This window comes from Bradyrhizobium sp. IC3123, from assembly GCF_020193625.1.
Classification (GTDB): Bacteria; Pseudomonadota; Alphaproteobacteria; order Rhizobiales; family Xanthobacteraceae; genus Bradyrhizobium; species Bradyrhizobium yuanmingense.
In genome coordinates, this window is record NZ_JADYVF010000003.1 from 733,955 (window position 1) to 789,328 (window position 55,374).

The following is a 55,374-nucleotide window of genomic DNA, read 5'->3' on the forward strand; positions in this document are numbered from 1 at the left end:
AAGTTCACGGCTTCGGCGAAGCCGTCGCGCGCGACGTGCCAGGTCGAGGCGGGAACGCCGAGCTTCAGCTCGTTGCAGAGCGCCTCCTGCACCTCGAACCCCCTGTCGCCGAGCGAAGCCAGCGTACCGGCCGCGCCGGCGAACTGACCGACCAGCACGCGCGGCTTCAGCTGCGCCAGCCGCTCGGCGTGGCGGTCGAACATCGCGAGCCAGATCGCGCTCTTGTAGCCGAAGGTCACCGGCAGCGCCTGTTGCAGATGGGTGCGGCCCGCCATCGCCGTGTCGCGATGGCGCTTCGACAGATCGGCGAGGATCTTGCGCAGCTCGGCGATGTCACGTTCGACGATCTCGAGCGCGGCGCGCAGTTGCAGCACCACGGCGGTGTCCATAATGTCCTGCGTGGTGGCGCCCCAATGCACGTAGCGGCCCGCCTCGCCGCATTGCTTCACCATTTGATGCACCAAAGGCAGGATCGGGTAGCCGACGACATCGGTCTCCTGCCTGAGCAGATCGAAGTCGAGCGCGCCGATGTCGGTCCGCGCCGCGATCGCTGCGGCCGCCTCGTGTGGGATCACACCGCACTTCGCCTCCGCCTTCGCCAGCGCCACCTCGACCTCGGCATAGCGTGCGACCGTCGCGACGTCCGAGAACACCTCGCGCATCTCAGGCGTACCGAAGGCGTCGCGAAACAGCAGGGAGTCGAGCACAGTGGTGGCGGCGGGGAAAGCAGGCATGGACACTTCTTCTGGGTTGGTGTTTTCTGTCGGTGTACCTTACGTACGCAGGGCAGATCGGCAAAGGGCATTCCCCGTTGTGCGCGACACTAAAACGGCATTCCCGCGCAATGGCGAAGCCGTTGTCGCTGAGGGGGCCTGCGCTACGCTCCCGCGCTCCAGGATGACGGTGCTGGAGGGGCGCCTGATCTCGTCGCCAGATTTACACCGCAACATTCTAGCTGCGGATGTATTCCCCTCGGAAAACCACATGGCTGCCATCACGCGATTGCGATGAACCAAACGCCCCCTTCGGCAGACACACGATCTTTCGACCCAAATTTCATTTTGTTTGTTTGCCCGATTTCGCAATGAGGCCCGAGTTTTCGACGTGCAGTTTCTGTTCCGGGACCACCTTCTCGATACCGACCGGCGCGAGCTGAGCCGCGAGCAGGTTCCCATTGCCGTGGAGCCGCAGGTTTTCGACCTCGTCGTCCACCTCATGCAGAACCGCGACCGGGTCGTCAGCAAGGACGAGCTGATCGACAAGATCTGGCACGGGCGCAGCGTCTCCGAATCCACCCTGACCAGCCGGATCAACGCGGCGCGCAAGGCGATCGGCGACGATGGCGCGAGCCAGTCGCTGATCCGCACCATCACCCGCAAGGGTTTTCGCTTCGTCGGCGACGTCCAGACGCAAATCGGCGCGGTCGCGCCGGAGCCGGTCCGGATCGCCCCGTCCCAGGCCACCTTCGCTCTGCCGGAGCGGCCCGCGATCGCTGTGCTGCCCTTCACCAATATGAGCGGCGAGGTCCAGCAGGATTATTTCTCCGACGGTATCAGCGAGGACATCATCACGGCGCTGTCGAAGCTGCGCTGGTTCTTCGTCATCGCGCGCAACTCCTCCTTCGTCTACAAGGGCCGCGCCGTGCACATCCACGAGGTCGCGCGGGAGCTCGGGGTGCGCTACGTGGTCGAGGGCAGCGTGCGGCGGAGCGGCGAACGGGTGCGCATCTCGGCCCAGCTCAACGACGTCTCGACCGGCAGCCATCTCTGGGCCGAACGCTACGACCGGGAGCTCGCCGACATCTTCGCCGTGCAGGACGAGATCACGGAAGCGATCGTCGCCGCCATCGAGCCGCAGCTCTATGCTGCCGAAAGCTTCCGGGCCCAACAGAAGCCGCCGGGCAGCCTGGATGCATGGGACCTCGTGATGCGCGCGTTGTCGCATTATTGGCGCATCACCCGCGAGGACAATGCCGCCGCGCAGAAGTTGCTGGAAGAAGCGGTCGCGGTCGATCCCGCCTATGGCAAGGCGCTCGGCCTGCTCGCCACCAGCCATATCTTCGGCGCGCATATGGGCTGGGCCGACATGGCTGCCACCATGCCGGTCGCCGAGCGTGCGGCGCTCGCGGCGGTGGAGGCCGACCGCGAGGATGCCTGGGCCCATCACGGCCTTGCTTACACCTACCTGTTCCGCCGCCGCTTCGACGACGCGCTGGCTGAATTCGAGCTGGCCTTGCGGCTCAATCCGAATTTCGCGATGGCGCATGCCTTCCACGGCGTGACGCTGTGCTATGCCGGACGTTGGCAGGACGGCGATGCCGCCGCCCGCCGCGCGCTGCGGCTGAGCCCGCGCGACCCGCTCGCGGCGATCTATTGCGGGGTTGCGGCCTATGCCCGGTTCGTCGGCCGCGACTACGCGGGCGCCGTGCAGATGGCTCGGGAATCGATGCGCCAGCGCGGGGATTTCGTCGGCGCCCACCGCGTGCTGACGGCCGCCGCCGGCATGCTCGGCGATCCCGCTCTCGCAGCATCCGCCCTGGAAGGCCTGCGCCGCACCCAGCCCGAGGTCTCGCTGGCCTGGATCACACGCGAGCTGCCGATGCTGCGGGAAGAGGATCGTACGCACTATCTCGAGGGGTTGCGGCGCGCCGGAATGACGTGACGGTCGCTGGCGCGACCGCTCCGCTTGATCCCCGTGTCAGGTGCTAATCGTCGTCAGGCCCGAACAGCCTGATCTGCGGGAAGCCGCTGCGCGACCGCCCCGCGTAATCGCGCGCATCGGAATCCTCGCGGATGTTGCGCGCGACGTCATCCCAATCGGTGCGGTCGCGCAGGCCGCGCGGCTCGCGGGACTCGTAATAATAGCGGCGCTCGGCCCAGCGCTCGCGACGCTCGGCTCGGCGCCGTTCGGACGCGGCGCGCTTCACATCGGAATCCCTTGCCTTGGCATAGGCGTTATTCGGTAAGGACGACGGCTCGGTCGAGGCCTGCTGCTCGGCAGGCCTTGCGGCCTGTGGCGCAGCGGCGGGCTTCGGCGGCTCGACTGCAGCGGCTTGCGAGGGTTGCGGCGCCGGTGCGACATTCGCCTGCGTGGTTGGCGTGTCGGGTTTTGAGGGTTCAGGCTTTGCTTCGGCCTGTGCGGGCGCGGCGATCATCGCACCGAAGGCTTGCGAGCCGGTGAGATAGTTCACGCGCTCGGAGGGAGCGTTGGTGCTCACCGGCGTGGGACTTGCCGCGCGCTGCGCCATCTTGCTGGTGTCCGGCCCCTGTTTTGACGCAACCGGATTCATGATGTTGCCGGCGACGATGCCGCCACCGAGACCAATGGCGATGGCCGCGACGATGGTTCCGGCACCGACAAAATAGGCTGTCGAGGCGCGCATTTGTCCACTCCCTCTTTCGGAGCGGGCAACGCGTGGGGATTGCCAGATGTTCCTGATAAGCCGCGGCTCCTCGACGAGGAACCGCGTGCGTCAGATCTGCTGCGCGACCTTCTCAAGCCCGATGAGGCGAGCGAGCTTGCGCACTTCTTCCTTCTGGTCGTCGCGAAGCTGGAACAACAGCGGCATCGCGGCCGACTTCAGCTGCTGCACCTCGTCGCAATTCGGATCGATCTGTGCGCTGGGCGGTGCATTCGGATTCGACAGCCTGTTCGCCTGGATCTTGCGCGCGACGTTGCGCAGCGCGGTCTCGACCGAGGGCCAGTAATATTCCTGAGACGAGGAGAGTTTCAGGCGATCCCTGATGCCTGCGATCTGCACGTCGGACAGCAGCGAGTAGGATTTTTGCGGCTGCGGCTTGGCGACGACTTTCGGCTTGGCCGGAACTTCGACGGCCGGAACCTCGGTCGCGGCGGGCGCCTCGTGCGCGCTCGGCTTCGGCATCGGAAAATCGGAGGGGGTGGCGGCGGCGAAGGCCTGACGCAGCGGCTCGGTCAGGACCGGTGCCTGCGCCAGCTTGTCGGCGGCAACCTGGACCGGCTCAATCGCGGCCGAGGCCAGCGCGAGCGTCGGAACCAGACGGTCGGCCTTGGCGGCGCGGTTGGTTGCGAGCGGCTTGGCTGGGGGCGTCTCGGCGATCATCGCGGCGCTGACGCTGGGAACGCTGTCGCGGCCGAGGATGGCGGTGGTGGCGGCGCCGAGGACGAGGAAACAGGTCAGCGCGACGATGGTGATGGCTTTGGACAAACGTCTCTCCGCGTCCGACTTCAAGTCCACGTGATCACTGCCCGGAAACTGGGCGATAATTAAGGCTGAACCGTGCTATTGCGGCGGCAATCGCGCGGACTAAGGCGACATCGCCCGGAAACCCCCAACGAAATCAGGCTGCTGCCGCAAGGTCATAGGCATCCTGGATGTCGGCGACGATCTCCGAGGCTTCCCAGACCGCGCGCGGCTCGACCGATTGCAGCGTCACCGTCCAATTGCCGCCGCGGCGGGTCCGGGGGATGCTGACGATGTCAAACCGGACGTTGCGGCACAGCGGGTGGCGGGCCAGCGCATGGGCGACGCGGACGCGGATCTCGTCCAGGGTCGCGGCCGTTTTGCCGTTGAGATAATTGAAGTCCATCGCCTGTCCCTCTCGTCCTGATTGGCGGCCACAAGAGGGATTCTTGGCTGGCGATGGTTAATCCGCCGTTAAGTGGGATGGGCCGGAGGCATGCGGGATTAACCCTGCCCGATCCGCTGTGGGAGAGGCGACGACGCTACCGCCCACCCGCTTCCCGATATTCGGTGATCGTCTGCGTAACGAGATCCTCGACCGCGAGCACATCGGTGACACCCGAGGTCGAATGCCCGCCGCTCCAGATATCGCGCCAGCGCTTGGGGCGGCTGTCGCGGGCGGCGACGTCGATATCCTCAGTGATATTGATCGCGCCGCGCGCCGGCAGATTGTCGGGATCGAGCCCGGCGGCCGCGATCGATGGCCTCAGCATGCTGGTCTGCAAGCCCGTGAACGCGGTGGTGAGCAAGATGTCGTCGGCGCTGCTCTCGACCAGCATCTGCTTGTGACGCTCGTCCGCCATGCTCTCACGCGTCGCGATGAACTTCGTGCCCATATAGGCGAGATCGCAGCCGAGCACTTCGGCGGCACGCAGCGCGCGACCGTCGCTAATTCCGCCCGCGAGCACGATGATGCCGTCGTAGAATGCGCGCACCGCACGGACGAAGGCGAACGGGTTGAGCCAGCCGGTCTGGCCGCCAGCACCGGCAGTGAGCAGGACCAGCCCGTCCGCCCCCGCTTCCGCGGCGCGTTCGGCATGGCGGATCGAGGCCACGTCCGCCAGCACCAGCGCGCCGGCGTCGTGCAGCGGCTGCAAGACTGGCGCCGGCGAGCCGACCGACGTAATGACGATCTCCGGCTTGTGCCGCAGCAGCACGGCGAGATCCTGCTCCAGCCGCGCATTGGAGCGGTGGACGATCAAGTTCGGGCAAAGTGGCGCTGCCTTTCGCCCGGTTTGATCTTCATGCTGCCGCAGCCGCAGCTTGATTTCGGTCAGCCATTCATCGAGCTGTTCCGCGCCACGGCAATTCGCGGTGGGAAAGCTGCCGATCACCCCGTTGCGGCAGGCTGCAACCATGAGCTCGACGCCCGATACCAGAAACATCGGCGCCGCGATCAGCGGCAGAGCAAGACGATCGCGGAAGCGTTGCAGTCGATCTGATGGCATGCATGCCTCCCTCGCGCGGGCTTTGTGGTTTCCTCCCGCAGTCTCTGTGCTAGCGTCGTCAGCAACATTGGCACGCCATAAGCCGGTGACAAAGCAACGAGGAAACATATGCCTGATCCGCTCCACGCATCATCCCCGGCTTGTGCGCAGACGCTACGGGCGCTGTCGCGCTATCCCGACCGCATTGCTTTCGCCTGGCCCGAGGGATCGCTGAGCTATCGGGGTGCCATCGACCTGATCGGACGGATCCAGGGCGTGTTCATGCGGCTCGGCTTGGAGCCCGGCGCCCGCGTAGCCTTCCTCACCGCGAACCGCGCCGACAGCTGGTGCGCCGGCGTCGCCGCCCAATTGGCCCGCCTCTGCATCACCTGGCTCCACCCTCTGGGCTCGCTGGAGGACCAGCTGTTTCAGCTCGAGGATTCCGAAGCCGAGATGCTGGTGGTGGATGCGGCCGCCTTCCGCGACCGCGGCGGCGAGCTCGCCGCGAAGGCCGGCCGGCTCAAGGCGGTCTTCAACATGGGACCGGCCGGCTACGGCGTCGATCTGCTGGCGGCGGTCGAGAGTGCGGGGCACGCCAGCGCACAGTGCCTCGCCGGCTCCGACGATCTCGCCACACTGAACTACACCGGCGGCACCACCGGAAAATCCAAGGGCGCGCTGCGCTATCACCGCGAAAATGCCGGCGCCGCCGGCGCGATCCTGGCCGACTTCGAGATCCCCGAGGCTGCGCGCTACCTCACGGTCGCGCCGATCAGCCATGTCGCGGGCACGAAGGTGCTGCCGACCCTGATGCGCGGCGGCACCGTGCACATGCTGAAAGGCTTCGATCCCGAAGCCGTGCTGTCAACGATCGCACGCGAGCGCATCAACTTCACGCTGTTCGTTCCGACCATGATCTATGTGCTGCTCGATCAGCCCGCGCTCGGCAAGACCGACCTCTCCTCGCTCGAGCTCGTGCTCTATGGCGCCTCCGCGATGTCGCCGAGCCGACTGCTGGAGGGCATCGAACGCATCGGCCCTGTGTTCTCGCAGCTCTACGGGCAGACCGAATGCTATCCCGTCTCGGTGCTGCGCAAGGCCGACCACGATCCCCAGCGGCCAGAGCTGTTCCTGTCCTGCGGCTTCCCGATCGCGGCCTGCGAAGTCAAGATCCTCGACGACAACGACCAGGAGGTGAAGACGGGCGAGGCCGGCGAGATCTGCGTGCGCGCGCCGCATGTGATGGCGGAGTACTGGAAGCGGCCCGATATCACCGCCGAGACGCTGAAGAACGGCTGGGTCCACACCGGCGACATCGCGCGTCAGGACGAGCGCGGCTACATGTTCATCCTCGACCGCAAGAAGGACATGATCGTCACAGGCGGCTTCAACATCTTCCCCCGCGAGGTCGAGGACGTGCTGTCGCAGCACGCGGACGTGGCGATGGTCGCGGTCGTCGGCATTCCCGACGAGAAATGGGGCGAAGCCGTCACCGCCATCGTCGTCCCGCGCGAAGGGACGAACCCCAATCCGGACGAGCTGATCAACTTGGTGAAGACGCGGAAGGGCTCGGCGCATGCGCCCAAGCAGATCCAGTTCGTCAAGCAATTGCCGATGACCGGCGTCGGCAAGGTCGACAAGAAGGCGCTGCGCGCGGGCTTTTGGAGCGGGCGAGACCGGATGGTGGGGTAAATACTCCGGAATTCTACGGTGTCGTTGTTGCTTCGGCACCACAGCCCGCAACGGAGTCTGCGACGGCGATGCCCGCGCAATTGCCGGCGAATCAGGGAATCAACTAGACCGCTGACGGGGCTGGGAAGCGGAGAGTGAAATGAGAGTCGCTTCCCTGGAAAGTGCAGTCGCCGCGATCACGTTGATCACGGCCATCATCGTGGTGCTGTGGGGGATCAAGATCTTCTACGGTGTGTGAACTGGCAGGATGCCCTGGTCGAACACGACCTTGCATCCCTTCCGCGGCGGCGGAAGTCTGCCGTTCAATCCCGCGATACGCGAGAGAGCTCTCACACCATCGGTGTCATCGCCCGGCTGATCGCACATAGCGCCTCTCACCGCTTCTCGATCACGAGGCTCTGCACCGCGCGGCCGAAATAGCCCTGGCGGTCGGCGAGGCGTGACATCGCAAGGCCCGCGCCGTCGGGGCCGATCCAGGAATCGCCGTCGAGCAAAATCCACTCGCCGACCGGCTGGCGCGCAAAGCTCACGGTGAGGTCGGCGTTGATGTAGGTCCAGGCGCGGAAATCCAGCGTCGAGGCGGTGCCGTTGGAGAAGTCGGCGGCGACCACGGCGCGCATCGCCTGCGAGACGGCCTCGCCTTCGATCAGCGGATGGTCGACACGAAACCAGATCGCGCCGGCGCCGGCCTGGCCGAAGCGGCCGCGCGCGGCGCGCATCGAGACCGATCGCACGAACGGGCTGGTGGCGGCGTGACCGTCCTCGACCAATGAATCCTCCGGCGACGGCAACGTGACCGGAAGTTCCTCGACCTCGTCGGGCAGCGTCAGCGCCTGACGCCTGATCTTGAGCACGGTGGCGCCGACCACCTGCACGCCGTCGGCGACCAGCTTGATCCCGCAGAGCTGGATCTTGCGGCCCTCGCGCAAGATTTCGGTGGCGATCGTGAGCGGCGCCACCGGTACCGGGCGCATCAGATCGATGGTCACGCGCGCGACATCCATCGGCACCGCCGCAGGGATGCGCTCAGCCGCCCATGTCACCAGCGATGCCGGTGCCGAGCCGTGCTGCATGCGCCGGTCCCAGGGGCCGGCTGCATCGGGGCTGGTGACGACGTCGTTGCCGTCGACGCGGTAAATGGGGGGCATGCAGCACTCGATCTGGGTGCGATCACAACGGCGGATCGATCGCTTCGTCGTATTCCTTCTTGAAGCGCGCGATCAGCTCGGCCGCCGGCACGACCTTGTCGATGCTGCCGATGCCCTGGCCGCTTCCCCAGATCTCCTTCCAGGCCTTCGGCTTGGCGCGCTCGCCGGAGGCGTCGGTGCCGAAGTTCATCTTGGAGGGATCGGACGTCGGCAGATTTTCGGGGTCCATGCCCGCCGCCAGGATCGAGGGCTTCAGATAATTGCCGTGCACGCCGGTGAAGAGATTGGAATAGACGATGTCGTCGGCGCTCGAGCCCGCGATCATCTCCTTGTACTTCTCGACCGCATTGGCCTCCTTGGTCGCAATGAAGGCCGAGCCGATATAGGCGAAGTCGGCCCCCAGGATGCGCGCGGCGCGGATCGCCTTGCCGTTGCCGATCGCACCCGACAGCGCGATCGGACCGCCGAACCATTTTCGTGTCTCGGCCACGAAGGCCAGCGGCGAGATGGTGCCGGCATGGCCGCCGGCGCCGGCCGCGACCAGGATCAGGCCGTCGGCGCCCTTCTCGATCGCCTTGTGCGCGAATTTCTGGTTGATCACGTCGTGGAAGACGATGCCGCCCCAGCCGTGCACGGCCTGGTTCAGCTCCTCGCGGGCGCCGAGCGACGAGATGATCATCGGCACCTTGTACTTGGCGCAGAGCTGCATGTCGTGGTCGAGCCGGTTGTTCGACTTGTGCACGATCTGGTTGACCGCGAACGGCGCCGACGGCCTGTCGGGATGGGCGCGGTCATAGGCCGCGAGCTCTTCGGTGATCCGCGCCAGCCATTCGTCCAGCAGCTCCGGCGGCCGCGCATTCAGCGCCGGAAACGAGCCGACCACACCCGCCTTGCACTGCGCGATCACGAGATCGGGCACCGAGATGATGAAGAGCGGCGAGCCGATCACGGGGATCGACAGGCGGCCCTTGAACAAGGCAGGCATGGACATTGCGGTACGATCCTCTCAGCCGGTCAAATTGAAGTTGGGAGCCATACCAACAAGGCAATCTTTCCACTGTCAAGTATTGCGTTTTGGCGCCGCAGCGGAGGCCATTGCCGCAATTCCAAGCAGCGGAATTCCTTCACCCGTCATTCCGGGGCGAGGCGGAGCGTCGAGCTATGATGCGCGATTGCGCATCAGAGAATCCATCGGGCGTCAGCACGCGTGGCGAAATGGATTCCGGGCTCGCGCTTCGCGCGCCCGGAATGACAGCGACCGCCTACCCGATCAAATCCGGGTTGATCAGCCGCTCGAACGAGAACATCTCGTCCCACTTCTCCTGCGTCAGCAGCTTGCGTTCGGTCACGACGATCTGGTGCAGCGACTTGCCGGTCTTGTAGCCTTCGCGCGCGATCTCGGCGCATTGCTTGTAGCCGAGCAGCGGCTTCAGCACCGTGACGATGCCGAGCGAGTTCAGCACCATGTTGCGGGTGTGCTCCTCGTTGGCGGTGATGCCGACGACGCAATTCTCGCGCAGGCTGTTGACCGCGCGCTCCATGGTGCGGATCGAGAAGAACAGCGCGAAAGAGATCACCGGCTCCATCACGTTGAGCTGGAGCTGGCCGGCGCTTGCCGCCAGCGTCACCGTGGTATCGAGGCCGATGACGAGGAAGCTGGTCTGGTTGACGACTTCGGGAATGACCGGATTGACCTTGCCGGGCATGATCGAGGAGCCCGGCTGAAGCTGTGGCAGGTTGATCTCGTTCAAGCCCGCGCGCGGACCGGAAGCGAGCAGACGGATGTCGTTGCAGATTTTCGTCAGCTTGCTGGCCGTGCGCTTGAGAACGCCGGAGAGCTGCACATAGGCGCCGGTGTCCGAGGTCGCCTCGACGAGATCGCCGGCGAGGATGAAATCGACGCCTGTGAGCGCGCTGAGGTGCCGGACGGCGAGCTTGGGATAACCGACCGCCGCCGTGACGGAGGTGCCGATCGCGGTGGCGCCGAGATTGATCTCGCGCAGCAGCGCGCGCGCTTCCGAGATGCGGTCGACCTCCTCGCCGATCGTGGTGCCCCAGCCCCGGAATTCCGCGCCGAGTGACATCGGCACCGCGTCCTGCAGATGCGTGCGGCCCATCTTCAGCACCCGCTCGAACTCGCGTCCCTTGGCGAAGAAGGCTTCCTGGAGCTGACGCAACGCCGTCATGTAGCTCTCGAGCCGCAGGATCAGGGCCAGCCGAAAGGCGGTCGGATAGGTGTCGTTGGTGGACTGGCCGTAATTGACGTGATCGTTCGGACTGACGTGCTGGTAGTCACCCTTGGCAAAGCCGAGCGATTCCAGCGCGAGGTTCGCGATCACCTCGTTGGCGTTCATGTTGGTCGACGTGCCGGCACCGCCCTGGATGAAATCGGTGACGAACTGATCCATCATGTCGCCCGCGATGACGCGGTCGCAGCCGAGGATGATGGCGTCCGCGACCTTGGCGTCGATCGCGCCGAGGTCGCGATTGGCCATCGCGGCGGCCTTCTTGACGTAACCGAGCGCCTTCACGAAGTAAGGCTCCTGGTTCATCGGAATGCCGGTGATGTGGAAGTTCTCCTTACCCCGGATGGTCTGGACGCCGTAATAGATGTCGTCGGCGATCTCACGCTGTCCGAGGAAGTCCTGCTCCGTGCGGCTCATGGGCGCTCCTTGGTTCTCGCGCGCCGGCCTTCAGTTCTGGCACAGCGCGCTGGTCACGAAAGTGTCGGTGCGGCAGTCGTCCGGTTTACGTTGCCGGCCCGGGATCAGGACCTTGGCCGAGCATTTTTCCGCGGAGTCGGCGTTCAGGCTCTTGCCTTCCTTGTAGCCCTTGCCCTGGCAGAGCTGGTCGGCCGCCTGCTTGCAGTCGGGCGCGCCGTTCGCAGAGACCGGGCAGATCACGCGCCCTGACACCATGGTCGAAGGCTTGGCCAGCCGCGACAGGTCGTCCATGGTTTCACTGGGGCTTTTGATCGGCGGCAGGATCGAAGGCAGCTTGTCGAACAGCTTGCCCATTTCGTTGATCAGCCCGGGATTCTCCTCGCGCGCCGGCGGCGCCGAGGGAGCGGGCGTCGATGGCGACGGGCCGGCCTGCGCTCCCTGCTGCTGAAGGCCGAGCGCCGGCGGGGCGGATTGCGGCCGGGCCGTCCCTCCGGCAGCGAGCAGCAGCAGCAGCGCTGTCGACATCAGCGTCCCATGCCGTGCCGCCGGATTGCCGGATCGAACCATCATGACGACAACCGTAGCCGAAGCCGGCGCGGCGGCAAAGCGCCGCGGCTCTAGATCAGCTTGATGGCGATAACGAAGCCGAGCACCAGCACGATCGCGCCGAGCGCGACCCACAATCCGAGATGCCGCTCGATCCTGACCCGGATCCAGTCACCGTAGCGGTTGAGCAGGATCGCGACGACGAAGAAGCGTCCGCCGCGCGCGACGATCGAGCACAGGACGAACAGGAGGATGTTGTAGCCGGCAAAGCCCGAGGTGATGGTGACGAGCTTGTAGGGGATCGGCGTCAGTCCTTTGAGCAGGATGATGACCGCACCCCATTCCGCATAGGAGGCGCGGAAGGCGTCAACCTTGTCGGCGAGGCCGTAGACCTGGATCAGCCACTGGCCGACCGAGTCGAACAGCAGCGCGCCAATGGCGTAGCCGACGACGCCGCCGAGCACCGAAGTCACGGTGCAGATCGCGGCATAGAACCAGGCGCGCTGCGGCCGCGCCAGGGACATCGGAATCAGCATCACATCCGGCGGGACCGGAAAGAAGGAGCTTTCGGCGAAGGACACGATGCCCATGATCCAGAGCGCATAGGGCTTGTGGGCGGCGTCGATGCACCAGTCGTACATTCGTTTCAGCATGGCGCCGCGATGAAGCACCATGGGACGGATTTGTCCATCGCCAGTTTTTGAGCGATTTGTGACGTTTCTAGTGGCGCTTGCGCGCGGCACGGCCGTCGAGCGCGACAATAGGCCGCCGCGAGGCCATGCGCGGTGACGCGACTTTGGGCAATTTCGGCGGCGACTTCGGCAGTTTCTCGGCAATTCCGAGCATGTCCTCCCGCCGCGTCATTTCCCGCCAGACGTCCTCGGGGCGCACTCCGGCCGAAGCCCACAGCACGGTGAGATTGTAGAGCAGGTCGGCGCTTTCCCGGATCACGGCCTCGCTATCGCCATTGACCGCATCGATGACGACTTCGATGGCCTCTTCGGCGAGCTTCTTTGCCATTTTTGAGGGCCCACGCTGAAACAGCCGGGCCGTGCGCGATGTTGCCGGATCAAGGTCTCTGGCCGCGAGCACAGCCAGATATAGCCGCTCAAGCGAATCACTCATGGTACGCAAAACTACTCGAAACAAATGGCCGGCGTGTTAACACGCGGCAATGTAAGCAAAAAACAGGCCGCCGCGGCAAGCGCGACGGCCTGTTCGTCGATCAGAATGGCCGATCCGTCAATAGCAGCTGTAGCCGGAATAGCCGTGGGCGCAGGGGTTCTTGTAGCCGCCATAGGTGTAGCGGCGGCCCGAGTCGTAGTAATAGGGACCATAGCCGGGGCCGCTGTAATAGACCGGGCCGCCCTCGTAATAGTAACCCGGACCCGGATCATAGGCGTAGGCATTGCGGCTGGCTGCGATCGCGAGGCCGGTCGCGGCGAGGCCGAACATCGCGGCAGCAGCGGCGCCGCCGCCACCGCCATGCCAATGACGACCGCCAGCGTAAGAGGCGGTGGGTGCAGCGGCAGTCAGGGCCACCACGGCGGCCGTGGCCAGAACGGCCTTGCGGCCGACGAACTTCGAAAGGCTGTCAAACATGATCTGGACCCTCCTTGGGACCTCGATTTGTGCCTGACGACAGGCTGATGTCTGTCAAACACTCACCACCTAAGTAGGTTCCCCAATCCCAACACAAGCTGAACGGGGTTGCGTAACGATGCCGCAAGCCCGCTCATCCGCCGTTCATGTTCGCGCGCGCACGTTCGTCGCGGGCCGGCGCTTGCCAAGCGTCACGAAACCATAACAATGCGGGGCCGGCGCGACCGATGTCCGGATTCAAGACGATCGCCCTTCAGTGCCTGCTGGCCCTTGCAATCTCGTTCGCCGCATCGACCGTGCGCGAAGCAATTGCGGCCGAGAGCGGCACTCCCTCGACCGCCATCCGTTTCACCTTCGACCGTCCTATCGATGCGAGCATGGCGCCATTCTTCCTTGCGGCGAAGGACGGCAGGTTCGGCGCCGAGCATCTCAACGTGTCCTTCAACAGCGCGAGCGGATCGCCAGAGGCGCTCGCACGGCTCGCCAAAGGCGACAGCGAGCTCGCGCTCGTCGACATCAACGAGCTGATACGCTTTCGTGACAAGGACGACGCGGCGCCGGTCAAGGCCGTGTTCGTGCTGTTCGACCGCGCGCCTTACGCGATCGTCGCGCGCAAAAGCCGCGGCATCCGTCTCCTGCCCGACCTCGACGGCAAGACCGTCGGCGTTGCCGACGGCGATCTGTCGATGCGGCTGTGGCCGGCGCTGGCGCAGCAGAACGGCATCAAGGCATCGCACGTCAAATTCCACAAGATCAGTGCCGCGGTGCGCGAGCCGATCCTGTCCGCAGGACAGGTCGATGCCGTCGCCGGGTTCAGCTATCTCTCGGCGGTGAACCTGCGCGATCGCGGCGTACCCGAAGCCGATCTCGTCGTGCTGCGCTATGCGGACTACGGCTGTGAGGCCTACGGCTTTGCCGTAGTCGCCAACACCGCCTTCGCCGCAGCGAAGCCGGATGCCGTGAAAGGCTTCGTCCGCGCCTTGATTGCGGGCATCACCGCGACGGCCAGGGAGCCGGCGCGTGCGGCGGAGGAGGCCGCGAGCCGCATCGAGGACGGCGACCGCAATTTGGAGCTGAAGCGCCTGCACGCGGTCCTTGCCGACAATATCCTGACCGACGAGGTCAAGCGCTACGGCCTCGGCGGCGTCGAGCCGGCGCGCCTGGAACGTTCGATCGATCAGATCGCGCGGGACTTCAAATTCCGCAAACGGCCGACGGCTCGCGACGTCTTCGACGGCCAGTTCCTGCCGCCGCTGGCAGAGCGGCTGATCAACTGAGCAAAACTGAAAGCTTGCGCTGTATCTCGCGGCGGTCCCTGCTTAGAATGTGAGCTCCGTCGTCACCGAGTCCCCGCCCGCATGTCCATCCTCCGACTCTACACCCGCGTTCTCGAGTTGCTCGGCAAGGAGGCGCGGCTGGGCTGGCTGCTCGCGGTCGCCAACCTCCTGCTGGCGGGATCCCAGTTCGCCGAGCCCGTGCTGTTCGGCCGGATCGTCGACGTGCTCTCGGGCAAGACCGTGGCCGGCTCGAGCTCGGCCTGGCCGTTCCTGGTCGCCTGGGTCGCGTTCGGACTGTTCACCATCGTCTGCAGCGCGCTGGTGGCCTTGCAGGCCGACCGGCTCTCGCATCGTCAGCGCCAGGCGGTGCTGACCGACTATTTCGAGCACATCCTGCAGCTGCCCTTGACCTTCCACTCCGGCACCCATTCCGGCCGGCTGATGAAGGTCATGCTCAACGGCACGGACGCGCTGTGGCGGCTGTGGCTCGGCTTTTTCCGCGAGCATTTTGCCGCGATCCTTTCGGTCCTGGTGCTGCTGCCGTTGTCGCTCTACCTGAACTGGCGGCTGGCGATCCTCCTGTTCGTGCTCTGCATCGTTTTCACGGCGCTGACCACCTTCGTGGTGCGCAGGACCTTCGGCATGCAGATGGCGGTCGAGGAGCACTACAGCGAGCTCTCCGCGCGCGCGTCTGATGCGCTCGGCAACGTCGCGCTGGTGCAGAGCTTCGTGCGCGTCGAATCCGAGGTCAAGGGGCTGCGCTCGGTCGCCGACGAGCTGCTGGCCGCGCAGATGCCGGTGTTGTCGTGGTGGGCGCTGGTCACGGTGATCACGCGCGCCTCCACCACCATCACGGTGCTCGCGATCTTCACCCTCGGCATCGCGTTGCACGACCAGGGCCTGACCTCGGTCGGCGAGATCGTGATGTTCGTGAGCTTCGCGACGCTGCTGATCCAGAAGCTCGAGCAGGTGGTCAGCTTCATCAACAACGTGTTCATGGAAGCTCCGCGGCTGCGCGAGTTCTTCAATGTGCTCGACGCCGTGCCCGCGGTGCACGACCGGCCCGACGCAATCGATGCCGGCAGGCTGTCGGGCCTCGTCGAGTTCCACGACGTCACGTTCTCCTATGACGGCAAGCGGCCGGCGATCGAGGACCTCACCTTCACCGCGCTGCCGGGCCAGACCATTGCGCTGGTCGGCCCGACCGGAGCCGGCAAGTCCACCGCGATTGCGCTCCTGCACCGAGCCTTCGATCCGCAATCCGGCGTCATCAAGATCGACGGCATGGACGTGCGCGGCGTCACGTTGACCTCGCTGCGGCGGAACATCGGTGTCGTGTTCCAGGAAGCGCTGCTGTTCAACCGCTCGATCGCGGAGAACTTGCGCGTCGGCAAGCCGGATGCGACCGAGGCCGAGATGCGTAAGGCGGCGGAGCGCGCGCAGGCGCTGGAATTCATCGAACGCAGCGGCGGCTTCGAGACCAATGCCGGCGAGCGCGGCCGCATGCTCTCCGGCGGCGAACGGCAGCGGCTCTCGATCGCCCGCGCCCTGCTGAAGGACCCGCCGATCCTGATCCTGGACGAGGCGACCTCCGCGCTCGACGCGGTCACCGAGGTCAAGGTGAACGCCGCTCTCGACGAAGTGATGAGGGGCCGCACCACCTTCGTGATCGCCCATCGCCTCTCCACCATCCGCAACGCCACGCGCATCCTGGTGTTCGAGAATGGGCGGGTGATCGAAACCGGAACTTTCGATGAACTCGTGGCCAAAGGCGGCCATTTTGCCGAGATGGCCAAGGCCCAGTTCATGGTGCAGGAGAACGCACGGGCCAGCGTGACGGCCGCCGAGGCTGCCGCGACAGCTGTCAAATCCCCCTAGCAAGTCCCGAGAGGACCGTCGAAATTCGGCCTACTTCGTTGCGGAATACCGCGCCGATCCCCCTATTCTCGACGCACCAGCCGGTATAGGTTTGCGACGCCGCAAGCGGCGGCGCTGGATTTCAGAACCGACAATCAGATCACGAGAACCGGCCGTATCAGGCGGATCTCCAAGGACCGGAATCGGATAGTGCACGCCCTTCGCCCGCTGCTTCGCAAATCCCTGTTCAACCTGTTCGCTGCGACGCTCGCCTGTGCCGCGATGCTCGCGCCGCGCACGGCGAGCGCCGAAGCGCTCCTGCTGATCGAGGCCGATAGCGGCAAGGTGCTGCAGGCCGAAAACGCGACCCTTCCCTGGTACCCGGCCTCCGTCACCAAGATCATGACCGCCTATGTGACGCTGAAGGCGGTCAAGGACGGCAGGCTGACGCTTGACACGCTGCTCACGGTGTCGCCGACCGCGGCCTCGCAATCGCCATCGAAGATGGGGTTCCGCCCGGGAACCCAAGTCACCGTCGACAACGCGCTGAAGATGATGATGGTCAAGTCGGCGAACGACATGGCCGTGGTGCTCGCCGAAGGCGTCAGCGGCTCGGTCGACGGCTTCTCCGCGGTGATGAACGACACCGCGAGGAAGCTCGGCATGGCGCAGACGAGCTATGTCAATCCAAACGGCCTGCCCGCCGAAGGCCAGATCACCTCTGCGCGCGACCTCGGCATCTTGGCGCGGTCTTTCCTGCGCGACCTGCCGGAATACGAGTACTACATGCATATCCCGGCGATCCGCTTCGGCAAGCGCGTCACCGGCAATTTCAACAAGCTGATCGGCCGCTATCCCGGCGCCGACGGGTTCAAGACCGGCTTCATCTGCGCCTCCGGCTACAACCTCGTCGCCTCGGCCACGCGCAACGGCCGCCGGCTGATCGCGGTGGTGCTCGGTGCAAACTCCGGCACGGCACGCGCGGTGAAGGCGGCGCAGCTGCTGGAGCGTGGCTTCGCTCCGGACAACCTCACCTGGCTGCGCCCCTCGCTCGGCACGGTCGACAATCTCGTGCCGGTCGATGCCACGCCGCCGAACCTGCGCGACGAGATGTGCGGACCCAACCGCAAGCGGCCGGCCAGCGACGACGACGATGCGCTGATTGCGGCCAGTGGCGGCGCGACCGGATCGGGCTCCGCCACCGGCGGCGCGGCCCAGTTCACCTTCTTCACGGCAGGCCTGCAGCCGCCGCTGATGAAAGCTTCCGAGCTGATGGCCTCGGCTGCGGCTCCGACCGAGCCCGTGCTGGTCTATACCGGCCCGACCCGCACCGGCACCGCCCTGATTGCCGCTGTGGCAGCCGATGCCGACCAGCAGGCCGCGTCCAAGCCGCGCGCCAAGAAGCCGCGCGTCGCCAAGAAGCCAGACGCCGCCGACAAGCCGGCCGATAAGCCCAAGGACACCAAGACCGCGGCGGCCAAGCCGGATGCCAAGCCGACTGACGGCAAGGCGGCCAAGCCGGCCACGCCCCAACCGGCCGCAACCAAGCCGGCTGGCGCCAAGCATGCCGCGACCAAGCCGGATGCGGTGGCGAAGCCCGCCGAGAAGCCTTCGGCCGGCGGCGATCAGGCGGCGAAGCCCGCCAAGCCCAAGGCAGCGACGACCCCCGCCGCGACGAAGCCTCCCGCCGCGGCCAAACCGGCCAACAACAGTTAACGCCGCTCTGCACTAAACCGCAGCCCCGCTTCGCACCTGCGGCAGCACCGTTTTGCGACGATTCCAGTAGCGACGGCCCGACCTTTGCCCTAAGCCACGACGGCTTGCCACCCGTTCCGGCAAGCTGGATACTGGCGACAACGAGGCAAGCCCGAGAACAACGGGCCCTGGTCAATGAGGGGAGTCTTCCATGGAGCGCATCTGGCTCAAGCAATATCCGCCCGGCGTGCCTGCCGATATCGAGCCGACGCAATACGCATCGCTGGTCGACCTGCTGGAGGAGAGCTTCACCAAGTTCGCCGACCGCAAGGCATTCATCTGCATGGACAAGTCGATCAGCTATCGCGACCTCGACCAGATGTCGGTCGCGCTTGCCGCCTACTTGCAGGGCCGCGGGCTGCAGCGTGGCGCGCGTATCGCCATCATGATGCCGAACGTGCTGCAATACCCGGTCGCGACGGCCGCCGTGCTGCGCGCCGGTTTCGCGGTGGTCAACGTCAACCCGCTCTATACGCCGCGCGAGCTCGAGCACCAGCTGAAGGATTCGGGCGCCGAAGCGATCATCGTGCTGGAGAACTTCGCCCACACCGTCGAGCAGGTGATCGCGAAGACGCAGGTGAAGCACGTCATCGTCGCCAGCATGGGCGACCTGCTCGGCTTCAAGGGCGTGATCGTCAACCTCGTCGTCCGCCGGGTCAAAAAGATGGTACCGGCCTGGTCGTTGCCGGGCTCGGTCTCCTTCAACGACGCGCTGTCCGCCGGCCGTGGCATGACGTTCAACAAGCCGAAGCTGTCGCCCGGTGACGTCGCCTTCCTGCAATATACCGGCGGCACCACCGGCGTCTCCAAGGGCGCCACGTTGCTTCATCGCAACATCGTGGCCAACGTCTTGCAGAACGATGCCTGGCTGCAGCCGGCGCTCGCTTCGCCGCCGCATGTCGAGCAGCTCATGATCGTCTGCGCGCTGCCGCTCTATCACATCTTCGCGCTGACGGCCTGTTATCTGCTGGCTGTGCGCGCCGGCGGCTGCAACCTGCTGATCCCGAACCCGCGCGACATACCCGGCTTTATCAAGGAGCTGGCGAAATACCAGGTCAACACCTTCCCGGCCGTGAACACGCTCTACAACGCCTTGATGAACCATCCCGACTTCAAGAAGCTCGACTTCTCCAAGCTGAAGATCTCGAACGGCGGCGGCATGGCGGTGCAGCGCCCCGTTGCCGAGCAATGGAAGAACATCACGGGCTGCAGCATCGCCGAGGGCTACGGCCTGTCGGAGACGTCGCCTGTCCTGACCTGCAATCCGCCGACTGCGACCGAGTTCGCCGGCTCGATCGGCATCCCCGTGCCGTCGACTTACATCTCGATCCGGGACGACGAGGGCAACGAGGTCCCGCTCGGCCAGGCGGGCGAGATCTGCGCCAAGGGCCCGCAGGTGATGTCGGGCTACTGGAACAGGCCGGAAGAGACCGCCAAGGTGATGACCGCGGACGGCTATTTCCGCACCGGCGACATCGGCGTGATGGACGAGAAGGGCTATATCAAGATCGTCGACCGCAAGAAGGACATGATCCTGGTCTCCGGCTTCAACGTCTATCCGAACGAGGTCGAGGAAGTCATCGCGAGCCATCCAGGCGTGCTCGAATGCGCCGTGATCGGCATCCCCGATTCCAAGTCGGGCGAAGCGGTGAAGGCCTTCGTGGTGAAGAAGGATCCGAACCTCACGGCGGATGCCGTGATCAAGTTCTGTCACGACCAGCTCACCGGCTACAAGGTGCCCAAGCACGTCGAATTCCGCAATGACCTGCCGAAGACCAATGTCGGCAAGATCCTGCGTCGGCAGCTGCGCGACGAGAAGAAGGCGGAGGCGGCGTAAGGCGCGCCTCCATTCATGGCTGACGCCCGCGACATCACGCCATCAGGCGTTCTCGCCTTCTGGCGAGAGGCCGGGCGCCAACGCTGGTACGAGCGCAGCGATGATTTCGATGCGGAGATACGACGCCGCTTTCTCTCGCTGTGGCAGAAGGCAGCCGCCGGCGAGCTTGCCTCATGGGAGACAAGCGACGACGGCGTGCTGGCACTCGTCATCGTGCTCGACCAGTTTCCCCGCAACATGTTTCGCGGCACGCCGCAGGCCTTTGCCAGCGACGCACAGGCGCGCGACGTCGCCCGCCGCGCCATCGCGCGCGGCGTCGATCGCAGGGTCGATCCCCTCCTGCTGGAATTCCTCTATTTGCCCTTCATGCATTCCGAGCACCTGGCCGACCAGTTGCATTGCGTCGCGCTGTTTCGAAACACCGACAATACCGAAAGCCTGAAATACGCGCGCGACCACGCCGATATCATCGCGCGGTTCGGCCGCTTTCCCCACCGCAACCGTCTCCTCGGCCGCGACACCACCGAGGAGGAGCAGGCCTTCCTCGACGGCGGCGGTTTTGCCGGCTGATGACATCACGGTGAACGGCCGCCATCCTCGCCGCTTCCGCCACTGGCAATATTGTGCAGGCCCGCCGCCCGGTCTAAAAAGCGGGACCGATTTTCAGGGAGAGTGACGATGGCGATCCAGATTGGCGACAAGCTGCCCGAGGCGAAATTCCGCGTGATGACGGCGGAAGGCCCGCAGGTGAAGACCACCGACGACATCTTCAAGGGCAAGAAGGTGGCGCTGTTCGCGGTCCCCGGCGCCTATACCGGCACCTGCCACAAGATGCATCTGCCGAGCATCTTCCTCAACGCCTATGCCATGAAGGACAAGGGTGTCGACACCATCGCCATCGTCTCCGTCAACGACGCCTTCGTCATGAACGCCTGGAAGCGCGACACCGACCAGCGCGACGAGGCCGTCTTCCTCGCCGACGGCAATGCCGACTTCACCAAGGCGATCGGCATGGAGCTGGACGCCTCCGCCAACGGCCTCGGCATCCGCTCCAAGCGCTATTCGATGCTGATCGAGGACGGCGTGGTCAAGAAGCTGAACCTCGAGGCGATGCCCGGCAAGGTCGAGGTCTCCGGCGGCGATACGCTGCTCGGGCAGCTGTGAGGCGCCACCGGTCTTAGCCACACATGACGCTGTCATGCCCCGCGAAGGCGGGGCATCCAGTACGCCGAGGCTTCTCGGTTGAATCAGAAACGTATCGGAGTACTGGATCGCCCGGTCAAGCCGGGCGATGACAGTGGTGAATGAGGCGACGATGGCGCCCCCTACTCCCTCACCCGCTGCTGCAACCGCGCCATGACGATGCCGTCGCGCGCCAGCTGGTCGGCGCGCTCGTTCTCGGGGTGGCCGGCGTGGCCCTTGACCCAGTGCCAGCGGACCTCGTGCTGCTTCAGCGCTGCGTCGAGGCGCTGCCATAGCTCGACATTCTTCACCGGCTTCTTGTCGGCGGTGCGCCAGCCGTTGCGCTTCCAGCCGAAGATCCAGCCGGTGATGCCCTGCCGGACATACTGGCTGTCGGTGTAGAGGTCGACCGTGCACGGCCGCTTCAGCGCTTCGAGCGCCGAAATCGCCGCCATCAATTCCATCTGGTTGTTGGTGGTGTGCGGCTGGCCGCCGTTCAGCTCTTTCTCCTTGTCGCCGAACTTCAGGATCGCGCCCCAGCCGCCCGGCCCGGGATTTCCGGAGCAGGCGCCGTCGGTATAGATCGTGACATTGGGTAGCTCGCTCACGCCACCAGCCCCGACGGCATCAGCCCATAATCGCGCACGCTCGTCACGCTCTGATGGAAGCGCAGCTTGCGGACATACTCGAGCGGATCCTTCGGCTTGACCAGCGCGCCTGCGGGCACGTTGAGCCAGTCGACCAGCCGCGTCAGCAGGAAGCGGATCGCCGCGCCCCGCGCCAGCAGCGGCAGCGCGGCCTCTTCGGCTTCGCTCAGCTTGCGCACCCGGCCATAGGCGTTGAGGAAGGCACGCGCCTTGGTGACGTTGAAGGAATGATCCGGCTCGAAGCACCAGGCGTTGAGGCAGATCGCGACGTCATAGGCCAGCATGTCGTTGCAGGCGAAGGTGAAGTCGATGATCCCCGAGAGCTTGTCGCCGAGGAAAAAGACGTTGTCGTTGAAAAGGTCGGCGTGGATCACGCCTTCGGGCAGGTTGCTCGGCCAGACGCCGCTCGAGAGATAATCAAGTTCGGCGGCAAGAAAATCGCGCAGACCGGGCTGCACCTCGTCGGCGCGGCTTGAAGCTGCGTCGAACAGCGGCCGCCAGCCGGAAACCGAGAGCGCATTGGTGCGCTTGATCGCAAAATTCGCGCCTGCCAGATGCATCTTCGCCAGCCCCTCGCCGACCCCGGCGCAATGGGTCGCGTTCGGCTTGCGCGGCCAGACGCCTTCGAGGAAGGTGATGATCGCTGCGGGCCGGCCTGCCAGCTCGCGCAGCGCCTCGCCGTCTCTTGCCTTCACAGGCAGCGGACAATTGACGCCGTGCTCGGCCAGATGCGTCATCAGCGCGAGAAAGAACGGCAGATCGTTCCTTGCCACGCGCTTTTCGTACAGCGTGAGGATGAACGAGCCTTTGCTTGTGTGCAGCAGGAAGTTGGAATTTTCGACGCCCTCGGCGATGCCCTTGTAGGAGAGCAATTCGCCGAGATCGTATTGCTTCAGGAAATCCGCAAGCTCGTCGGCGGCGACGTCGGTGTAGACCGCCATCAAGGTCTACTCGGCGGCAGCTTCGGGGCGCACCTGACGCGGCAACGGGAAGAACTCGTTCTCTTCCGCGGCCGAGACCGTCTCCACGTGCAGCGTGTAGCGCTCGGCGAAGGCGTCCATGATCTCCTCGACGATCACCTCAGGCGCGGACGCGCCAGCGGTGATGCCAAGGCTCTTGATGTTGCCGAACCTGGTCCAGTCGAGGTCCGCGGCGCGCTGCGCCAGCACCGCGATCTTGCAGCCCTCGCGCTCGGCAACCTCGCGCAGGCGCTGCGAGTTCGACGAGTTGGGAGCACCGACCACGATGAGCGCGTCCACCACCGGCGCCACCTTCTTCACCGCGAGCTGGCGGTTGGTGGTGGCGTAGCAGATGTCTTCCTTGTGCGGCCCGTTGATGTTGGGGAAGCGTTCCTTGAGCAGCGCGACGATCTCCGCGGTGTCGTCGATCGACAGCGTGGTCTGCGTCACGAAGGCGAGGTTGTTGGGGTCCTTCGGCGTGATGGTCTTGGCATCCTCGGCGGTCTCGATCAGGGTCACTGCGCCGGGCGGCAGCTGGCCGAGCGTACCGACTACCTCGGGATGGTGGGAATGGCCGATCAGGAAGATCTCGCGGCCGCGCTTGAAATGGATCGCGGCCTCGCGATGCACCTTGGTCACCAGCGGGCAAGTCGCATCCAGCGAGAACAGGTTGCGGGACTGGGCGTCGGCCGGAACCGATTTCGGTACGCCATGGGCCGAGAACACCACCGGGGCGGTGGTATTCTCGGGGATTTCGGCGAGCTCCTCGACGAAGATGGCGCCCTTCTTCTTCAACCCATCGACGACGTACTTGTTGTGCACAATCTCGTGGCGAACATAGACGGGGGCGCCGTACTTATCGAGCGCCCGTTCCACGGTGTCGATCGCCCGGACCACCCCGGCACAGAAGCCGCGGGGAGAACAAAGCACGATCTTGAGGTCTGGTTTGGCTGACATTGAGCGATCTCGGGACCGAATCACCCGATCGCGTTCTGCCGGGGCGGTCGATGGATGGGAATTTGGCTTAAAACTGTCGGCTTGAACCTTACAGCGGTTCAAAGGGAATTGGGCCCCCTTTCGGGCGGTGTCAAGGCACTATCTATAGCAGAACCATTGCATGGCTACCCCCTCCGGGCTTATATAGCGCGAATTCCCTGTCATCGCTGATGACCACCGGTTTCGCCTCCAGAGGGGTGGGCGAAGCACAAAGGAGATTTGCCATGAGCAACGCACCTCTGATGCCCAAGGCGACCGCCGTTTGGCTGCTCGACAACACCGCGCTGACCTTCGACCAGGTCGCCGATTTCACCAAGATGCATCCCCTCGAGGTGCGTGCCATCGCCGACGGCGACGCCGCCCAGGGCATCAAGGGCATGGATCCCCTCTCCAATGGCCAGCTGACCCGCGAGGAAATCGAGAAGGGCGAGAAGAACCCGGACTACCGGCTCCGCCTCCAGGAGAGCAAGGTGGTGCTGCCGCCCCAGCCCAAGCGCAAGGGCCCGCGTTATACCCCGGTCTCGCGCCGCCATGAGCGCCCGAGCGCCATCCTCTGGCTGCTGCGCAACCATGCGGAGCTCAAGGACGCCCAGATCATGCGCCTGGTCGGCACCACCAAGAGCACGATCGCGAGCGTGCGCGACCGTACCCACTGGAACACCTCGGCGCTGACCCCGATCGACCCGGTCACGCTCGGCCTGTGCTCGCAGATCGAGCTCGATTTCGAGGTGCAGCGCGCGGCGAAGGAGAAGCCGATCGACGCAGCCTATGGCGGCGCCACCCTGCTGCCGGCCTCCGAGACCACCCGCAAGGACGAGTACGAGCCCGCGGAGAAGTCCAGCGACGACCTCAACGTCGACGCCGTGTTTGCCAAGCTGAAGACGCTCGGCGGCAAGAAGCACGAGGACGAGGAGGAGTAATTCCTCCCGTTCATCCACCATCAACGCGAACGCGGCAGGAAAACCTGCCGCGTTTTGTTTGTACGCCCGAGCTGGGCTTCAGGTCAGAACTTGTAGGTCACACCCGCGCCGACCAGCCACGGATCGATATGCGCGGTGCCGGTGACCGGCAGGCCGGAGACGATGGCGCTGTAGTTCGGGCGCAGCCAGAGCTTCTTGACGTCGACATTGAGACCCCAGTGCCGGTCGATCATGTAGTCGAAGCCGAACTGGACGGCGCCGCCCCAGGCGTTGCTGACGTGCAGGTTGGTGGTGGTGGCGACGATCGCGGGCGGACCGGCGATCGCGGAAGGCGCATTGGCCGCGGAATTGTTGAAGAACACGGTGTAGTTCACGCCCGCGCCGACATACGGCTTGAACGCGCCGAACTGGTCGAAGTGATATTGCAGCGTCAGCGTCGGCGGCAGCAGCGTGGTCTTGCCGATCGGCAGATTCGCGAGCGAGCCGGTGCCGCTGATCGAATGCCTGGTCACGCCCAGGATCAATTCGGCAGCGATGTTCTTGGTGAAGAAATAGCTGATGTCGAGCTCGGGGACGACCTGGTCGCTGATCGACAGGCCTGAATTCGGCGACGACAGCGAAGGCACGCCCGCGACATTGACGGTGCTCCCGCCCGCATCCGGCAATACGCCGAGCACCCGCAGGCGGATCATCCACGGATTGAACGCCTCCACCGGCACCGGCGCCTTCTTGTAGACCGGCAGATCTGCCGCCTGCACTGATGCAAAAGTGCCCACGAGCATCGCGCCGAGCGTCGCGACCCGCGCCAAGTTTCTTATCGTTCCATCCATTTTCAATCCCCTTCAACCATGTCGACGCGTCGTTGCGCGACATCAGCGTCAGAGCAGAAAGAGGATGGTGAAGGATTTGATGCCGATCAAACCAGGACTATCGCGACGCGATTTGGCCCCCGGCGTTGCAGATGTGTCACGGAAACCGCGAATGCGAAGCGGGTGGCGCGGCAGCATAGTGCCGCAGCTCACATCACGGGCGCACGGGGTTGTTCAGCATGTACTCGCCGAGATCGCGCTGGCGGCGGTCGGCGCGCGCGGTGGCCGCGTTGCGCTGGACGTCGCGGTCCTTGCGGCAGGCTACGTATTCCGGCGAGCCCTGCGCATAGCCGCGGCTCTGGCAGACGGCGTCGTCATCATCGCCGCCCGCCGCCACCGGATTCTGGTAGCGCGCCGAGCAGGCGGAGAGAGCGACGGCGAGAGCTAAGGCGGTCAGCAGGCGTGGCGCGGCGGCAAGTGGCATACGAGGTCCCCTATCGGCCGGCCCTGTTTAGCGCGGAATGCGGAGATTGTAAGTCCCTGGACGCCGTTCCACGCTCGCTGTCGTTCCCCGCACAGGCGGGCGATGACAGTGGAGAGCGGTGAAGCAACGCCCTTCCCGCCCGGGATGACGCTTCGCCTCACATCCGTCCCTTCAGCGCCTCGCCGATCTCCTCGAGTGCCTTGGGATCCTCGATCGTCGCCGGCATGGTCCAGGATTCTCCGTCGGCGATCTTCTTGATGGTGCCGCGCAGAATCTTTCCGGAGCGCGTCTTGGGCAGGCGGCCGACGGTGATGGCGAGCTTGAACGCGGCGACCGGGCCGAGCTTGTCGCGCACCAGCGCGACGATCTCCTTCTCGATCTCGGCCGGCGGGCGCTTCACGCCCGCTTTCAGCACCAGGAAGCCGCAGGGCACCTCGCCCTTGATCGCGTCCTTGACGCCGAGCACGGCGCATTCGGCGACATCGGGATGCGAGGCCAGGATCTCCTCCATGCCGCCGGTGGAGAGGCGATGCCCGGCGACGTTGATGATGTCGTCGGTGCGGCCCATCACGAAGATATAGCCGTCCTCGTCCTTGTAGCCGGCGTCGGAGGTTTTGTAATAGCCGGGGAATTCGCTCAGGTAAGCCTCCTTGAAGCGCGCGTCCTGATTCCACAGCGTCGGCAGGCAGCCCGGCGGCATCGGCAGCCTGATGACGATCGAGCCCATGGTGTTGGGGCCGACCGGCTTTGCCGCTTCGTCGACGACATCGACCTGATAGCCCGGCATCGGCACCGTCGGCGAGCCGTGCTTCACCGGCAGCATGCCGAGGCCGACCGGATTGCCGGCGATGCACCAGCCGGTCTCGGTCTGCCACCAATGGTCGATCACCGGTACCTTCAGCTGCTGCTCCGCCCATTCCACGGTCGGCGGATCGGCGCGCTCGCCGGCGAGGAACAGGGTACGGAATTTCGAGAGGTCGTACTGCCGGATGAATTTCCCTTCCGGGTCTTCCTTGCGGATGGCGCGGAAGGCCGTCGGCGCGGTGAAGAAGGCCACCGCCTTGTGCTCGGAGATCACGCGCCAGAACGCGCCGGCGTCGGGCGTGCCGACCGGCTTGCCCTCGTACATGATCGTGGTCGCGCCATGCAGCAGCGGGCCGTAGACGATGTAGCTGTGGCCGACCACCCAGCCGATGTCGGAGCCGCACCACCAGACCTCGCCCGGCTTGACGCCATAGAGGTTGAACATCGACCATTTCACCGCGACGAGATGCCCGCCATTGTCGCGCACGACGCCCTTCGGCACGCCTGTTGTGCCCGAGGTATAGAGGATGTAGAGCGGGTCTGTCGCGGCGACAGGCACGCAAGCCGCGCGCTTGCCGTCGTTCAGCGCCTTGCGGCGCAGGCTGGCCCAGTCGTAATCGCGGCTCGGCGTCATCTCGCAGGTGAGCTGCGGACGCTGCAGCACGATGCAGGCCTTCGGCTTGCTGCTGGCAAGCTTGATCGCCTCGTCGAGCAGCGGCTTGTACTGCACGATGCGGCCGGGCTCGATGCCGCAGCTAGCGGACAGGATCAGCTTGGGCTGCGCATCGTCGATGCGGGTGGCAAGCTCCTTCGCGGCAAAGCCGCCGAACACCACCGAGTGCACCGCACCGAGCCGCGCGCAGGCGAGCATCGCGACCACCGCCTCCGGCACCATCGGCATATAGAGGATGACACGATCGCCTTTGGCGACGCCGAAATCCTGCATGATTGCGGCGAGCGCCCGGACCTCGTTCAGCAGTTCGGCATAGGTGAGCTTGGTGACCGAGCCCGTCAGCGGCGAATCATGGATCAGCGCGACCTGGTCGGCGCGGCCGCGCTCGACGTGGCGGTCGAGGGCGTTGTAGCAGGTGTTGACGACGCCGCCGGCAAACCAGCGGCCGTAGGTTCCTTGCGAGGGATCGAAGACCTTCGTCGCAGGCTCGATCCAGTCGATCTCCTTCGCCGCCTCGGCCCAGAAGCCCTCGGGATCGGCCAGCGAGCGCGCATGGACTTCATGATAGCTGCTTTTGCCCTGGATATTCATTCCCGCGCTCCCGTTCCCTTGATTCACCTGGCTTGAACCTCGTGGCAGGACAGGCGCCCCGCCATGACCAGGATCAATTGCCGGCCTTGTTGGAGCCCATTTTCCCGGGAACGGGCCGCGGTTCAAGGTGAAAAGGATGGGTTTTTGGCGGAGAGGTGTGAAGCTTGCGCGGCATCGGCAGTCGGCTCCCTCGTTGGGGTGGGGGTGTCTCCGCGTTGGGATCGTGCAAGATCCATGAGGTCCCCAAGAGGAGAGAGCCCTCACCCGCCGCGCTCTCCGAGCGCGTCGACCTCTCCCGCAGGCGGGAGAGGTTACGGAACCAGCCGCAAGGCTTCAGCTCCTTCGCCTCTCAGCTCTCCATCGCGTTCAGCCGCTGCAAGCGGTCCTGCATGATCTTCTTCAGATCGTATCCGGGGCGGCGGAAGCTCGCATTGCGCGTCGTGAGGAACTCGCGCTGGGTCTTGCGCAGGTCGCTAGCGGAACGTCCTTTGGAAGCCCTCAGCACGCGTTCATAGGTCTCGGCGATCTGACGGTCGAGCACGCCGAGCTGCGGATCGGCGCAGATCACTTTCTCGACCTCGCGCTTGGCGGTCGCGCACTTGAAGGACGGACCGCTATCGTCGGCCGAGCGCGCATGCATTGGGCCCGGCGACGCCGCGCCGAACCTGGCGATCTCGGCAATCATGCTGCGGCGGCCGTTCGCTGCATTCTCGTTGCCGGGATCCAGCTTCAGCGCCGTCTCATAATCGGCAAGCGCCTTCTTGCGCTCGCCCATCTTCTTGTAGAGCACCGCGCGGTTGTTGTAGGTCTTGGCGAAATTCGGATCGAGCTTCAGCGCAGCCTCGTAGTCGCTCAGCGCCGCCCCGAGCTCGCCTTTGAACTGGTAGGAGTCGCCGCGGTTTGTCAGGAAGTTGGCGCGCTGCTCCCGCCGGATCGCCTGGTCGTAATCGGCAATCGCCTTGTCGTACTCGCCCATCGCAGCATAGGTCAGGCCGCGGTTGTCGTAATATTCCGGCACCTTCGGGTCGAGCCTGATCGCCTCGCCGTCGTCGGCGACCGCCTTGTCGAGCTGGCCGAGCTTCTTGTAGGCCGCGCCGCGATTGGTGTAGGTGCGCGCGCGGTCGGGATCGAGCCGCAGCGCCTCGTCGAAATTTCTGATCGCCTTCTCGTTGTCGCCGCCGAGATAATAGGCCACACCGCGGTCGGACCAGGCTTGCGCATCGTCCGGCTTCAGCTTGATCGCCTGGTCGTAATCGGCGAGCGCGCGGTCGAGGCGGCGCTGATTGGTGTAGACGACGCCGCGCAGCTCGTAAGCTTCGGCATCCTGAGGGTCGAGCTCGATCGCCTTGGTCAGATCCGCCGCGGCCCGATTGAGGTCGCCGCCGGCCTCGCGCAGGAGATCGCCGCGCACGCGCCAGGCCTTCGCGTTCTTGCCGTCGAGCGCGATGGCGCGGTCGAGATCCCGCAGCGCCTGTGACTGGCCTCCAAGGGTCTGCGCATTGGCTTCGGCGCGGACGACGAGGGCCGCGCTGCGTTCGGCGGCCGAATTGGCGGTCTGGTCGATGATGGCGCTGCACGCGGAGATCAACTCAACCGGGGCGGCCTTGCTTCCCAGCACGCACTCGGTGCTCGCCGCGGCGGGAGCCGCGAGAACGAAACTCATGGCCGCGCCGAGAAAGAGGGCGCGAAGCGAGATTTTGGCAGGCGAAAGCGCTTGCGCGGAGGCGTGAGTGCCGCACATGACATAGGGCTCCGTGACGTCGGGTTCTCACCGTTGTCGCAGCTGGCAAGCGATGGGTTCAAACCGGGCCTGGGAGGGACGGAGCGCTGCCGGCTCTCCCTCGCCCTGCTTGGGCAGGACTATCGCATATGAGATGTGGCTATGGGCACCGGCTGTCTCCACAGCGTCATGGCCGGGCTCGTCCCGGCCATCCACGCCTTTTCACAGGGCACAAAGAACGTGGATGCCCGGGACAAGCCCGGGCATGACGACCCCTGCAATATTCAAATGCGATTGCCCTGCCGCTTGCGGGGAGAGGCGAAAATCTCAATATCCATCCACACCGTTCAGCCGCTGCAAGCGCTGCTGCATCGCCTTCTTCAGGTCGTATCCCGGCCGGCCGAAATCGGCATTGCGGCGCGCGATGAACTCGACCTGCTCGCGCTGGAGCGCTTTGGCCTCGGCCGCATTGCGCGCCTCCCGGATCGCACGGGCATTGGAGGCAAAGACCTCGCGATCGAGATCGGCGAGCTCGCGATTGCCGCAGATCGCCCGTTCCACCGCCCGACGCGCTCGCCCGCAATTGAAGCTGGGCTTGCCGGCGACCGCCATCTGCGCGCCGATCCGCTCGATCTCGCGCGCCATCGCCTTGTGATTGGCTTTGGCCTTCTCGTGGTTCGGATCGATCCTGAGCGCTGCGCCGAAATCCTGCACCGCCTTCGGCTTGTCACCCTTCTTCAGCCAGAGTTCGCCGCGCGCATTGAAGACGTCGGCAAGGCCGGGATCGAGCAGAAGAGCACGGCTGTCGTCGGCGATGGCATGGTCCACCTGATTGTGCCGCGCATAGAGCGCACCGCGCGCGATCAGAGCCTTGATCAGATCGGCCTTCGTCGTCTTCTCGTTGTCGATCACTTCGGCGCAGGCAGTGGCGGCCTTGTCCATGTCATCGGCTGCGGCCGCGGCGAGGCAGGGCGCGACATCGACCTGCGTCACAGCCACCGGCTCGCCGCCGGTCGCGGCATCGGCCGGGGCGAACGATAGCGCATAGAGCAGTCCGGCGCCGATCAGCTGAATGAGAAAACGCATGCGTTGCAGTCGAAGCCTTGTCGTCGATGTTAAGCTCTTGCCTTGAAGCCGCACTATCCATCATACGGCCGGATTGGTGCTAGCTTGTGGCGCCGCTGAAATCGGCTTCGGGGATCATCGTGTCGACATTCGAATGGATCATTGTGTTGCTGCTCGGCGCGGTTGGCTTATCGGCGCTGGCGCGGCGGATCAAGGTGCCCTACCCGACCTTTCTCGCCATCGGCGGCGCGCTGATCGCCTTCGTGCCGTCGAGCCCGTCCTGGACGCTGGAGCCGGACCTCGCCCTTGCCCTTTTTGTCGCGCCGGTCCTGCTCGATGCCGCCTTCGACACGTCGCTGCGCGACCTTCGCAAGAACTGGGTTCCGGTCTCGACCCTGGTGGTGGCTGCGGTCGGCCTCACCACGGCCGCCGTGGCCTATGTCGCGCACCGGCTGATGCCCGACATGCCCTGGGCCGCCGCGGTCGCGCTCGGCGCCATCGTGGCGCCGCCGGATGCGGCCGCTGCGGTTGCGATCCTGAGCCAGGTCAAGCTGCCCCACCGCATGGTCAAGGTGCTGGAGGGCGAAAGCCTGCTCAACGATGCCAGCGCGCTGCTGATCTATCGCATCGCCGTCGGCGCGGTCGCCACCGAGCATCTGACCTGGAGCCAGGTCGCCCCGACCATGGCGCTGGCGCTGGTCGGCAGCGTCATCGCTGGTCTGGCCGCAGGCCGCATCATTCCGCTGTTCATGGAGCGGGTGACGGAGGCGCCGAGCGCCATCATCGTGCAGTTCGCCACCACCTTCATGGTCTGGATCGCCGCCGAGCATCTCGGTCTCTCCGGCATCCTCACCATCGTGGTCTACGCCATCACGGTCGCGCGCACCGCACCGGCGCGCATCCCGGCGCGGCTGCGGGTGCCGTCCTATGCGGTGTGGGAGACGACCGTGTTCGTGCTCAACGTGCTCGCCTTCATGCTGATCGGCATGCAGATGCGGCCGATCTGGACGCGGCTGGATGCGGACGTGCGCTGGGAATATTGCGTGGCCGCCGCCTGGATCCTGCTTACGGTGATCCTGGTACGCCTGTTCTGGGTGACGTTCTATCGCACGAGCCTGCGGGTGCTGATCGCGCAGGGGCTCTATCATCCCAAGGATCCGCAGCAGGTGGCCTCGCCCAAGGGCGGGCTCATCATCTCCTGGTGCGGCATGCGCGGCCTCGTCACGCTCGCCACCGCCTTTGCCCTGCCGGAAAACTTTCCCTATCGTGACTTCATCGTCTTCATCGCGTTTGCGGTGGTGCTGGGATCGCTGGTGATCCAGGGCCTGACGCTGCGGCCGCTGATCCTCGCTTTCAACCTCAAGGACGACGATCCCGTCGGCATCGAGGTCGCCCGCGGCCGCGCCGTGGCCTATCGCGCCGCGCTCGATGCGATCGAGAGCGATCCGTCGGAGGAGGGGGAAATCCTGCGGCTCGAATATCGCGCCATCCTGATGCAGGCCGAGACCGATCCCAACGGCGGCATCAGCAACGGCGAACTGCCCGCCGATCCCCTGCGCCGCCGCGCTATCGAGGCCGCGCGCAAGGCGATCTTCGACCTGCGCGCCACCGAGGTGATCGGCGACGATGCGTTTCATCGGCTCGAGGAGGAGCTCGATCGCGCAGAATTGAGCGCCGGCGGATGATGTCTCTCCGCTGTCGTCCCGACAAGAGTTTGGGCGCTCTGCAATGTGCGCCGAGTCACACGCAGCATCCCGCAGCTTGAACCAAACCCCGCCTCTCCAGACTCACCCCTGATGACGACCCTGATTGACGACCGTCGTGTACGCGCGCGTGATGCGTCGCCTGCACGATATTTTTATCTCCGCATGGCGCTCGCCTGCGCCGCCACTGCCTTTCTCGGCTTCGCACCGACCTATTGGGTGCCGCTCGCTCACCGGACATTGTCCGCAAGCCCGGTGATCCATTTTCACGGACTCTTGTTCTTCACCTGGTCGCTTTATTTCGTGCTCCAGACCTGGCTCGCAGCCTCCGGCCGTGTGGTCAATCACCGCTCGTTCGGCATCGTCGGCGTCTCGCTTGCGACCGCGATGGTCATTTCTGGCTTCTTCGCGTCCGTGACCTCGATGAAGAACGCCGCGGCGCTCGGACAGGCCGATGCAGGCATCGCCTTCTCGATCGTGCCGCTGAGCGGCATCACATTCTTTGCCGTGGTGTTCGCGCTCGCCATCATGAACACGCGCAGGCTCGAGGTTCACAAGCGCCTGATGCTGCTCGCGGCGGTCTCGATCCTCGACGCCGCGATCGCGCGCTGGTTCCTGACCTTCCTCGCACCATCAGGACCGTCCGGCCCGCCGCCGGTGCCCGTGACGATCGCGCCTGCTGTGGTCGCCTCCCTTCTGCTCGTCGTCGCCATGGTGCGCGACTGGCGCGCCGAGGGCCGCGTGCATCCGGTATACATCACGGGCACGCTCGCGCTTCTGGCGGTGAAGGTGCTCAACTGGCCGGTCAGCGAAACGGCGGCGTGGCACGCATTTGCCGGCGGCATCCTGGCGCTGGCGCAGTAGGCGACCTAGAACCGCGGCAAATCCGGGAACGCCAGCTTGCCCGCGTGGACGTGCATGCGGCCGAGCTCGGCGCAGCGGTGCAGGGTCGGAAATACTTTTCCGGGATTGAGCAGGCCCTGCGCGTCGAAGGCGCATTTCAGGCGCTGCTGCTGGTTGAGGTCGATCTCGCTGAACATGTCGGGCATGAGGTCGCGCTTCTCGATGCCGACGCCGTGCTCGCCGGTGAGCACGCCGCCGAACTCGACGCAGGCGCGCAGGATATCGGCGCCGAAGGCTTCGGCGCGCTCGATCTCGCCGGGCTTGTTGGCATCGTAGAGGATCAGGGGATGCAGATTGCCGTCGCCGGCGTGGAACACGTTGGCGCAGCCGAGCTGGTACTTTTCCGAGAGCTCGCGGATGCGCGCCAGCGCCTTCGGCAGCGCGCCGCGCGGGATGGTGCCGTCCATGCAGAGATAATCAGGCGAGATGCGGCCCACCGCGGGGAATGCGGCCTTGCGGCCGGCCCAGAACAGGTTGCGCTCGGCCTCGGAATTGGAGATCTGCAGCGTCACCGAGCCGCAGCCTCTCGCGATGGTCTCGACACGCGTGATCAGCTCGTCGACCTCGATCTTGGGCCCGTCGAGCTCGATGATGAGCAGTGCCTCGACATCGAGCGGGTAGCCGGCATGGACGAAGGCCTCCGCGGCGTGGATCGCGGGCTTGTCCATCATCTCCATGCCGCCGGGGATGATGCCGGCGCCGATGATGCGCGCCACGCATTCGCCGGCCGCCTCGACCTGCGCGAAGCCGACCATCAGCGCGCGCGCCGTCTCGGGCTTCTGCAGGATGCGCACCGTGATCTCCGTGATGACGCCGAGCAGGCCCTCGGAACCGGTGATGACGCCCATCAGGTCATAGCCGGGATTCTCGCAGCCCTTGCCGCCGATGCGCAGGATCTCGCCGCTCATCAGCACGATCTCGCAGCCGAGCACGTTGTTGGTGGTCATGCCGTATTTCAAGCAGTGCACGCCGCCGGAATTTTCCGCCACGTTGCCGCCGATCGAGCAGGCGATCTGCGAGGACGGATCGGGCGCGTAATAGAAGCCGGCATGGGCGACCGCCTGGCTGATTGCGAGGTTGGTGACGCCGGGCTCGGTGACGACGACGCGGTTGTCGAAATCGATCTCGCGGATGCGCTTGAACTTGCCGAGGCCGAGCAGCACGCCGTCCTCGAGGGGCAGCGCGCCACCGGACAGCGAGGTGCCGGAGCCGCGCGGAACCACCTTGATGCCTTGCGCGGCACAATATTTCAGGACGAGCGAGACCTGCTCGGTCGTATCGGGCAGCACCACGACCATCGGCGGCTGCCGATAGGCGGTCAGCCCGTCGGATTCATAGGCCCGCATCTCGGCGAGGCTGTCGATCACGCCCTCGCCCGGCACGATTGCGCGCAAGGCGGCGACGATTTCGCTGCGACGCGCCAGCACGGCCTGGTCGCTTGCGGGCATCATGATGGCCATTTTAAGAAGCCTTCGTCCGACGGATGGAATTATCTCGGCAAATCAATCATGTCTTGCGGACTTTGGGTAGGTCCTCCGAAGGTCGCATTGCTTTGTTGCAGCGCAAGTTCTCTCTGGGGCAAGTCTGCTAGCAGGAAACCTGTCAGAGTTTCGCGGCTTGTCCACTTGCACCGGACCTGCCAAAACCACGACCCTCCATCTGACCCGGGAAGAGACGAAGAGCACACTTATGACAAAACTGACTTTCGGCGCGGTGACAATCCTCACCGTCATTGCCACCGCATCCGCCGCGATGGCGCAGGATGTCGCGGCCGGCAAGACATCGTTCAACAAGTGCCTGGCCTGCCACGCGATCGGCGAAGGCGCCAAGAACAAGGTTGGCCCGGAGCTCAACGGCCTCAACGGCCGCAAGTCGGGCGCGGTTGAGGGCTATAGCTACACGGACGCCAACAAGAATTCCGGCATCACCTGGGACGAGGCCACGTTCAAGGAATACATCAAGGATCCCAAGGCCAAGATCCCCGGCACCAAGATGGCGTTCGCCGGCATCAAGAACGAGACCGAGATCAACAATCTCTGGGCCTTCCTTGCCCAATACGACAAGGACGGGAAGATCAAGCAGTAAGCGCGCACGAGGCGGACGCTAGAGCTTCGGTTCTGATCGGACCAGAATCGAAGCTCTGGCTTTCTTGTTCTGACGCGTTTCTTCGCGCGAACCGGTTTCCACTTTGCTCGAAAAATGCTTTAGTCGGCGACCGCCTGCGCCGGGGCGATGTTTGCGATCATCGTCTCGATCTCCGCCTTCACGAGATCCGGCACGGCGTTCTGCACCATGTGGCCGAGATCGGGCAGCACGATCAGCTTTGCATTCGACACAGCCGCGGCGAACGGACCCGCGTGGATATTGGTTCTCACCGTCTTGTCGGGCTCGCCGGCGATGATCGTAACAGGCGCCGTGATCGCGCCATAGCTCGCGACTTGCGCGGCGACCGACTCCTTCAGCGTCACCAGATCATAAGCATTGGCGATGAACTCGCGCGGGCGCAGCAAGAGCGGTGTCGCGGAGTCCTGCACGAAACCATCCGGCATGATCTGCGGCAGGAACACGTTGCGGGCCCCGGCTTCGGTGATGAAATAGCCGAGCGGCAGCGTGATGGTGTAGGCGAGCAGCGGGCCGATCACAGGCGTTGCGATGATCTCGTTGTAGCGCCCGACACCGCCGCGCCAGGGATGCGTGACGGGCGCGAGCATCACGAGACCTGCAACGCGGCGCGGGTGATCGAGCGCGATCCGCGCGCCGAGGGCCCCGCTCCAGGAATGCACCACGAAGACCGCACGAGCGATTCCGAGCTTGCCGAGCGCCTCGTCGATCATGCGCGCCTGGATCTGCGGCGTGGAGTCCTGCCGGCTGGCGCGCGTGCTCCAGCCATGGCCGGGGCGGTCGATCAGAATCACGCGATGATCCCGGGCGAGGAGATCGCCCAGCGGCCGCCGCATCGCTTCGAGGTTGGAGCTCGCGCCGTGCAGCATCACGATCGGCGGGGCGGCCTCGCGCGGGCCGATCTCGACGACGTGGAGCGCGGCGCCATCGACGTCGATCATGCGGCCCTGCGGCGGAAAGGCGCGTTGCACGGCGACGATTCCGGCCTGCGTGAGCAGCGCCAGCAGGACCAGCGCCGTCACGACTGACATCACGATCATGGAGAGAATCCGGGTGATCCTGGGCACGGGGCAGTTACGGGTCTGCTCGGCCGGCAGTTTCGCCGTGGGCGGCGCGCGCTTCCACCGAAAATGCTGGGGCTGTGGATATGTGCATAATTGCTGATCGAGAAAACCCAATGAAATCAGGGCTATTCTAACCTAAACGCAAGCTTCGGACCAGCTTCATGCGGGCGTCATCGCAGCTTCCATATAATCGCCATGGTCGGTTCCGCCATCTAGGCGCGGGTGGGCGCCGATCCTCCTCGCAACATCAGGGGATGCGGGAAAGACCGGCAGATTGTCCTGGTTTGAACCGGAGAATTTTCGATGAGCTTCAGATCGAACGATAGTGCAATCGACGAAATCGTCGCGAGCTGCAACGGCGACCTGCGCGGTGCCGTGCGGGCGCTGCTCCTGATCAACGAGCATCTCGAGACCGAGCTGGCAAAGGCCTACGCCGCAGCCGCCGACCGCGGCATGGTCGAGCGCGGCAGCAGCGTGCTGCATTAAGCGCAGACTAGTTCGCCCCCTCCTCCTGCTTTTCTTCCTCGGGCGTGACCGGGGGACAGACGCTGATCGTCGAGCGCGCAAGCTTGGCATCGGCCCTGGACTTGTAGGGACCGTCGCCGAACCAGATGTCGCCGATGATGACCGGATTGCTGGTCACGATGGCGCATTTGCCGGTGGCGCGGTTGCCAACCACCCAGAACAGTCCGTCGGCGAGGCTCACCGTTCCCGACGCGAGCAGCAATGTCGCTGCGACCATCAAACGCTTCATGGCTTTCGCTCCTGCCATGCAGGTAGGCCTATAACAGGCCCCGCAATAGTCCTTGCAACGCCCTGGCTCGGAACGTGGTTAATCCGCGTCGGCCGCGATCGCTCAAGAAATGATCGAGTTATAGCTAGATGTCGCGGCCTTCGACCTTCTCGGTCAGCGCCTTGACCTGGTCGGGGATCTTTTCCAGGTGCGGATTGACGGCCAGCGCCTTGCGGTAGGCCTCGAGCGCGCGCCTCTCATCCCCGACCTCCTGCATGATCATGCCGAGGCCGGCGAGCGCGCCGAAATGGCGGGGCTCCCGGATCAGCACTTGCTGAATGTCCGCGAGCGAGCGGCCATAATCGTTCTGCATGTAATAGAGCGTCGCACGCCGGTTCCAGGCTTCGATGTAATCGGGCCTGAGCTTGATGATCGAATCCAGCAGCTTGATCGCGACATCGATCTTCTTCGCGTCGACGGCGGTCTTGGCGCGTGACATCAGAAGCGCGGCGGTGTCGCTCGGGGTCTGCAGCCAGATCGCCCAGATCCGCGCCTCGACATGCTTGGCGCTGGCCTCGTCGGGCGCGGCCTTCAGCGCGCCGAACAGGAAATCGAGATTCTTGCTGCGGTCGACCTTCGGCAGCTTTGACGGCGCCTCGGGCAGCTTCTTCTGCTTGCCGGGCGGCTCGACCTGCTGGGCCAGGGCGGCCGGCGCAAGGCCGGCGGTTCCCAGCACGAGGGCCAGACACAGGGTGCGCGCGAAACGGATTCTCACTGCCATGGTGAAAGTCTAAACGCGTAAAGCCGCCCTTGCAAAGCAAAGGCGGCGTCAAACTCGTGTGAGACCGTGGTCTTGCGGGGCACGCAGCGGCGCCCGGCGGGATCGGCTGCTCAGATCAGCCCTGGCGCGCCTTGAAGCGGCGCTGCACCTTGTTGATCACATAGACCCGGCCCTTGCGGCGGACCAAGCGGTTGGCGCGATGGCGACCGCGCAGCGATTTCAGCGAGTTACGGACCTTCATGGCAGAATCCTGAACGTTCGAAAGGCCGTGTTCGGCACTACCGTTTCGGCACGCGCGAATGTGGCAAAATGAGGTTTTTCCCGCTGGCGGACCGACCGCCCGGGACGGAGCGGTTCTTAAGGCATGGCGGGAGGTCATGTCAATGTTAACTGCCCGGCTCCCAACGAGCAAAAGCGCGAAAACAACCCCATGCACAGTAGAAGCGGCCGGATCGGCCCGATCCGGCGCATTGGAGGTCAGGCCCGGCAAAGACTTTAGCCGCCTGCGCTTTCGCCGCCACCAGCGCCTTGCCAAATTCGTTATATCCTATAATCAATTCGGCAACCCGTCGGGAGGACACCCATGCCGAAGCTGAAGCTGCCTGATATCGACAAAGTCGTCGCCATCGACATCCACACCCATGCCGAGGAGCCCTGCGGCACCCATCCCGACGACGGCTACGACGATTTCCAGGCGCAGATGGCGGAGTATTTCAAGTCGCCGCACAAGCATCCGCCGACCGTGCCGGAGACCGCGGCCTATTACCGCTCCAAGAACATCGCTGCGGTGATCTTCCCGGTCGATGCCGAGCGCGAGACCGGCTTCCGCCGCTACAAGAACGAGGAGATGCTGGAGATCGCCTCCGAGCATCTCGACGTGCTCATCCCCTTCGTCTCGATCGACCCGCACAAGGGCAAGCTCGGGGCCCGCGAGGCGCGCAAGCTGATCGAGGAATACGGCGTACGCGGCTTCAAATTCCATCCGACCATGCAGGGCTTCTACGCCAACGACCGCATGGCCTATCCGCTCTACGAAGAGATCAACAATGGCGGCGCGATCGCGCTGTTCCACACCGGCCAGACCGGCGTCGGCTCCGGCATGCCCGGCGGCATGGGCATGCGGCTGAAATATTCCAACCCGATGTACATGGACGATGTCGCGGCCGATTTCCCCGACCTCAAGATCATTCTCGCCCACCCATCCTTCCCCTGGCAGGAAGAGGCGCTCTCGGTCGCGACCCACAAGCCGAACGTCTACATCGACCTGTCGGGCTGGTCGCCAAAGTATTTCCCACCGATCCTGGTGCGCTACATCAACTCGATTCTCCAGGACAAGATGCTGTTCGGCTCGGACTGGCCGGTGATCACGCCGGACCGCTGGCTGTCCGATTTCGCCAAGATCGAGATCCGCGACGAAATCCGGCCGAAGGTGTTGAAGGCGAACGCGCGCAAGCTGCTGGGGATCTAGACGATCCGCTTCCATGAAACCGGCATGCAACTAGGTTTGGCCACGGGGTACATCTCGGCTGGCGTAGCCTAGCGTATCCCTTCCATCTCTGGTCCGGATTCGGACGGCGCGTAGAGTACCTCGAACACGACGCGCGCCGCCTGCTCCGGATCCTCTGGGTACGTCAGAGCGACCGACATCGTACCCACAGTTCTCTCAGGCTGGCGGCCGGGCCGCGGTCCACATCGACCTCACGACGTTGTGTGATTCCACCCGATTCAAGCTTGGGCGGCTCACCAGCGGCGTCGAAGTAGGTGGTGGGGCGCGTGATACTCCGGCGATCCAGGACGCAAAAGCAGGTTGGAGGGAAACTTTCGGGTACCCGGGTCGTTCGCTAAGACACGTTGAGCAGCGAATGCCATGTCTCGCCCCACCGTCCTGATCACCGGCAGCAGCGGCTTTCTCGGCCAGGCGATCGCGCGCGGCTTGATGGATCGTTACCAGGTCATCGGCCTCGATGTCAGCCGCCCTAAGAAGCCGTTGTCCGGCATCGAGACGATTGAGATCGACCTCACCTCGGATGCAATCGTGGCGAAGGCGCTGGACCAGGTTCGTGCGCGAACAGGCCGTCGGATCGCCTCGGTCATTCACCTTGCCGCCTATTACGACACGACCGGCGAGGACAACCCGAGATACGATGCCGTCACCGTTCAGGGAACGCGCCGACTGCTGGCGGCCCTTCAGGCATTCGACACGGAGCAGTTCGTCTTCTCGAGCACGCTGCTCGTGCATGCTCCTAGCTCGGCAAAGGGAAGAAAGATCGATGAAGATTCGCCGATCGAACCAGCTTGGGCCTATCCGCAGTCAAAGGCGGAGACCGAGACCCTGATCCTGAACGAGCATGGCAACATCAAGGTCGCGATCCTGAGGCTTGCAGGTGTCTATGACGAGGATTGCCGTGCGGCATTCATCGCGCAGCAGATCGCCCGCATCTTCGAGCGCTTGCCGACCGCTTATCTCTTCACCGGCGACATCACCACTGGCCAGCCCTATCTCCACAAGAACGACCTCGTCGAGGCCGTGGTACGCGTGGTCGATCGACGCAATGATCTTGCTGATGAAACGACACTGCTCATTGGCGAAGAGGAAACGCCGAGTTACGACGAGATGCAGAGGCGGATTGGCCAGCTTGTGCATGGGGAGAGATGGCGGACGATGTCCCTCCCGAAAGAGATGACGAAGCTCGGCACTTGGATGCAGGAGAAGGTTCTCGATCAGGATACCGACATCAAGTCGTGGATGATCGAGAATGCCGACGACCATTATGAGATCGATACTTCGCGAGCGAGGAGCCTCTTGGGGTGGAAACCCCGACACAGTCTGACCGCCACGCTGCCCGAAATGATCCGGCGGCTTAAGGTCGACCCGACGGACTGGTACGAGACGAACAAACTTCATCCTGCGACGGTCGCCGCTTCCGAACCCGAGCTCGACCAGGCCGCGGAGAGACTGCGGCAATCGGTGGAGCCTTCGAAAGATGAGGTTGAGGCCGAGACGGAACGGCATCGGGCGCGCACGCTCTGGGCGCCGCTGACCAATGCAGCGATTGGACTGTGGCTCGTCGCCTCGCCTGTCACGCTTGGTCTCTTCGATCCATCCGCGGCGCCAATTCCACCGGCGCTGGGACATGAGATCGCTTCGCCCGAGACACGTGACGGCAGGCTCGGCATCAGCGAGATCGTGTCCGGCATTCTTGTCGTCGCGTTCGCACTCATCGGCATGCGTCGGCGCTGGCGCTGGTTGCAGTGGCTCACCGCTGCCGTCGGCATATGGGTCATGTTCGCACCTCTCGTGTTCTGGACCACGAGCGCTGGAGCCTACGCCACCGATACGCTTGCTGGCATGCTGATCGTGACGCTCGCGGTGATGGTTCCCCCAACACCGGGCATCAGCCGCCAAGCCCTCGCCGCCGACGATGATCGCCCCCTCGGCTGGACCTACTCGCCATCCACATTCAGCCAGCGCCTCCACATCATTGCTCTGGCCTTTGTCGGCCTGTTCGTCTCGCGCTATCTCGCCGCCTATCAACTCGGTCATATCGACGGGTTGTGGGATCCTTTCTTCGGCCCAGGTGATGCAGCGGTCGCCAATGGCAGCGAGGCGGTGGTGACCTCCTGGGTCTCGAAGGGCTTTCCGGTCGCCGATGCCGGGTTTGGCGCCTTCGCCTACGCGCTAGATGCCCTGGCAGGCGCGATCGGCGACCGTCGCCGCTGGCGCACAATGCCATGGATGGTGATTCTGTTCGGCCTACTGGTTATCCCGCTCGGGCTCGTGAGCGTCAGCTTCATCATTATCCAGCCCCCTTTGATCGGTGCACTGTGTACGCTCTGCATCATCCAGGCCGCGATCACGATAGTGCTCATCCCCTATTCGATAGATGAGGTACTGGCGAGCTGTCAGTATCTTTGGGGCGCGAAGCAGGCGGGCCAGCCGTTCTGGCGCACTTTCTGGCGCGGTGGCCCGGCGCTCTCCGAGAAGCAGGCGCCGACGCCCGATCTCGACCGCCCGTTATCGGCGGTGCTGCGCGACATAGTCACCGGCGGCGTCAATTTTCCCTGGACGCTGGTCGCGAGCTCTTTCCTTGGAATGCTGCTGATGATCACGCCGCTTGCCTTCGGCACGAGCCCGATCCTCTACTTCAGCGACCATATCACCGGCTGCCTTGTCATCCTCGTCGCCGTTACGGCGATGGCGGAGGTGGCGCGTGCCGCGCGGTTCGCCAACGTCGCGCTCGGAGCATGGGTGGCAATCTCCCCCTTTGTCCTCGACGGCGCCACGACAACGGCGACGATAGCCAACGTTGCAACCGGTGTCCTCCTCATCGGGCTGAGCCTGCCACGCGGCACCCGTAGCGCCGCCCATTACGGCGGATGGGACCACGCAATAGTATGATGCAACGGCGGGCTCTGCGTGGGCGCCACCGAAGATGATAGGGGGAGCTTTCTCATGACGCATCTGATCGGACAGCGGCATCACGTATGGCTCGCCGAGTGCTTGATCGCTGCAACAACAGAGGTGCCCTCTCTCCCGCAGGCTTGCGGGAGCGAGTCGGGAGAGGGTGCTTCCGCAATGGGACAATCCCCAAGAGGACAAAGCCCTCACCCGGCGCCATAGCCGATGCGAAGCATCGGCGTCTTAGAGAACGGCGGCCAGAGGCCGCCTATGCCTCTCCGCAAGCGGGAGAGGTGAACGAGCCCCACCGATCAATTCAACCTAAAGCCATTTCGCTCTAATCGTATCCTCATCGCAGCGCATGAGGGCTTCGATCCCATTGACCAAAGCCCTCGCACTCAGACGAAGGCTTCAGACTTGAGCCAAGCCTCCATCGACAAAGACCTCGCCGCCGGTCATGTAGCTGCTGTCCGAGGACGCCAGGAATGCGGCCACCGCGCCGGTCTCGCTGGGGTCGCCGACGCGCCCGATGGGCGTGGCGCTGCCGAGTGCATCGAAGGCTTCCTCGCCCACGACCTCCAGCGCCAGCTCCGTCTTGGTCGGCCCCGGCGACAGCACGTTGACGCGGATGCCCGTGCCGCGCAGGTCCAGCGCCCAGCTGCGCGCCAGATTGCGGATTGCGGCCTTGGTCGCGCTGTAGATGCTGAACTGCGGCGTCCCCATCACGCCCGTGCTCGAGCCGGTCAGGATGATCGACGATCCCCTGCGCATCAACGGCAGGGCTTTCTGCACGGTGAACACCAGCCCCTTCACGTTGACATCGAAGATCTGATCATAGTGCTCGGGCGTGATCTGGCCGAGCGGCGCAAACGCGCCGGTCCCGGCATTGGCGAACAGAACGTCGACATTGCCGCGTTCGGCTTTCACCGTCGCATACAGTCGGTCGAGGTCGGACAGATCGGTGACCGAGCCCCTGACGGCACGCGCCGAGGACCCCAGCTGCGCGAGCGCAGCATCGAGCGGCTCCTGCCGTCGCCCGAAGAGATAGACGAATGCGCCTTCATCGACGAACCGTTTGGCGGCTCCGAGCCCGATGCCCGTTCCGCCGCCCGTCACCACCGCCGTCTTGCCTTGTAGTCTGCTCATGATGTGCTCCTTCATTGAGGTTGCACTGAGCTGGCGGCGTACCCACCTATCGACAAGTATGCACCTTTTGGTAAGTGCCCAAAAAATGTCGTCAGATCGTTCAGACCTCATCTCCCCACCGGCGCAAGCCCAAGCAGACGTCCAACGTTGCACGCCGAATCTGCCCGGCTTCACCTGCGGCCTGGATGCGACCTTGCGGGTCGTCTCGGGCAAGTGGAAGCCGCTGATCCTGTACTTCGTCGCCCAGGACGGACCGACCCGTTACGGCGAGCTCCGGCGCGCCATACGCGACGTCAGCGACAAGGTGCTGATCCAGCAGCTCAAGGAGCTGGAGGCCGATGGCCTGGTGAAGCGGACCGACTACAAGGAGGTGCCGCCGCGGGTGGACTATAGCCTCACGCCGCTGGGCCAGAGCCTCGCCGAAGCGCTGGTGCCGCTCTGCACGTGGGGCACCGAGCACATGGCGGAGGTCAGCCGGGTCTTCGCCGAGCGGGCGACCTGGCCGCGGCCAGGACGTCAGTCGACTGGCTAGCTCGCGCTACTCGTCGTCCGAAGTCTGCTCCGCCCCTGATAGCAGCGCGTTGCCGCAACTCGACTTGCGTCCGACTTGGGCCAACAAATGACATGCGAAGGCCACGCTATCCAGCTTCGCAATGGCGAATGGCCTCTACTCGCTTGACGATTGTTTAACCGAAATCCGCGTTAACGTTGCAGTGCTCCATGGGGCCTTGCTGCCGATTGAGTTACCATCGGCAAGAGCGTCTTTCAGCCCGGAGAAGCAAATGAAAGTGGGTTTAGAGCTAAGGCGGGTCCTGCGCGGGATTGCTTTCCTGTCCGTGCTCTGGCCCTTCTGTTCTGCGGCAATTGCGTCTGACGCCGAGACTTACCAGACGGCTGCTGCCGTTGCCGTAAGCAAGCTGGACTTTGACCGAGCCATTCAAATCTACTCCAAAGGGCTCGAGCAGCCATTCAGTCTCAAGGACCGGGCGGAGCTGCTGCTGATGAGGGGTGTAACCGCTCAGCTGGCAAAAAGATGGGACCAAGCCGAAGCCGATTTTACCGCGGTCGTCGAAATGGTCGGCTCTACCGACCAGCGCGCTTATGCGCCGAGAACGGTTGTAGGGAATGCCGCATTGAGGAAAGATTGCGGCAACTGGACAAAGCGATCTAGCAAGCAAATTCCGACGATCCAAAGGACAATCTCAAAAAGTGAAATTTGACGTCCACCTGTTCGAAATGCAGCGATCCGAGCAGAAGGCACTGCCGCCAAAATGGTGAGAGCAGTGATCCGACCCACATATTCCCAGAGAAGCCAACTTGCCGCTTGATGTTGATGCAGCCGCATAACTTGCGACGCAACTAGCGCTATAAGGGCGAGGACGAACCACCAAATCAACGGGCGCGTATCGGAGCGATTGCTCTCACGCTCTTTAGGCACGACGAAAGAGTGCTCTTCCATGCTCGATGAGATATTCGCTTTACGTTTTCACGGAGACGAATCCTTCGCTCCACGCGTCCTTGTCGATTTCCATCTCGCTGACTTGGAAATTATCGGGATAGTCGCGAAAGCCCTCAAAGCGCAGCTTGCGCAGTCTTGCTGCATCTGCTTCGGCCGCGCTGCTATAGACCCCGACGAGTTTATCTTCGGTATCATTCTCATCCAGAGCATCTTCGCGCGGATAGCTATGCCAGAGCAGGAAAACTGTGCGCATTTGTGTAAGGGCCATAACCGCGTGATTGCTTACGTCAGTTCGTCCAACCACCGCTGAGCCAATTTCGGCTCACCCGGAGTGTTTGAAAGGCGAGAGCCCATCTGCAGGAACCGCTCGTGGAGCTGGAAGGGTTCAATGCCGCACTTGTGGCGCAGGCGCTCGATTTTGGAGCCTAATTCAAGGAGCTCCTCCCGTGCGGGGTCGCGCAAACCAACTCGTTCGTACGAGCCGAAGAGTCCCCACTGTCCCTTAGCGCACCCCTGTAGTGCCGACAGAAGCAACTCCCTGTACGAAGCTTCAAGGGCCGCGAGCTGTCGTTCATACGAGGGTCTCATCGGCTCGAATAGGTTCTCGGGTCAAAGAATGCAGCGAGAGCGGAGACGACAGCGACAACGGCCAAGAACAGTACCGTGGTAGGATCGATGAACAGATACAAGACTGCCAGTATTCCGGCGACGGTCAGAGCTGGTCCAATGAGCGCAGGGTGCGTCTTAAGCCAGTTGATCACACTGTGGCGGACCTGAGGGACGTAGGCCGTAGCCGCGAGGAGAGCGACAAGTACAACAAGCCATTTCGGCATGGGACGAAGCGCCTTATTTGCCCTGCAACTACAATAGCTAAGCACGTCTGCATGAAGAATAGAGTTCAAATTATAGCGACTACCCCGCAATGTCTGTCTTGGGTCACAAGCTGCCGATCACACCTGCAGTGGCAGACGTCCGCTTTGCTCTGGTAAGCTGACGAATTATACGCACGCCCCAATCGGAGTTCTTGTGACCACAACCCCGGAAGGACAGCCGATGCCCATCAAAGCCGTCGTCTTCGACGCCTATGGCACGCTCTATGACATCCAGTCGGTCGCTGACGTCACTGAGGATGCGTTTCCCGGCTACGGCGAGATCATCACGCAGGTCTGGCGCATCAAGCAGCTTGAATACACCTGGCTGCGCTCGCTGATGCAAGCTTACCAGGATTTTGACGCGGTCACGCGCGACTCGCTCGCCTATACGCTGCGTGTGCTCGGACTCGCCTATGAGAGCGAGGCATTCGAGCGCGTCATCGAGAAATATCTGCATCTCGATCTCTATCCGGATGCGGCCGAAACGCTCGCGGCCCTGAGACCGCGCAAGCTCGCCATCCTCTCCAACGGCAGCCCGGACATGCTCAATGCGCTGGTACGCAATTCCGGGCTCGACCGCCTGCTCGATGCCACCATCAGCGTCGACGCGAAAAAGATCTTCAAGCCGAGCCCACAGGCCTATGAGCTGATCGGCGAGGTGCTCGGCACCGCGCCTGATGAGGTTCTGTTCGTCTCCTCCAATCCCTGGGACGCCGCCGGGGCAAAATCGTTCGGACTGAAGGTTGCCTGGATCGAGCGGGTGACGCCCGAAGCGATGGCGCTGGCTTGCGTCGAGAACGAACTCGTGGCACCGCTCACCATGTTCAAGGCGATCCGCACCCAGATGGACGAGCTCGGCTTTGCGCCGGATCATCGCGTCCGCGCCCTCTCCGAGCTGCCGGGAATCGCTTAGGGGTCGTCGCCCGCTGTAAGATTGGATGAGCTGCCCGGAATGAGCCTGGAATCCGTTCGCGCCTTCTTCGCCGAGAAAGCCCCCGACATTTCCGTCATCGAATCCCCGATCAGCTCCGCGACCGTGGCGCTGGCGGCCGAAGCCTATGGCGTCGAACCCGGAATGATCGCCAAGACGCTGTCGTTGCGGATCGGCGAGCGCGTGATCCTGATCGTCGCGGCCGGCACCTCGCGCATGGACAACAAGAAGGTGAAGGCGCAGTTCGGCGGCAAGCCGAAGATGCTGGGTCTGGAGGAAGTCGCCGACATCACCGGACACGAGGTCGGCGGCGTCTGCCCGTTCGGCCTGAAGTCGCCGCTGCCGATCTATTGCGACATCTCGCTGAAGGCATTCGACGTCGTGGTGCCGGCTGCCGGCTCGACCCATAGCGCGGTGCGCATCACACCGGAGCGGATGGCCGAGCTGACCGCGGCTGAATGGGTCGACGTCTGCGAGCACAGGCCCTGAGCGGCGCTATTCGTCCTCGTCGTAAGGCCGCTGTGGAGGCGGCGGAGCAATGTAGCGTGGTGGCGGTGCGGCCCGGCCGCGCGGAACCTGTTGCTGCGGCGGCATCTGGTTGCTGGACTGGAACACCGCACGGCAGCCGCTCGAAAGCTGTGGCGTATTCTGCTGCAAGCAGGCCACGATGCGGTTCACGTCGGGAATCTGATCGCTGCACAGGCGCCACACATCAGGTGTGCAGGCCATCTGCTGTTCCATCGTGCCGCGGTATTCCTGCGCGGATGCAGCGCTGTGCGCCATGATGCCGCCGACCGCAAGCGCCACACCTAGCGCGATCCGCTCTGTTCGCATGTCCAGATCCTTCCCAAGTCTCTCGAATTCTCTTCAATCAATGAGACGCGAGCTTGTTCTGGACCAACAACAAAATGTGAAAAGCGCGACTGGAACCATGGCAGCTCCCGCTGACGCCTTGGTCCGTGGCGCCCCAGCAACAGGGCAGAAGCAAACCGGCCTCTTGCGCCTTTCGCCATAAGGCATTTCGCCTGACGCCAAGAATCATCACGGCGCTCCCGCTAGCAATGGGCTGCAATGAGGGGAATGTCGATGCCGACTGCAAGACCGGTCTGTGCGCAAAACGTCGCCACGGCCGCAATCTTTCGCCGCAAGCTGCTGGTCACCACCGCGCTGGCGCCCCTCGTGCTGGCCTTCCTGGTCCTGACGTCCAGGCCGGCGCGCGCCGCCTGCACCGTGGCCGGCACCGGCACGATCGGCGCACTCAATTCGGGCGATGTCGCAACCTGCACCGGCCTCGGCAACACCGATCACATCAACGCCACCGGCGGCACCAACGTCACCGTCAATGTCGGCGACGGCACCACGACATCGCTGCTGCCCGGCGCCGGCATACCTGCGATCGTTTTCGACGCCACCATCGCCTCGCATGTCACCGTCAACAATCAGGCGACAGTCTCGACCTCCAGCGGAGCGGTTCTGCTCTCCAACGGATCGACCCACAACAATGTGACGGTCGCCGCCGGTGCGATCGCGGAGGGTACGGGCAACGCCGAAGCAGCCATCGTCATCGACAATTCGAACGACAACCTCCTCAACATTCGCGGGACGGCCGTCGGCACCGGAGAAAACACGACGGGACTGCGGATCAGCGGGACGTCGAGCGGCAATGTCGTCCTCGTCTATGACAGCGGATCGATCGGCGGCGGCCATACCGGCGTGCAATTCATCGCCGGCGGCAATTCGCTCGTCAATGGCGGCACGATCTCCGGCGGCTTCTTCCTCGCCATCCAGGGCTCTTCCGGCAGCGACACCATCTTCAACGCCGGCACCATCTCGGGCGGCGGCAGCGGAGCGATCGAGCTGAATGGCGGCGATGATCAGCTCGGCCTCGCGCCGGGCGCGACGATCACCGGGAATGTTCGCGGCGGGAGCGGTACCGATACGCTGAACTTCGGCAGCATTGGCAGCGCCATGTTCGACCTCGGCAATCTCGGCCCCGGCCTGCAATATGACGAGTTCGAGCAACTGAAGAAGAACGGCAACTCCGTCTGGACGCTGACCGGCACCACCGCCTTCAACGGCGCGACGACAGTGGACGCGGGCGGCCTGGTCGTGAACGGCACATTGCCCTCGGTCGTCACGATCAATGGCGGCTATCTCGGCGGCACCGGCACCGTCGGCGGACTCGTCGTCAACAATGGCGGCATGGTCGCGCCCGGCAATTCGATCGGGACGCTCAACGTCAACGGCAACGTCGCCTTCAATGCCGGCTCGACCTTCCAGGTCGAGATCAACCCCGGCGGCCAGTCCCACAGGATCGCAGCGACCGGGACCGCCACGCTCAACGGCGGTACGGTGCAGATCGTGCCGCTCGGCGCAGGCTTTATCGCCAACACGCAATACACCATCCTCACGGCGGCGGGCGGCGTCAGCGGCACGTTCGCCGCGCTCACGAGCTCTAGCAGCCCGCTAGTCACAGGGCAGCTCAGCTATGACGCCAACAACGTCTACTTCCTGCTGCAGCAGATCGGCGGCTTCGGAACGTTGTCGGGGCTGACGCCGAACCAGGCCGCGGTGGCCGGCGCACTCGACCAGGTACAGCTCGGCGGCGCATCGGGACCGCTGGCCACTGCGATCAACACACTCGCCGCGCTCAATACGCCAGGCATCAAGGCCGGCCTCGACGACCTGGCCGGTCAAATCCACGCCGATGGACGCCGCTTCGTTGCGGATCAGGCCGACATGTTCCAGAGCTTCATGTGGAATGCCGGGACGCAGTCGCGCGGCGAGACCGTTCGGATGACCGCGTCCGCCTACGCGCCGGAGCCCAGGGACCCGATCGGCAAGGCGTTGAACCGCCGCCGCGCGGCGCCGATGCAGAGCGTCTGGTTTGGCGGCTATGGTAATTGGGACAAGGTGGCCGCGAGCGACATTGCCTTCGGAACCAACACGACCATCGCCGGCGCCGCGCTCGGTGCCGACCTCTGGCACATGCCGGGCTTTACGGCAGGCCTCGCGGTCGGCGCATCGACCGGCCAACTGCGAATGACCGGCCGCGCCGACCGTATCGAGGCCAATGCCGGGCATGCCGGCGTCTACGCGCGCGGCGAAGCCGGCGGCTTCAATCTCGCATCGGCGATCAGCTATTCCTTTGCGGCGCTCGACTCCTCGCGCACGATCGCGTTCCTCGGCGAGACGGCAACTGCCGCCTCGCGTGCAAACACCTTTGCCGCTTCGCTGGGCATCTCGCGGCCGTTCCAGACCGGATGGGGTCTTGTCGCCGAGCCCTTTGCCAAGGCTGATTGGTACGCGACACGCCAGGGCAGTTTTTCAGAGGCAGGTGCGCCGGGGGTCAATCAGCTGGTGCGAGGCGGCAGTTTCGACCTCGGCTATGGCACGGCCGGCCTGCGCGGCAGCCAGCGCATGATGATGCCGAATGGCCACGCGGCACAGTTCGGCGCGACCATTGCCGTTCGTCATGAGTTTACCGGCAGCGCGGCAACCACGACGGCGGCGCTGGAGGGCGCACCCGGCATTCCGTTCGCGATCACCGGCGTCGAGCGCGCGCGCACGGTGGCGCTTGCCGGCGCCGAAATCCGGTGGGACCTGACGACCGCGACATCGTTCAAGGCCTCGTACGAGGGCGCGTTCGCGCCGGGATACGACCGTCACACGCTGCGCGGCCTGGTCCGCAGCGAATTCTGAACGGCCCTACTCCACCTTGCCGATCTTCTTCACCGCCGCGATCAGCCGCTTGCTGTCGGTCGCGACGAACTCAGAGAAGGCCGGCGCGTCCTGATAGGCGACGAGGCTGCCCGAGGTCTCGAATGCCTTGAGCACATCAGGGCTCGTCATCACTTGCGTCATCGCCTCGCGCAGGCGGATCGCGATCGGCGCAGGGAGAGCGCTCTGCGCGAACAGCCCGGCCCAGATGTAAAACTCGACATCCTTGTAGCCGAGCTCCTGGAAGGTCGGCACATCAGGGAAGCTCGCGATGCGCTGCGCGCCGCAATTGCCGAGCACGCGCAGCTTGCCATCGTCGACCTGCGGTTTCAGCGTGCCGGGTGCGGCGGCGATCGCCTGCACGGTGCCGCCGAGGATCGCAGTCAGCGCAGGACCTGCGCCGCGGAACGGCACGTGCAGCAGCTTGATGCCGGCGCTGCTCGCGAACATCTCCATGGCCACATGCAGCGTGCCGTACGGCCCGGACGAGCCATAGGCGATCTGGCCCGGCCGCTTCTTCGCATCCTCGACGAAATCCTGCGCGGTTCTCCAGGGCGCCGAGGCCGGCACCGCGAGCAGCGTGGGATCGGCGAGCACGCGCGCGATCGGCATGAACTGCGAGACCTCGTAGGCGACGGGTCGGTCGAACAGCCGGTCGGCCTCGGGGAGCACCGCGAGCGAGGACAGCGTCATCAGCAGCGTGTAACCGTCGGGCTCGGCACGCGCGGCCGCGGCATTGCCGACCGATCCGCCGCCGCCTCCCGCCCGGTTGTCGACGATCACAGGCTTGCCGAGGATCCGCTCCAATGCCGTCGCGACCGGTCGCGCAGCGAGATCGGCCTGTCCGCCGGCCGGGAACGGAACGATCATGGTGATGTTGCGCGAGGGGTAAAGAGCTTGGGCAAAGCTTGATCGAGAGCAAGCGGCCTGTGCTAGGGGCAGCACGGCAGCGGCCTTCAGAAGTTCGCGGCGGTTCATTGGTGGGTACCTCCCCGATTGTTTTCGTGATTGGGAGGCAGCCTAACCGGAATGGATTGTGTTGCGATAGCCGTGCGCTTGCACCCTCCCCGGCGGGGCCTGGAGGGGGCGGCCGGTTGGCCGCATCTCCCCAACTACTGCGACTGCAACAGGGTGGGCAGGCTCTTGTCGAGGACGTTGCCGAGCAGTTGCCGCGTCGACGCGCGCATCACTGGATTGTTGGCGGCTTCCGGCGGTTCTGGCCACTGCGCCCAATCGATACGCAGCGTCGGCGGCCCGGTCATAAAGTTGCTTCCGCTGATCGAGCCTTCGCCGCTCTTCAGAATATCGAAGCTTTGCCCGTCATGAACGTAGATCCGTATGACCGCGTAGATGTCGGCGATGTCGTACAGCGGGCTGACCTTCATGACACCGATGCCGAAGAATCCACCCTGGCGTATTCCCTTGATCACGACGACATAGCGTTTGCATCCGGCCTGACCGGCAACTTGGCGGACGATGGCGCCGGCCTTGTCGCTGCGAACGAACATGCCAAGCCCGGGATCGTAGGAACTGAATGCGGATCTATCGGCAGCGATCCTGCGGACGACAAAACCAGAGCCGACCGCGGCCCTCACACGTTCGACAACGAGGTCATCGAGCCCGAAACCGTCGACCGGAACCTCCTTGTTCTCGTTGCCGAACACGGTCACGCCGATCTTCTTCACGATGAAGCGATCGCCCAGCAGCGATATCACGCCGACGCACGGTCCTGCAGCTTGCGGCGTGGACTGCGAAGCAGGTGCCGGCTTGGGAGGCGCGTTCTTTGCCGGCTTGGCAACCGTCGCCGGCTGGTTGGTTTGCGCCTGCGCGGGGCCGGCCAGGCACAGTGCGAAGAGGAAGAGGCAAATAAGACGAAGCATCATGTAGCGGTCGTCGGGTTGTTGAGAAACGGGAAGCAGGAAACAGAACGCGGCGCGGGTATAGACAACAAAGTTCATGACCGCAACGCGAGGGCCCTAGCGTTTCTTCAACTTGGCAAACTGCCTGGGCAAAAACTCCGTCAGCGGCAATGCCGCAGCCGCACGCAAGAGACCGCGTCGATCCATGATTTGCCCTCGCCTGATTTTCTTGTTTCGCTGCCAGGCTAACGCGCCAGGCGGCAAGAACAAGACGTTTACGAACCGTTAGCCATATCGGGCTCCTTCAGGAACGCATGTCCGGGCCCGCTGTTGCCTTCCCAGGGAGAGTGGATGATGCGGAATCTGGCGACTATCGACGTTGCGCTGGACGAGATGCTGGTGAATCTCGCAGCGATCGTGTTGCGGCTTTCGACGCCCGAATTGACGGGAACGCCGGAAGCGCGGCGCGCGCTGGCGCGATCCGTCCATCAATATGGTGTGTGTGCGGCGCGGTCGAGCGACCCACGCGTTCACGAATTGAAGGCGCAATTGGAGGGGACGCTGAAGCCAAGCCTGCGCGTCGTCGCGATCCATGGCGTGAAGGTGTCGTAGTTCGTCATTGCGAGGAGCTCTTGCGACGAAGCAATCCAGAATCTCTCCGAGGAGACATGCTGGATTGCTTCGCTGCGCTCGCAATGACGGAGAGCGTTGAAGCCGCGCGCGCTCCTACGACGCTTTGCTTTTCCCGCGCGGCCGCCGCTTGCATGTGCCCGGCAGCTTCGCTGCCAGGAAATCGGCGAGCGCTTCGACGCGCGCGGGGCGGGGGCCGCCGGGCGGGGTAACGAGGTGCACGGCGCCTTCGGCCTGCTTCCAGTCCTTCAGGATGACTTCGACCTCGCCCGACGAGATCGCCTCGCCGACGATGAATTCCGGCAGCTCGGCGATGCCGAGCCCCGCGATCAACGCCGGCATCACGGCTTCGCCGTTGTTGACGCGAAGCTGGCCGCCCGGGCGCACGCTGGCCTGCTCGCCGGCCGAATTGGTGTAGTGCCAGGCGTTGGGCGTGGAGAGATAGGCGTAGCTGAAGCATTTGTGCGCGGCGAGATGCATCGGGTGCGTCGGCCGGCCGTGCTTCTTGAGATAGGACGGCGCGGCGACCGTGTAGCGCGGCATGGTGAAGAGCCGCCGCGCGATCAGCGAAGAGTCCGGCAGCCGCGCGATCCGCACCGCCATGTCGAAACCTTCGCCGATCAGGTCGACGGTCGCATCGCTCAAATGCAGATCGACGGAGACTTCCGGATAGGCCTGGAAGAACTCGGGCAGCAGCGGCGCCACCGCCTTGATGCCGAACGTCATGGGGACGGCGAGCCGCACCAGGCCGCGCGGCGCCACCGACTGCGCCAAGGCCTCGTTCTCAGCGGCCTCGCCGTCGGCCAAGAGGCGCGTCGCGCGTTCGGCCAGCTTGTGGCCGGCATCGGTCAGCGCGAGCCGGCGCGAGGTGCGGTTGAACAGCCGCGCGCCGAGCCGCTCCTCCAATCGCGTGACCGCCTTGGACACCGTGGCCTTGGACATCCCAAGCTCGCTCGCAGCCCCCGCAAATGATCGCAGCTCCACGACTTTGGCGAAGATCGCGAGCGCTTCGAAATCTGGAAGTTTTGCCATGGCAGCCGGTCCTGATGGGGCATTTAAGGAAACAATGCGTTTCGACAGTTTCTATTTCTATACCACAGGCGAAGGCTTATCCAACAGGTCAATCCGACATCAAGGAATTGCACAGATGATCGAACTCAGACCTTTCGAAAAGCTCGGCGGCGCCGATCACGGCTGGCTCAAGGCCAAGCATCATTTCTCGTTCGCTGGCCATTACGACCCGAACAACATGGGCCACGGCGCCTTGCGGGTGTGGAATGACGACGAGATCGCGCCGAACACCGGCTTTCCCGCCCATCCCCACGCCAACATGGAGATCATCACCTATGTGCGCGAGGGCGCGATCACCCATCAGGACAGCCTCGGCAACGAGGGCCGCACCGAAGCGGGCGACGTGCAGGTGATGAGCGCCGGCAGCGGCATCCGCCACTCCGAGTACAATCTCGAGCCGACCAGGACGCGGATCTTCCAGATCTGGATCGAGCCGGCGATGCGCGGCGGACAGCCGACCTGGGGCTCGAAGCCGTTTCCGAAGGCAGACCGCTCCGGCAGGCTCGTCACCATCGCGAGCGGCTTTGCGGGCGACACGGACGCACTGCCGATCCGCGCCGATGCCCGGGTGCTCGCCACCACGCTGAAGGCGGGCGAGAGCGCGGAGTATGAGCCGCAGACGTCGCGGCATCTCTACCTGGTGCCGGCGGCAGGCGTTGTCGAGGTCAACGGCGTCCGCGTCAATGCCCGCGACGGCGCCGCGATCCGCGACGAGGCCAAGCTGAAGATCACGGCGCTCGAAGATTCCGAGCTCGTGCTCGTCGACGCGGCGTGACGAACAAGCAACCAATCACCTCACCCAATCCCAACGGAGACCACCATGACCAAAGTTCTCGTCCTCTATTATTCCGCCTATGGCCATATCGAGGCGATGGCCAATGCCGTCGCCGAAGGCGCGCGCGAGGCCGGCGCGACCGTTGACATCAAGCGCGTGCCCGAGCTGGTGCCGGCCGAGGTCGCGAAAGCCTCTTACTACAAGCTCGACCAGGCCGCGCCGGTCGCCAAGATCGAGGACCTCGCCAATTACGACGCGATCATCGTCGGCACCGGCACCCGTTTCGGCCGCATGGCCTCGCAGATGGCGAACTTCCTCGACCAGGCCGGCG

General features: G+C 64.5%; 54 protein-coding genes (2 of these 54 only partly in view). 23 read left to right on the forward strand and 31 right to left on the reverse strand.

All coding sequences use genetic code 11. The features are described 5' to 3' along the window. Positions 1-734 carry the 5' portion of a 3-carboxy-cis,cis-muconate cycloisomerase gene (gene pcaB / locus I6F20_RS13530; RefSeq protein ID WP_225126517.1) on the reverse strand. The gene continues 628 nt to the left of window position 1, outside the view, so the window shows 734 of its 1,362 coding nt (coding positions 1-734); it begins with the start codon at positions 732-734; its stop codon lies off the left edge, out of view. 370 nt (positions 735-1,104) lie between these two features. Here pcaB and I6F20_RS13535 point away from each other — a divergent pair, with 370 nt between their 5' ends. Continuing rightward, positions 1,105-2,661, forward strand: a complete 1,557-nt coding sequence (locus I6F20_RS13535; RefSeq protein ID WP_109142357.1) for a winged helix-turn-helix domain-containing tetratricopeptide repeat protein — start codon at positions 1,105-1,107, stop codon at positions 2,659-2,661. Positions 2,662-2,704: 43 nt separating this feature from the next. On the opposite strand, the gene I6F20_RS13540 is transcribed toward I6F20_RS13535, so the two are convergent. From I6F20_RS13540 to I6F20_RS13555, 4 genes are all read right to left on the reverse strand, one after another. Continuing rightward, the gene (locus I6F20_RS13540) at positions 2,705-3,382 is read right to left on the reverse strand and encodes a hypothetical protein (protein WP_225126518.1); all 678 of its coding nucleotides are present in this window, start codon (positions 3,380-3,382) and stop codon (positions 2,705-2,707) included. A 90-nt stretch (positions 3,383-3,472) separates the two neighbouring features. Further along, complete coding sequence (locus I6F20_RS13545; RefSeq protein WP_192893067.1) at positions 3,473-4,186, reverse strand: hypothetical protein; 714 nt, start codon at positions 4,184-4,186, stop codon at positions 3,473-3,475. Between the two features lie 133 nt (positions 4,187-4,319). Then, complete coding sequence (locus tag I6F20_RS13550; RefSeq protein WP_035997560.1) at positions 4,320-4,568, reverse strand: hypothetical protein; 249 nt, start codon at positions 4,566-4,568, stop codon at positions 4,320-4,322. Between the two features lie 136 nt (positions 4,569-4,704). After that, on the reverse strand, positions 4,705-5,670 hold the full coding sequence (locus tag I6F20_RS13555) for an NAD(P)H-dependent flavin oxidoreductase (protein ID WP_225126519.1): 966 nt from the start codon (positions 5,668-5,670) through the stop codon (positions 4,705-4,707). 108 nt (positions 5,671-5,778) lie between these two features. Here I6F20_RS13555 and I6F20_RS13560 point away from each other — a divergent pair, with 108 nt between their 5' ends. Further along, positions 5,779-7,341, forward strand: a complete 1,563-nt coding sequence (locus tag I6F20_RS13560; protein ID WP_225126520.1) for an AMP-binding protein — start codon at positions 5,779-5,781, stop codon at positions 7,339-7,341. Positions 7,342-7,715: 374 nt separating this feature from the next. Here the strand turns inward: I6F20_RS13560 and I6F20_RS13565 are convergent, their stop codons facing one another. The 7 genes from I6F20_RS13565 to I6F20_RS13595 all read right to left on the reverse strand — a co-directional run bounded on the left by I6F20_RS13565 (position 7,716) and on the right by I6F20_RS13595 (position 13,300). Further along, entirely contained in the window at positions 7,716-8,489 is a 774-nt protein-coding gene (locus I6F20_RS13565; protein WP_225126522.1) for a thioesterase family protein, read from the reverse strand. A 22-nt stretch (positions 8,490-8,511) separates the two neighbouring features. Continuing rightward, positions 8,512-9,480, reverse strand: coding sequence for an NAD(P)H-dependent flavin oxidoreductase (locus tag I6F20_RS13570; RefSeq protein ID WP_225111599.1), 969 nt, complete (start codon positions 9,478-9,480; stop codon positions 8,512-8,514). A gap of 271 nt (positions 9,481-9,751) precedes the next feature. Continuing rightward, complete coding sequence (locus I6F20_RS13575; RefSeq protein WP_035997546.1) at positions 9,752-11,152, reverse strand: aspartate ammonia-lyase; 1,401 nt, start codon at positions 11,150-11,152, stop codon at positions 9,752-9,754. Positions 11,153-11,182: 30 nt separating this feature from the next. Beyond that, positions 11,183-11,722: a hypothetical protein gene (locus tag I6F20_RS13580; protein WP_035997543.1), complete on the reverse strand. Its 540-nt coding sequence runs from the start codon at positions 11,720-11,722 to the stop codon at positions 11,183-11,185. A gap of 47 nt (positions 11,723-11,769) precedes the next feature. After that, entirely contained in the window at positions 11,770-12,372 is a 603-nt protein-coding gene (locus I6F20_RS13585; RefSeq protein ID WP_081492862.1) for a YqaA family protein, read from the reverse strand. Positions 12,373-12,418: 46 nt separating this feature from the next. Next, positions 12,419-12,823: a phosphoribosyl-ATP diphosphatase gene (gene hisE, locus I6F20_RS13590; protein ID WP_036036484.1), complete on the reverse strand. Its 405-nt coding sequence runs from the start codon at positions 12,821-12,823 to the stop codon at positions 12,419-12,421. Between the two features lie 117 nt (positions 12,824-12,940). Beyond that, positions 12,941-13,300, reverse strand: coding sequence for a hypothetical protein (locus tag I6F20_RS13595; protein WP_225126523.1), 360 nt, complete (start codon positions 13,298-13,300; stop codon positions 12,941-12,943). A 227-nt stretch (positions 13,301-13,527) separates the two neighbouring features. On the opposite strand from I6F20_RS13595, the gene I6F20_RS13600 reads away from it, so the two are divergent. The 6 genes from I6F20_RS13600 (at position 13,528) to I6F20_RS13625 (ending at position 21,190) form a co-directional block, all read left to right on the forward strand. Then, positions 13,528-14,577: an ABC transporter substrate-binding protein gene (locus I6F20_RS13600; RefSeq protein WP_225126525.1), complete on the forward strand. Its 1,050-nt coding sequence runs from the start codon at positions 13,528-13,530 to the stop codon at positions 14,575-14,577. 81 nt (positions 14,578-14,658) lie between these two features. Continuing rightward, complete coding sequence (locus I6F20_RS13605) at positions 14,659-16,455, forward strand: glucan ABC transporter ATP-binding protein/ permease (RefSeq protein WP_036021230.1); 1,797 nt, start codon at positions 14,659-14,661, stop codon at positions 16,453-16,455. 189 nt (positions 16,456-16,644) lie between these two features. Next, positions 16,645-18,150, forward strand: a complete 1,506-nt coding sequence (locus I6F20_RS13610; protein ID WP_074447682.1) for a D-alanyl-D-alanine carboxypeptidase family protein — start codon at positions 16,645-16,647, stop codon at positions 18,148-18,150. Positions 18,151-18,340: 190 nt separating this feature from the next. Then, complete coding sequence (locus I6F20_RS13615) at positions 18,341-20,026, forward strand: long-chain fatty acid--CoA ligase (protein WP_036021219.1); 1,686 nt, start codon at positions 18,341-18,343, stop codon at positions 20,024-20,026. Positions 20,027-20,041: 15 nt separating this feature from the next. Continuing rightward, entirely contained in the window at positions 20,042-20,596 is a 555-nt protein-coding gene (locus I6F20_RS13620) for a DUF924 family protein (RefSeq protein WP_036021216.1), read from the forward strand. Positions 20,597-20,704: 108 nt separating this feature from the next. Then, the gene (locus I6F20_RS13625; protein ID WP_028180275.1) at positions 20,705-21,190 is read left to right on the forward strand and encodes a peroxiredoxin; all 486 of its coding nucleotides are present in this window, start codon (positions 20,705-20,707) and stop codon (positions 21,188-21,190) included. Between the two features lie 161 nt (positions 21,191-21,351). Here the strand turns inward: I6F20_RS13625 and rnhA are convergent, their stop codons facing one another. From rnhA to ispH, 3 genes are read right to left on the reverse strand one after another with little or no spacing between them, the layout of a single operon-like run. Continuing rightward, on the reverse strand, positions 21,352-21,816 hold the full coding sequence (gene rnhA, locus I6F20_RS13630) for a ribonuclease HI (RefSeq protein ID WP_035997507.1): 465 nt from the start codon (positions 21,814-21,816) through the stop codon (positions 21,352-21,354). Next, positions 21,813-22,796 (reverse strand): homoserine kinase, encoded by a 984-nt coding sequence (locus I6F20_RS13635; RefSeq protein ID WP_035997505.1) that lies wholly within the window; start codon positions 22,794-22,796, stop codon positions 21,813-21,815. Before I6F20_RS13635 ends, rnhA begins: the two co-directional genes overlap by 4 nt. Positions 22,797-22,802: 6 nt before the next feature. After that, complete coding sequence (gene ispH / locus I6F20_RS13640; RefSeq protein ID WP_036021214.1) at positions 22,803-23,771, reverse strand: 4-hydroxy-3-methylbut-2-enyl diphosphate reductase; 969 nt, start codon at positions 23,769-23,771, stop codon at positions 22,803-22,805. 263 nt (positions 23,772-24,034) lie between these two features. Here ispH and I6F20_RS13645 point away from each other — a divergent pair, with 263 nt between their 5' ends. Further along, positions 24,035-24,730, forward strand: a complete 696-nt coding sequence (locus I6F20_RS13645; protein ID WP_035997500.1) for a DUF1013 domain-containing protein — start codon at positions 24,035-24,037, stop codon at positions 24,728-24,730. Between the two features lie 83 nt (positions 24,731-24,813). On the opposite strand, the gene I6F20_RS13650 is transcribed toward I6F20_RS13645, so the two are convergent. The 5 genes from I6F20_RS13650 to I6F20_RS13670 all read right to left on the reverse strand — a co-directional run bounded on the left by I6F20_RS13650 (position 24,814) and on the right by I6F20_RS13670 (position 30,897). Then, positions 24,814-25,560 carry an OmpW/AlkL family protein gene (locus I6F20_RS13650; protein ID WP_225126527.1) on the reverse strand — a complete coding sequence of 249 codons (747 nt, stop codon included), beginning with the start codon at positions 25,558-25,560 and terminating at the stop codon, positions 24,814-24,816. Between the two features lie 193 nt (positions 25,561-25,753). After that, the gene (locus I6F20_RS13655) at positions 25,754-26,023 is read right to left on the reverse strand and encodes a hypothetical protein (protein ID WP_225126530.1); all 270 of its coding nucleotides are present in this window, start codon (positions 26,021-26,023) and stop codon (positions 25,754-25,756) included. A gap of 157 nt (positions 26,024-26,180) precedes the next feature. After that, a complete protein-coding gene (locus I6F20_RS13660) occupies positions 26,181-28,091 on the reverse strand; it encodes a propionyl-CoA synthetase (RefSeq protein ID WP_225126532.1) in 1,911 nt (636 codons plus the stop codon). 349 nt (positions 28,092-28,440) lie between these two features. Further along, positions 28,441-29,832: a tetratricopeptide repeat protein gene (locus I6F20_RS13665; protein WP_225126534.1), complete on the reverse strand. Its 1,392-nt coding sequence runs from the start codon at positions 29,830-29,832 to the stop codon at positions 28,441-28,443. A gap of 306 nt (positions 29,833-30,138) precedes the next feature. Continuing rightward, positions 30,139-30,897 (reverse strand): tetratricopeptide repeat protein, encoded by a 759-nt coding sequence (locus I6F20_RS13670; RefSeq protein WP_109142345.1) that lies wholly within the window; start codon positions 30,895-30,897, stop codon positions 30,139-30,141. A gap of 86 nt (positions 30,898-30,983) precedes the next feature. Here I6F20_RS13670 and I6F20_RS13675 point away from each other — a divergent pair, with 86 nt between their 5' ends. Beyond that, positions 30,984-32,561, forward strand: a complete 1,578-nt coding sequence (locus I6F20_RS13675; RefSeq protein WP_225126535.1) for a cation:proton antiporter — start codon at positions 30,984-30,986, stop codon at positions 32,559-32,561. Positions 32,562-32,672: 111 nt separating this feature from the next. Next, complete coding sequence (locus I6F20_RS13680; protein ID WP_225126537.1) at positions 32,673-33,443, forward strand: hypothetical protein; 771 nt, start codon at positions 32,673-32,675, stop codon at positions 33,441-33,443. A gap of 5 nt (positions 33,444-33,448) precedes the next feature. Here the strand turns inward: I6F20_RS13680 and I6F20_RS13685 are convergent, their stop codons facing one another. Then, positions 33,449-34,942: an FAD-linked oxidase C-terminal domain-containing protein gene (locus I6F20_RS13685; RefSeq protein WP_225126540.1), complete on the reverse strand. Its 1,494-nt coding sequence runs from the start codon at positions 34,940-34,942 to the stop codon at positions 33,449-33,451. Between the two features lie 229 nt (positions 34,943-35,171). On the opposite strand from I6F20_RS13685, the gene cycA reads away from it, so the two are divergent. Further along, positions 35,172-35,567: a cytochrome c-550 CycA gene (cycA, locus tag I6F20_RS13690; RefSeq protein WP_225126541.1), complete on the forward strand. Its 396-nt coding sequence runs from the start codon at positions 35,172-35,174 to the stop codon at positions 35,565-35,567. A 119-nt stretch (positions 35,568-35,686) separates the two neighbouring features. Here the strand turns inward: cycA and I6F20_RS13695 are convergent, their stop codons facing one another. Beyond that, positions 35,687-36,643 (reverse strand): alpha/beta fold hydrolase, encoded by a 957-nt coding sequence (locus I6F20_RS13695; RefSeq protein WP_225126543.1) that lies wholly within the window; start codon positions 36,641-36,643, stop codon positions 35,687-35,689. Between the two features lie 327 nt (positions 36,644-36,970). Here I6F20_RS13695 and I6F20_RS13700 point away from each other — a divergent pair, with 327 nt between their 5' ends. After that, on the forward strand, positions 36,971-37,153 hold the full coding sequence (locus I6F20_RS13700; protein WP_225126545.1) for a hypothetical protein: 183 nt from the start codon (positions 36,971-36,973) through the stop codon (positions 37,151-37,153). A gap of 7 nt (positions 37,154-37,160) precedes the next feature. Here I6F20_RS13700 and I6F20_RS13705 read toward each other — a convergent pair whose 3' ends face one another. The 3 genes from I6F20_RS13705 to ykgO form a co-directional block, all read right to left on the reverse strand. After that, a complete protein-coding gene (locus I6F20_RS13705) occupies positions 37,161-37,421 on the reverse strand; it encodes a hypothetical protein (protein WP_225126547.1) in 261 nt (86 codons plus the stop codon). Between the two features lie 124 nt (positions 37,422-37,545). Next, positions 37,546-38,181: a tetratricopeptide repeat protein gene (locus I6F20_RS13710; protein WP_225126549.1), complete on the reverse strand. Its 636-nt coding sequence runs from the start codon at positions 38,179-38,181 to the stop codon at positions 37,546-37,548. A 115-nt stretch (positions 38,182-38,296) separates the two neighbouring features. Then, positions 38,297-38,422, reverse strand: a complete 126-nt coding sequence (ykgO, locus tag I6F20_RS13715; RefSeq protein WP_006611362.1) for a type B 50S ribosomal protein L36 — start codon at positions 38,420-38,422, stop codon at positions 38,297-38,299. Between the two features lie 342 nt (positions 38,423-38,764). Here ykgO and I6F20_RS13720 point away from each other — a divergent pair, with 342 nt between their 5' ends. Both I6F20_RS13720 and I6F20_RS13725 read left to right on the forward strand, forming a co-directional pair. Next, positions 38,765-39,649: an amidohydrolase family protein gene (locus I6F20_RS13720; protein ID WP_036021159.1), complete on the forward strand. Its 885-nt coding sequence runs from the start codon at positions 38,765-38,767 to the stop codon at positions 39,647-39,649. 399 nt (positions 39,650-40,048) lie between these two features. Further along, entirely contained in the window at positions 40,049-42,580 is a 2,532-nt protein-coding gene (locus I6F20_RS13725) for an NAD-dependent epimerase/dehydratase family protein (protein WP_225126551.1), read from the forward strand. A 411-nt stretch (positions 42,581-42,991) separates the two neighbouring features. Here the strand turns inward: I6F20_RS13725 and I6F20_RS13730 are convergent, their stop codons facing one another. Next, positions 42,992-43,726 (reverse strand): SDR family NAD(P)-dependent oxidoreductase, encoded by a 735-nt coding sequence (locus I6F20_RS13730; protein ID WP_225126554.1) that lies wholly within the window; start codon positions 43,724-43,726, stop codon positions 42,992-42,994. 160 nt (positions 43,727-43,886) lie between these two features. On the opposite strand from I6F20_RS13730, the gene I6F20_RS13735 reads away from it, so the two are divergent. Together I6F20_RS13735 and I6F20_RS13740 are read left to right on the forward strand one after the other, a co-directional pair. Continuing rightward, complete coding sequence (locus I6F20_RS13735; RefSeq protein ID WP_035997446.1) at positions 43,887-44,258, forward strand: winged helix-turn-helix transcriptional regulator; 372 nt, start codon at positions 43,887-43,889, stop codon at positions 44,256-44,258. Between the two features lie 121 nt (positions 44,259-44,379). Continuing rightward, a complete protein-coding gene (locus I6F20_RS13740) occupies positions 44,380-44,946 on the forward strand; it encodes a tetratricopeptide repeat protein (protein WP_225126555.1) in 567 nt (188 codons plus the stop codon). 258 nt (positions 44,947-45,204) lie between these two features. Here I6F20_RS13740 and I6F20_RS13745 read toward each other — a convergent pair whose 3' ends face one another. Further along, positions 45,205-45,438, reverse strand: a complete 234-nt coding sequence (locus tag I6F20_RS13745; protein ID WP_035997430.1) for a DUF7336 domain-containing protein — start codon at positions 45,436-45,438, stop codon at positions 45,205-45,207. Between the two features lie 800 nt (positions 45,439-46,238). Here I6F20_RS13745 and I6F20_RS13750 point away from each other — a divergent pair. Both I6F20_RS13750 and I6F20_RS13755 read left to right on the forward strand, forming a co-directional pair. Beyond that, complete coding sequence (locus I6F20_RS13750; RefSeq protein ID WP_225126556.1) at positions 46,239-46,970, forward strand: haloacid dehalogenase type II; 732 nt, start codon at positions 46,239-46,241, stop codon at positions 46,968-46,970. A 39-nt stretch (positions 46,971-47,009) separates the two neighbouring features. Further along, on the forward strand, positions 47,010-47,477 hold the full coding sequence (locus tag I6F20_RS13755; protein WP_035997420.1) for a YbaK/EbsC family protein: 468 nt from the start codon (positions 47,010-47,012) through the stop codon (positions 47,475-47,477). Between the two features lie 6 nt (positions 47,478-47,483). On the opposite strand, the gene I6F20_RS13760 is transcribed toward I6F20_RS13755, so the two are convergent. Then, positions 47,484-47,822, reverse strand: coding sequence for a hypothetical protein (locus tag I6F20_RS13760; RefSeq protein WP_035997417.1), 339 nt, complete (start codon positions 47,820-47,822; stop codon positions 47,484-47,486). Positions 47,823-48,074: 252 nt separating this feature from the next. On the opposite strand from I6F20_RS13760, the gene I6F20_RS13765 reads away from it, so the two are divergent. Then, positions 48,075-50,690: an autotransporter outer membrane beta-barrel domain-containing protein gene (locus I6F20_RS13765; RefSeq protein WP_225126558.1), complete on the forward strand. Its 2,616-nt coding sequence runs from the start codon at positions 48,075-48,077 to the stop codon at positions 50,688-50,690. 6 nt (positions 50,691-50,696) lie between these two features. Here I6F20_RS13765 and I6F20_RS13770 read toward each other — a convergent pair whose 3' ends face one another. Both I6F20_RS13770 and I6F20_RS13775 read right to left on the reverse strand, forming a co-directional pair. Next, on the reverse strand, positions 50,697-51,686 hold the full coding sequence (locus I6F20_RS13770; protein WP_225126560.1) for a Bug family tripartite tricarboxylate transporter substrate binding protein: 990 nt from the start codon (positions 51,684-51,686) through the stop codon (positions 50,697-50,699). A gap of 134 nt (positions 51,687-51,820) precedes the next feature. Continuing rightward, positions 51,821-52,666, reverse strand: coding sequence for a hypothetical protein (locus tag I6F20_RS13775; protein WP_146207665.1), 846 nt, complete (start codon positions 52,664-52,666; stop codon positions 51,821-51,823). A 255-nt stretch (positions 52,667-52,921) separates the two neighbouring features. Between I6F20_RS13775 and I6F20_RS13780 the strand changes: the two genes are divergently transcribed. Further along, on the forward strand, positions 52,922-53,179 hold the full coding sequence (locus I6F20_RS13780; protein WP_036021169.1) for a hypothetical protein: 258 nt from the start codon (positions 52,922-52,924) through the stop codon (positions 53,177-53,179). A gap of 114 nt (positions 53,180-53,293) precedes the next feature. Here the strand turns inward: I6F20_RS13780 and I6F20_RS13785 are convergent, their stop codons facing one another. Beyond that, positions 53,294-54,229 (reverse strand): LysR family transcriptional regulator, encoded by a 936-nt coding sequence (locus I6F20_RS13785; RefSeq protein WP_035997402.1) that lies wholly within the window; start codon positions 54,227-54,229, stop codon positions 53,294-53,296. A gap of 115 nt (positions 54,230-54,344) precedes the next feature. On the opposite strand from I6F20_RS13785, the gene I6F20_RS13790 reads away from it, so the two are divergent. Both I6F20_RS13790 and wrbA read left to right on the forward strand, forming a co-directional pair. After that, a complete protein-coding gene (locus I6F20_RS13790) occupies positions 54,345-55,043 on the forward strand; it encodes a pirin family protein (RefSeq protein ID WP_225126563.1) in 699 nt (232 codons plus the stop codon). 45 nt (positions 55,044-55,088) lie between these two features. After that, positions 55,089-55,374: the beginning of an NAD(P)H:quinone oxidoreductase gene (gene wrbA / locus I6F20_RS13795; RefSeq protein ID WP_057028278.1), read on the forward strand. 314 nt of this gene lie beyond the right edge of the window; the window shows 286 of its 600 coding nt (coding positions 1-286); its start codon is at positions 55,089-55,091; its stop codon lies off the right edge, out of view.

What these genes read in the sequence shown, in the direction of transcription:
- I6F20_RS13595 (WP_225126523.1), bottom strand. Translation starts at nt 13,300, where the DNA reads ATGTTTGACAGCCTTTCGAAGTTCGTCGGCCGCAAGGCCGTTCTGGCC.
- I6F20_RS13740 (WP_225126555.1), top strand. Translation starts at nt 44,380, where the DNA reads ATGGCGAATGGCCTCTACTCGCTTGACGATTGTTTAACCGAAATCCGC.
- I6F20_RS13600 (WP_225126525.1), top strand. Translation starts at nt 13,528, where the DNA reads ATGTCCGGATTCAAGACGATCGCCCTTCAGTGCCTGCTGGCCCTTGCA.
- I6F20_RS13580 (WP_035997543.1), bottom strand. Translation starts at nt 11,722, where the DNA reads ATGATGGTTCGATCCGGCAATCCGGCGGCACGGCATGGGACGCTGATG.
- I6F20_RS13645 (WP_035997500.1), top strand. Translation starts at nt 24,035, where the DNA reads ATGAGCAACGCACCTCTGATGCCCAAGGCGACCGCCGTTTGGCTGCTC.
- I6F20_RS13790 (WP_225126563.1), top strand. Translation starts at nt 54,345, where the DNA reads ATGATCGAACTCAGACCTTTCGAAAAGCTCGGCGGCGCCGATCACGGC.
- I6F20_RS13695 (WP_225126543.1), bottom strand. Translation starts at nt 36,643, where the DNA reads ATGATCGTGATGTCAGTCGTGACGGCGCTGGTCCTGCTGGCGCTGCTC.
- I6F20_RS13575 (WP_035997546.1), bottom strand. Translation starts at nt 11,152, where the DNA reads ATGAGCCGCACGGAGCAGGACTTCCTCGGACAGCGTGAGATCGCCGAC.
- I6F20_RS13585 (WP_081492862.1), bottom strand. Translation starts at nt 12,372, where the DNA reads ATGGTGCTTCATCGCGGCGCCATGCTGAAACGAATGTACGACTGGTGC.
- I6F20_RS13765 (WP_225126558.1), top strand. Translation starts at nt 48,075, where the DNA reads ATGCCGACTGCAAGACCGGTCTGTGCGCAAAACGTCGCCACGGCCGCA.
- I6F20_RS13615 (WP_036021219.1), top strand. Translation starts at nt 18,341, where the DNA reads ATGGAGCGCATCTGGCTCAAGCAATATCCGCCCGGCGTGCCTGCCGAT.
- I6F20_RS13660 (WP_225126532.1), bottom strand. Translation starts at nt 28,091, where the DNA reads ATGAATATCCAGGGCAAAAGCAGCTATCATGAAGTCCATGCGCGCTCG.
- I6F20_RS13730 (WP_225126554.1), bottom strand. Translation starts at nt 43,726, where the DNA reads ATGAGCAGACTACAAGGCAAGACGGCGGTGGTGACGGGCGGCGGAACG.
- I6F20_RS13555 (WP_225126519.1), bottom strand. Translation starts at nt 5,670, where the DNA reads ATGCCATCAGATCGACTGCAACGCTTCCGCGATCGTCTTGCTCTGCCG.
- I6F20_RS13785 (WP_035997402.1), bottom strand. Translation starts at nt 54,229, where the DNA reads ATGGCAAAACTTCCAGATTTCGAAGCGCTCGCGATCTTCGCCAAAGTC.
- hisE (WP_036036484.1), bottom strand. Translation starts at nt 12,823, where the DNA reads ATGAGTGATTCGCTTGAGCGGCTATATCTGGCTGTGCTCGCGGCCAGA.
- I6F20_RS13770 (WP_225126560.1), bottom strand. Translation starts at nt 51,686, where the DNA reads ATGAACCGCCGCGAACTTCTGAAGGCCGCTGCCGTGCTGCCCCTAGCA.
- I6F20_RS13670 (WP_109142345.1), bottom strand. Translation starts at nt 30,897, where the DNA reads ATGCGTTTTCTCATTCAGCTGATCGGCGCCGGACTGCTCTATGCGCTA.
- I6F20_RS13680 (WP_225126537.1), top strand. Translation starts at nt 32,673, where the DNA reads ATGACGACCCTGATTGACGACCGTCGTGTACGCGCGCGTGATGCGTCG.
- I6F20_RS13565 (WP_225126522.1), bottom strand. Translation starts at nt 8,489, where the DNA reads ATGCCCCCCATTTACCGCGTCGACGGCAACGACGTCGTCACCAGCCCC.
- I6F20_RS13655 (WP_225126530.1), bottom strand. Translation starts at nt 26,023, where the DNA reads ATGCCACTTGCCGCCGCGCCACGCCTGCTGACCGCCTTAGCTCTCGCC.
- I6F20_RS13560 (WP_225126520.1), top strand. Translation starts at nt 5,779, where the DNA reads ATGCCTGATCCGCTCCACGCATCATCCCCGGCTTGTGCGCAGACGCTA.
- I6F20_RS13760 (WP_035997417.1), bottom strand. Translation starts at nt 47,822, where the DNA reads ATGCGAACAGAGCGGATCGCGCTAGGTGTGGCGCTTGCGGTCGGCGGC.
- I6F20_RS13685 (WP_225126540.1), bottom strand. Translation starts at nt 34,942, where the DNA reads ATGGCCATCATGATGCCCGCAAGCGACCAGGCCGTGCTGGCGCGTCGC.
- I6F20_RS13720 (WP_036021159.1), top strand. Translation starts at nt 38,765, where the DNA reads ATGCCGAAGCTGAAGCTGCCTGATATCGACAAAGTCGTCGCCATCGAC.
- I6F20_RS13620 (WP_036021216.1), top strand. Translation starts at nt 20,042, where the DNA reads ATGGCTGACGCCCGCGACATCACGCCATCAGGCGTTCTCGCCTTCTGG.
- I6F20_RS13650 (WP_225126527.1), bottom strand. Translation starts at nt 25,560, where the DNA reads ATGGATGGAACGATAAGAAACTTGGCGCGGGTCGCGACGCTCGGCGCG.
- I6F20_RS13605 (WP_036021230.1), top strand. Translation starts at nt 14,659, where the DNA reads ATGTCCATCCTCCGACTCTACACCCGCGTTCTCGAGTTGCTCGGCAAG.
- I6F20_RS13725 (WP_225126551.1), top strand. Translation starts at nt 40,049, where the DNA reads ATGTCTCGCCCCACCGTCCTGATCACCGGCAGCAGCGGCTTTCTCGGC.
- ispH (WP_036021214.1), bottom strand. Translation starts at nt 23,771, where the DNA reads ATGTCAGCCAAACCAGACCTCAAGATCGTGCTTTGTTCTCCCCGCGGC.
- I6F20_RS13570 (WP_225111599.1), bottom strand. Translation starts at nt 9,480, where the DNA reads ATGTCCATGCCTGCCTTGTTCAAGGGCCGCCTGTCGATCCCCGTGATC.
- I6F20_RS13665 (WP_225126534.1), bottom strand. Translation starts at nt 29,832, where the DNA reads ATGTGCGGCACTCACGCCTCCGCGCAAGCGCTTTCGCCTGCCAAAATC.
- I6F20_RS13780 (WP_036021169.1), top strand. Translation starts at nt 52,922, where the DNA reads ATGCGGAATCTGGCGACTATCGACGTTGCGCTGGACGAGATGCTGGTG.
- I6F20_RS13700 (WP_225126545.1), top strand. Translation starts at nt 36,971, where the DNA reads ATGAGCTTCAGATCGAACGATAGTGCAATCGACGAAATCGTCGCGAGC.
- I6F20_RS13745 (WP_035997430.1), bottom strand. Translation starts at nt 45,438, where the DNA reads ATGCGCACAGTTTTCCTGCTCTGGCATAGCTATCCGCGCGAAGATGCT.
- I6F20_RS13710 (WP_225126549.1), bottom strand. Translation starts at nt 38,181, where the DNA reads ATGGCAGTGAGAATCCGTTTCGCGCGCACCCTGTGTCTGGCCCTCGTG.
- I6F20_RS13540 (WP_225126518.1), bottom strand. Translation starts at nt 3,382, where the DNA reads ATGCGCGCCTCGACAGCCTATTTTGTCGGTGCCGGAACCATCGTCGCG.
- I6F20_RS13625 (WP_028180275.1), top strand. Translation starts at nt 20,705, where the DNA reads ATGGCGATCCAGATTGGCGACAAGCTGCCCGAGGCGAAATTCCGCGTG.
- I6F20_RS13635 (WP_035997505.1), bottom strand. Translation starts at nt 22,796, where the DNA reads ATGGCGGTCTACACCGACGTCGCCGCCGACGAGCTTGCGGATTTCCTG.
- I6F20_RS13550 (WP_035997560.1), bottom strand. Translation starts at nt 4,568, where the DNA reads ATGGACTTCAATTATCTCAACGGCAAAACGGCCGCGACCCTGGACGAG.
- ykgO (WP_006611362.1), bottom strand. Translation starts at nt 38,422, where the DNA reads ATGAAGGTCCGTAACTCGCTGAAATCGCTGCGCGGTCGCCATCGCGCC.
- I6F20_RS13775 (WP_146207665.1), bottom strand. Translation starts at nt 52,666, where the DNA reads ATGAACTTTGTTGTCTATACCCGCGCCGCGTTCTGTTTCCTGCTTCCC.
- I6F20_RS13750 (WP_225126556.1), top strand. Translation starts at nt 46,239, where the DNA reads ATGCCCATCAAAGCCGTCGTCTTCGACGCCTATGGCACGCTCTATGAC.
- cycA (WP_225126541.1), top strand. Translation starts at nt 35,172, where the DNA reads ATGACAAAACTGACTTTCGGCGCGGTGACAATCCTCACCGTCATTGCC.
- I6F20_RS13705 (WP_225126547.1), bottom strand. Translation starts at nt 37,421, where the DNA reads ATGAAGCGTTTGATGGTCGCAGCGACATTGCTGCTCGCGTCGGGAACG.
- I6F20_RS13755 (WP_035997420.1), top strand. Translation starts at nt 47,010, where the DNA reads ATGAGCCTGGAATCCGTTCGCGCCTTCTTCGCCGAGAAAGCCCCCGAC.